Source organism: Mycobacterium sp. SM3041 (genome assembly GCF_039668335.1).
In the GTDB taxonomy this organism is placed as follows: Bacteria; Actinomycetota; Actinomycetes; order Mycobacteriales; family Mycobacteriaceae; genus Mycobacterium.
The window spans coordinates 57,672-115,342 of sequence record NZ_JAYXBQ010000047.1 but is presented as its reverse complement, the minus strand read 5'-3'; the positions used below and the strand labels follow the sequence as shown (position 1 = coordinate 115,342).

General features: G+C 68.7%; 36 protein-coding genes, 1 tRNA gene and 1 other RNA gene (2 of these 38 cut by a window edge). 24 read left to right on the top strand and 14 right to left on the bottom strand.

Features of this window, described 5'->3' with window-relative positions; all coding sequences use genetic code 11:
• Positions 1-718: the 3' portion of an APC family permease gene (locus tag VXD91_RS15960; RefSeq protein WP_346415877.1), read on the top strand. 629 nt of this gene lie to the left of the window's left edge; 718 of the gene's 1,347 nt are visible here — the last part of the coding sequence; its start codon lies beyond the left edge, outside the window; it ends in the stop codon at positions 716-718.
• On the opposite strand, the gene VXD91_RS15955 is transcribed toward VXD91_RS15960, so the two are convergent.
• Positions 704-2,191, bottom strand: a complete 1,488-nt coding sequence (locus VXD91_RS15955; RefSeq protein ID WP_212807415.1) for an FAD-dependent oxidoreductase — start codon at positions 2,189-2,191, stop codon at positions 704-706. The genes VXD91_RS15960 and VXD91_RS15955 overlap by 15 nt on opposite strands.
• Before the next feature lie 82 nt (positions 2,192-2,273).
• Positions 2,274-3,296, bottom strand: coding sequence for a helix-turn-helix transcriptional regulator (locus VXD91_RS15950; RefSeq protein WP_346415876.1), 1,023 nt, complete (start codon positions 3,294-3,296; stop codon positions 2,274-2,276).
• A gap of 435 nt (positions 3,297-3,731) precedes the next feature.
• Here VXD91_RS15950 and VXD91_RS15945 point away from each other — a divergent pair, with 435 nt between their 5' ends.
• The 3 genes from VXD91_RS15945 (at position 3,732) to VXD91_RS15935 (ending at position 9,639) form a co-directional block, all read left to right on the top strand.
• Positions 3,732-6,479 carry an AAA family ATPase gene (locus tag VXD91_RS15945; protein WP_346415875.1) on the top strand — a complete coding sequence of 916 codons (2,748 nt, stop codon included), beginning with the start codon at positions 3,732-3,734 and terminating at the stop codon, positions 6,477-6,479.
• Positions 6,480-6,546: 67 nt separating this feature from the next.
• Positions 6,547-6,828: a hypothetical protein gene (locus VXD91_RS15940; protein WP_212807413.1), complete on the top strand. Its 282-nt coding sequence runs from the start codon at positions 6,547-6,549 to the stop codon at positions 6,826-6,828.
• A gap of 54 nt (positions 6,829-6,882) precedes the next feature.
• Positions 6,883-9,639: a LuxR C-terminal-related transcriptional regulator gene (locus VXD91_RS15935; protein WP_346415874.1), complete on the top strand. Its 2,757-nt coding sequence runs from the start codon at positions 6,883-6,885 to the stop codon at positions 9,637-9,639.
• A 7-nt stretch (positions 9,640-9,646) separates the two neighbouring features.
• Here the strand turns inward: VXD91_RS15935 and VXD91_RS15930 are convergent, their stop codons facing one another.
• Complete coding sequence (locus tag VXD91_RS15930) at positions 9,647-11,194, bottom strand: PE-PPE domain-containing protein (RefSeq protein ID WP_346415873.1); 1,548 nt, start codon at positions 11,192-11,194, stop codon at positions 9,647-9,649.
• A 142-nt stretch (positions 11,195-11,336) separates the two neighbouring features.
• A complete protein-coding gene (locus tag VXD91_RS15925) occupies positions 11,337-11,828 on the bottom strand; it encodes a lipoprotein LpqH (RefSeq protein WP_212807411.1) in 492 nt (163 codons plus the stop codon).
• 180 nt (positions 11,829-12,008) lie between these two features.
• Between VXD91_RS15925 and tgt the strand changes: the two genes are divergently transcribed.
• From tgt to VXD91_RS15910, 3 genes are read left to right on the top strand one after another with little or no spacing between them, the layout of a single operon-like run.
• Positions 12,009-13,235 carry a tRNA guanosine(34) transglycosylase Tgt gene (gene tgt / locus VXD91_RS15920; protein ID WP_346415871.1) on the top strand — a complete coding sequence of 409 codons (1,227 nt, stop codon included), beginning with the start codon at positions 12,009-12,011 and terminating at the stop codon, positions 13,233-13,235.
• A 42-nt stretch (positions 13,236-13,277) separates the two neighbouring features.
• The gene (locus VXD91_RS15915) at positions 13,278-14,507 is read left to right on the top strand and encodes a cytochrome P450 (RefSeq protein WP_346415870.1); all 1,230 of its coding nucleotides are present in this window, start codon (positions 13,278-13,280) and stop codon (positions 14,505-14,507) included.
• A 23-nt stretch (positions 14,508-14,530) separates the two neighbouring features.
• The gene (locus tag VXD91_RS15910; RefSeq protein WP_346415869.1) at positions 14,531-15,370 is read left to right on the top strand and encodes an SDR family NAD(P)-dependent oxidoreductase; all 840 of its coding nucleotides are present in this window, start codon (positions 14,531-14,533) and stop codon (positions 15,368-15,370) included.
• 56 nt (positions 15,371-15,426) lie between these two features.
• Here VXD91_RS15910 and gluQRS read toward each other — a convergent pair whose 3' ends face one another.
• Positions 15,427-16,314 carry a tRNA glutamyl-Q(34) synthetase GluQRS gene (gluQRS, locus tag VXD91_RS15905; RefSeq protein ID WP_346415868.1) on the bottom strand — a complete coding sequence of 296 codons (888 nt, stop codon included), beginning with the start codon at positions 16,312-16,314 and terminating at the stop codon, positions 15,427-15,429.
• A gap of 58 nt (positions 16,315-16,372) precedes the next feature.
• Here gluQRS and VXD91_RS15900 point away from each other — a divergent pair, with 58 nt between their 5' ends.
• Both VXD91_RS15900 and ligD read left to right on the top strand, forming a co-directional pair.
• On the top strand, positions 16,373-17,425 hold the full coding sequence (locus VXD91_RS15900) for an ATP-dependent DNA ligase (protein WP_212814531.1): 1,053 nt from the start codon (positions 16,373-16,375) through the stop codon (positions 17,423-17,425).
• Positions 17,425-18,450: a non-homologous end-joining DNA ligase gene (ligD, locus tag VXD91_RS15895; protein ID WP_346415867.1), complete on the top strand. Its 1,026-nt coding sequence runs from the start codon at positions 17,425-17,427 to the stop codon at positions 18,448-18,450. The genes VXD91_RS15900 and ligD overlap by 1 nt, the downstream gene beginning before the upstream one ends.
• 10 nt (positions 18,451-18,460) lie before the next feature.
• Here the strand turns inward: ligD and VXD91_RS15890 are convergent, their stop codons facing one another.
• The gene (locus tag VXD91_RS15890; protein ID WP_212807405.1) at positions 18,461-18,607 is read right to left on the bottom strand and encodes a hypothetical protein; all 147 of its coding nucleotides are present in this window, start codon (positions 18,605-18,607) and stop codon (positions 18,461-18,463) included.
• 216 nt (positions 18,608-18,823) lie between these two features.
• Between VXD91_RS15890 and VXD91_RS15885 the strand changes: the two genes are divergently transcribed.
• Positions 18,824-19,513 (top strand): GAP family protein, encoded by a 690-nt coding sequence (locus VXD91_RS15885; RefSeq protein WP_346415866.1) that lies wholly within the window; start codon positions 18,824-18,826, stop codon positions 19,511-19,513.
• A 159-nt stretch (positions 19,514-19,672) separates the two neighbouring features.
• Here the strand turns inward: VXD91_RS15885 and VXD91_RS15880 are convergent, their stop codons facing one another.
• On the bottom strand, positions 19,673-19,876 hold the full coding sequence (locus VXD91_RS15880; RefSeq protein WP_020101067.1) for a cold-shock protein: 204 nt from the start codon (positions 19,874-19,876) through the stop codon (positions 19,673-19,675).
• A 197-nt stretch (positions 19,877-20,073) separates the two neighbouring features.
• On the opposite strand from VXD91_RS15880, the gene VXD91_RS15875 reads away from it, so the two are divergent.
• From VXD91_RS15875 to VXD91_RS15855, 5 genes are read left to right on the top strand one after another with little or no spacing between them, the layout of a single operon-like run.
• A complete protein-coding gene (locus VXD91_RS15875) occupies positions 20,074-21,591 on the top strand; it encodes an ABC transporter substrate-binding protein (RefSeq protein ID WP_346415864.1) in 1,518 nt (505 codons plus the stop codon).
• On the top strand, positions 21,588-22,538 hold the full coding sequence (locus tag VXD91_RS15870) for an ABC transporter permease (RefSeq protein ID WP_212807402.1): 951 nt from the start codon (positions 21,588-21,590) through the stop codon (positions 22,536-22,538). The genes VXD91_RS15875 and VXD91_RS15870 overlap by 4 nt, the downstream gene beginning before the upstream one ends.
• On the top strand, positions 22,535-23,374 hold the full coding sequence (locus tag VXD91_RS15865) for an ABC transporter permease (RefSeq protein ID WP_346415863.1): 840 nt from the start codon (positions 22,535-22,537) through the stop codon (positions 23,372-23,374). Before VXD91_RS15870 ends, VXD91_RS15865 begins: the two co-directional genes overlap by 4 nt.
• The gene (locus VXD91_RS15860) at positions 23,371-24,951 is read left to right on the top strand and encodes an ABC transporter ATP-binding protein (protein WP_346415862.1); all 1,581 of its coding nucleotides are present in this window, start codon (positions 23,371-23,373) and stop codon (positions 24,949-24,951) included. The genes VXD91_RS15865 and VXD91_RS15860 overlap by 4 nt, the downstream gene beginning before the upstream one ends.
• A 4-nt stretch (positions 24,952-24,955) precedes the next feature.
• Entirely contained in the window at positions 24,956-25,999 is a 1,044-nt protein-coding gene (locus tag VXD91_RS15855) for an alcohol dehydrogenase catalytic domain-containing protein (RefSeq protein WP_346415861.1), read from the top strand.
• A gap of 3 nt (positions 26,000-26,002) precedes the next feature.
• On the opposite strand, the gene VXD91_RS15850 is transcribed toward VXD91_RS15855, so the two are convergent.
• Positions 26,003-26,392: a DUF3887 domain-containing protein gene (locus tag VXD91_RS15850; protein ID WP_212813575.1), complete on the bottom strand. Its 390-nt coding sequence runs from the start codon at positions 26,390-26,392 to the stop codon at positions 26,003-26,005.
• Positions 26,393-26,538: 146 nt separating this feature from the next.
• Between VXD91_RS15850 and VXD91_RS15845 the strand changes: the two genes are divergently transcribed.
• Positions 26,539-27,759 (top strand): oxygenase MpaB family protein, encoded by a 1,221-nt coding sequence (locus tag VXD91_RS15845; RefSeq protein ID WP_346415860.1) that lies wholly within the window; start codon positions 26,539-26,541, stop codon positions 27,757-27,759.
• A gap of 17 nt (positions 27,760-27,776) precedes the next feature.
• On the opposite strand, the gene VXD91_RS15840 is transcribed toward VXD91_RS15845, so the two are convergent.
• The 4 genes from VXD91_RS15840 to VXD91_RS15825 form a co-directional block, all read right to left on the bottom strand.
• Positions 27,777-28,040 carry a hypothetical protein gene (locus VXD91_RS15840; RefSeq protein WP_346415859.1) on the bottom strand — a complete coding sequence of 88 codons (264 nt, stop codon included), beginning with the start codon at positions 28,038-28,040 and terminating at the stop codon, positions 27,777-27,779.
• Between the two features lie 245 nt (positions 28,041-28,285).
• Complete coding sequence (locus VXD91_RS15835) at positions 28,286-29,299, bottom strand: trypsin-like peptidase domain-containing protein (protein WP_346415858.1); 1,014 nt, start codon at positions 29,297-29,299, stop codon at positions 28,286-28,288.
• A gap of 45 nt (positions 29,300-29,344) precedes the next feature.
• Positions 29,345-30,148, bottom strand: coding sequence for a hypothetical protein (locus VXD91_RS15830; RefSeq protein WP_346415857.1), 804 nt, complete (start codon positions 30,146-30,148; stop codon positions 29,345-29,347).
• 81 nt (positions 30,149-30,229) lie between these two features.
• A tRNA-Ser gene (locus VXD91_RS15825) sits at positions 30,230-30,315 on the bottom strand.
• 68 nt (positions 30,316-30,383) lie between these two features.
• Here VXD91_RS15825 and ffs point away from each other — a divergent pair.
• The 3 genes from ffs (at position 30,384) to VXD91_RS15810 (ending at position 34,094) form a co-directional block, all read left to right on the top strand.
• Positions 30,384-30,480: signal recognition particle sRNA small type (gene ffs, locus VXD91_RS15820), an RNA gene on the top strand.
• Positions 30,481-30,508: 28 nt separating this feature from the next.
• The gene (locus VXD91_RS15815) at positions 30,509-31,792 is read left to right on the top strand and encodes an aminotransferase class I/II-fold pyridoxal phosphate-dependent enzyme (protein WP_346415856.1); all 1,284 of its coding nucleotides are present in this window, start codon (positions 30,509-30,511) and stop codon (positions 31,790-31,792) included.
• A gap of 298 nt (positions 31,793-32,090) precedes the next feature.
• Positions 32,091-34,094 (top strand): DNA polymerase III subunits gamma/tau, encoded by a 2,004-nt coding sequence (locus VXD91_RS15810; RefSeq protein ID WP_346415855.1) that lies wholly within the window; start codon positions 32,091-32,093, stop codon positions 34,092-34,094.
• On the opposite strand, the gene VXD91_RS15805 is transcribed toward VXD91_RS15810, so the two are convergent.
• Entirely contained in the window at positions 34,095-35,399 is a 1,305-nt protein-coding gene (locus VXD91_RS15805) for a class I SAM-dependent methyltransferase (RefSeq protein WP_346415854.1), read from the bottom strand.
• Positions 35,396-36,787, bottom strand: coding sequence for an FAD-binding oxidoreductase (locus VXD91_RS15800; RefSeq protein ID WP_346415853.1), 1,392 nt, complete (start codon positions 36,785-36,787; stop codon positions 35,396-35,398). Before VXD91_RS15800 ends, VXD91_RS15805 begins: the two co-directional genes overlap by 4 nt.
• A gap of 71 nt (positions 36,788-36,858) precedes the next feature.
• On the opposite strand from VXD91_RS15800, the gene VXD91_RS15795 reads away from it, so the two are divergent.
• The 5 genes from VXD91_RS15795 to VXD91_RS15775 all read left to right on the top strand — a co-directional run.
• Positions 36,859-37,296: an SRPBCC family protein gene (locus VXD91_RS15795; RefSeq protein ID WP_346415852.1), complete on the top strand. Its 438-nt coding sequence runs from the start codon at positions 36,859-36,861 to the stop codon at positions 37,294-37,296.
• Between the two features lie 107 nt (positions 37,297-37,403).
• Complete coding sequence (locus VXD91_RS15790) at positions 37,404-37,736, top strand: YbaB/EbfC family nucleoid-associated protein (RefSeq protein WP_029105129.1); 333 nt, start codon at positions 37,404-37,406, stop codon at positions 37,734-37,736.
• Between the two features lies 1 nt (position 37,737).
• A complete protein-coding gene (gene recR, locus VXD91_RS15785; protein WP_029105128.1) occupies positions 37,738-38,349 on the top strand; it encodes a recombination mediator RecR in 612 nt (203 codons plus the stop codon).
• A 430-nt stretch (positions 38,350-38,779) separates the two neighbouring features.
• Positions 38,780-39,004, top strand: coding sequence for an MbtH family protein (locus VXD91_RS15780; protein WP_318983915.1), 225 nt, complete (start codon positions 38,780-38,782; stop codon positions 39,002-39,004).
• A 43-nt stretch (positions 39,005-39,047) separates the two neighbouring features.
• Positions 39,048-57,671: the 5' portion of a non-ribosomal peptide synthase/polyketide synthase gene (locus VXD91_RS15775; RefSeq protein WP_346415851.1), read on the top strand. Its footprint extends 12,312 nt past the window's final position; 18,624 of the gene's 30,936 nt are visible here — the first part of the coding sequence; its start codon is at positions 39,048-39,050; the stop codon falls past the right edge of the window.

Below are 57,671 nucleotides of genomic sequence, written 5' to 3'. Positions count from 1 at the left end.
GTACTCGTTCCTCGGGTTCGACGCCGTTAGCACGCTCACCGAGGACACCAAGAATCCGCAGCGCAACATCCCGCGCGCCATCATGCTCGTCGCGCTCATCGGCGGCGTGGTCTTCGTCGCGGTCGCCTACGTCCTGACGCTCGTCCAGCCTGGCGGCACGTTCACGAATGCCGATTCGCTCGCCGCCGACACCGCCCGGACCATCGGCGGGGCGCTGTTCGCCGCGTTCTTCGTGACCGGTCTGATCATCGGCCAGTTCACCTCGGGCCTGGCCGCGCAGGCCAGCGTGTCCCGGCTGCTGTACGCGATGGGCCGAGACTCGGTGTTGCCCAAGAAGTTCTTCGGCAAGCTGTCGCCCCGGTTCTTCACGCCCGTCTTCAACATCGTGCTGTGCGGGCTGATCGGCCTGGGGGCGGTGTTCCTCAGCGTCGCGACGTCGACGTCGTTCATCAACTTCGGCGCCTTCACCGCCTTCACGCTCGTGAACCTGTCGGTGATCGGCTACTTTGTCCGGCATCGCCACGAGAAGCGACTGAATCCCTTGACGTACGTGGCGATTCCGTTGATCGGCGCGATCGTCGACGTCTACCTGCTCACCCAACTCGGCAGTGCGGCACTGACTCTCGGGGTGATCTGGATGGCGATCGGCGTGGTGTACCTACTGGTCCTCACCCGCGGTCTGCGGGTCCCGCCGCCGGAGCTGTCACTGGCTGAGTAGGCGTGCGCTGTTCCTCTCGAGCGGGGCGCAGTGGACGTCGAACCGCCGCGCGACGGTATCCAGGGTGCGCTGCAGGTGCGGACGCCGACGGCGGTGGGTTGCCAGGAACTGGGCCGTCCCGACGAGCTGACGTGGCATCGGATACCACTTCGCGAAGTCCAGCCCGCAGTCCTGAAAAACCTTGGCGGGCAAAGCATCCGTCAAGAGGCTGAGATTGTGCAGCGCCAGCGTCATCAAGGTGTGGGGGAACACCGCGTTGCACTTGCGCCGCAGGTCGATCATGTCGAGCTCGTAGAGCGGCACCTCGGTGAGTTGGCCGGTGAACATCAGATGGGGCAGGAAGTAGCCCATGAACGTCGTCAGATGCAGTGTCGCCGCCCTGCTGTTCAATGACAGCACCCGGCCGCTGGGCGACGCGTAGGGCTCGTACGGCCCCGAACGCTTCAGCAGGTACCCGGTGCAGTTGACGATCCAGCTGTCCGGATCGATCTCCCGGACGGCGCCGCTGCGCAACTGCAGTTCGGTCCGCCCGTCGCGATCGACGGCATCCACGAAATGGTCCATGACAATGTCGGCCAGACCGGCGGCGATGGCGTCGCGCTCCGCCGTCGACAACAACCCGAGCAGGAAATTGCCGGTCTCGGGCGTCACCCACACCCCGCAGCGTTCCCGCCAGCGGCGGGCCACTTCTTCTTCGTTGGTGCCGTCGAACAGCCGCGTCAGGTCGTCGACCAAGGCATTGAACGTCAGTCCACCCCACCATCGCTTGCCGCCGGTCGGGAACAGGCGGTCGCGGTGCGCGAAGTAGGTTCCCGAACCGGCCAGCAGATTCACCTCGCGTCCGGGGTGACGGGTGATCAGTGCGTACGCGGTGTCCATCGCGGTCTTGCCGCTGCCGATCACCCACACCGGCGCGCCGCTGGCGTCGATGTCACCGCCGCGCATGTCGCAGTAGTTCGGTGACACCGAGTGGACGCTGGTGCTGGACACCGGCAGCGGGTCGTTCGGTTCGACGTCGGCTGCGGTGGCCTTGATCAGATGCTTGGCTTCGATGACCATGCTCCGGCCGTCGTCGGAAGCACATTGGATGCGGACCACGCCGTCGGCCTCGGCATCGGATTGCATTGTCCAGCCGTAATATTCGTCCACCGCGATGCGCCGGCGCAGCACGTCGAGGCAATGGTCGAAGTGCGCCAGCACTTCGTGTTTGGTGGCCAGGTGCGACGGTTCGGCGCCCAGTGTCCACCCGATGTTCCCGACGGTGAAGAACGGGTGTGGCTGGTGCAGGCGCACGTAGTCGTAGGTGTCGACCCACATGCCGCCCGGTCGGTGCCGACGGTCCAGCAGGATCACCCGCTGACCCGGCGACAGGTACTGGGAGGTGGTGAAAAGGGCGTTCAGACCGGCGATTCCGGCCCCGACGATGCAGACGTCGCAGCGCTGGATTCCAGGTCCGGTGGTGTCGTTGCCCATGAGGCCTCCTTGTTCCTTGGAAAAAGGCTCCGGCATCGGGCCCGCCGGTGCAATCAGTCGATTGGCGTATTTCCTTGGCGCACTACAGGGATATGGCGAGCAGCGTGCGCACGAGCTCGGCCTGGCGGTGGGTGCCCGTCTTGTCGAAGATGTGTTGCACGTGGGTTCGGACAGTGCCGGCAGACAGGCACATGCTCTCGGCGATGGGCTTGATGCCGTCGCCCTGTATCAGCCTGATGGCCACTGCCGCTTCGGCCGTCGTCAACCCGTACAGGCGGCGCAGCATCTCGGTGTCCGGTTCCGGGTGTCGCTCGGGATCGAGGATGAGCACCAGCGCCCGCGATTCGGCGAGCGGAGCCGTCACGTGCTGGAACGGCAGCACGTGAATCACGTACGGGCGCAGGCCCGATGGGCGCGGGCACAACAGCGAGGTGCCGCCCCGCACCACCGATCCGGTCTGCCCGAGTGCGGCGTTGATGCCGTGGCGCAGCGCTGCGTCGGCGGGCGGGTGCGCGAACTCGAACGAGCCTTCCCGGATGGTCAATCCGTCGTGCCGGCGGACGATGTTCTCGGCCGCGGTGTTCAGGTATCGCACCGACAACGTGCAGTCCACGACGGCCATCCCGATGCGCGTGACGTTGTCCATCGCCGACGAGATGTTCCGGATTTGATGGGTGGCCGCGCTGAGGTCGTGCTGGATGCGCAATGCGCGCTGGAAGTGGGGGACCAGTGCCTCTGTGAGGTGGACGCGGTCCGGGGTGTCGAACGGGTCGGAACGTTTCTCGGTGGCGACGAGCCAGGTGGCAGGCTGCGGTCCATCGGTCAGGCGGACGAACAGCCCGTCGTCGAGTCGGTGCGGCCGCATCCAGTCCATGAGGAACTCTGCCTTCGGCTGCAGCTCGGCGAGTTCCTGGCAGCTGTGCACATACCCGACTGGCCCGTTCTCGACCGCCTCGAGGAGGTAGTCGATGTGGCGGTAGTACTCGGCGTACTCGGCCAGGGCGTCGGTTGGGATGGTGACGCTCTGGGGTGCGCGGCTCACGCCATCGGCCAAGACGAGGGCAGCCCCACCGGTTGCCTCGAACATGGTGTGGAGTTGGGCCATTGTCGCGGTCCATCGCTCTGGCTGGACCGCGGAATCGTAGATCGAGGAGACTACGCGTGAGAAGTCCTCGACCGTGACCACGGCCGACGCTCCCTGAGATGTGTTGCGGTCACGTCTGGCGCCTTTCGCGACGTGATCCCCCCATAAATGGACAGGTGCTGCGGAAATCGTAATTCAAGACCAATGGTATGTAAAGTGTTGGCTGGGTGAGCGCTGAGAGTGGCTCGGCGGCGCCGAGCGTGCGGACAGATCGCGATTAGCGGGGGATCGCGATCTGTGCGCACTGCGCTTCAGGGCTATTCCCAAGCGACTTCACAGCGCATAATCTCCGGTGTGCCAGAAAACCCACGGCTGGGCGTTACTGTGATGGATGAAGTGCATGGTCATGGCGTTTGTTGGATTTGCCCACTGACTGTCGGCAGATAGGCCGAAAGAATGCCGTCCGAGTTGCTGGGCCGTCCGGCCGAAGCCGAGCTCGTCGGCAGTTTTCTCGGTGGCGCGGAGCCCGGGGCGTTGCTGGTCGACGGTGAAGCCGGGATCGGCAAGACAACGGTGCTGCTGTCGGCGGTCGACCGGGCCCGCGAACTGGGATTCACCGTGTTGTTCGCCCGCGCCGCGGACACCGAATCAGCCCTTGCGTACGCGGCGCTCGCAGATCTGCTCGCCGATATCGAACCGGCGACACTGGACTTCTTGCCGGTTCCGCAGCGCCGCGCTCTCGATCGCATTCTGCTTCGCGCCGCCGACGACGGTGCCGGCACCGATCCGCGGGCCGTGGCGGCCGCCTTGCTCGCGGTCATCATGCGGCTGGCCGAACGCGCGCCGGTTCTGCTCGCGCTCGATGACGCCCAGTGGCTCGACACCTCGAGCATCCATGCGATCGCGTTCGTCGCGCGCCGGCTCAGTGGGCCCGTCAAGGTGATCGGCACCGTCCGGACGGCCGTCGGCGCGGACCCGGCACTGTGGCTACAACTGCGCCGGCCCGAGGCGCTGCAACGGATTCGGTTGGGGCCGTTGAGCATCGGTGCCTTGCACGCGGTGCTGTCACATCGGCTGCGGCGCTCGTTCTCCCGGCCGACGATGCTGCGGATCCACGAAGTGTCCGGCGGAAATCCGTTCTATGCCATCGAATTCGCCCGTGGCCCCGCCGAAAACCTGCAGTCCGGCGCGCTGCCGCCGTCCTTGACCGAGTTGGTGCGGCAGCGGGTCGACGGGCTCGAGCCCGACGTGCGTGAGGCGCTCCTGGCGGTCTCGTGCCTGGGCACCCCGACCGCGGAACTGGTCGGGCGGGCGATCGGAGTCGACGCCGACGACGTCTTCGCCAGGCTTGCCGATGCCGAGGCCCGCGGCATCATTGCAGTGGACGGCGCCCGTGTCCGGTTCAGTCATCCGCTGCTGGCGCACGGGGTCTACCGTGCCGCGTCCCCCGCCGCGAGACGTGAAATGCACTGTCGTCTGGCGACTCTCGTCGACCACGCCGAGCTGAAGGCCAGGCATCTGGCGCTGTCCGGCGCACCCGGCGACGCCGAGATGCTGAGCGCGCTGGACGTGGCCGCGGTCGCTGCGCATCGCCGAGGTGCCCCGGCCGCGGCCGCGGAATTCGTCGAGCTGGCGGTCGATCTCGGTGGCGACACCCTGCAGCGGCGAATGATGTTGGGAGCCTTGCACTTCAGTGCCGGTGATGCCGACCGGGCGCGCAGCGTTCTCGGTGACGTCATTGCGTCGGGGCCGCCCGGAGATGTCCGTGCCAGGGCCCTGTTCCTGCTGGGGTTGTTCACGCTGCAGGACGGCAGCACGCGGCACGCCGTGGACCTGTTCCGCGAGGCACTCCACGCCATCGCGAACGATCAGGTGTTGCGCGTCGAAACCTTGGTGCCACTGGCCTTCGCCGAACTCAATCTCGGCCGCGTCGAGCGTGCCGCCGAGTGGGCCACGGAAGCGGTGGCCGCCGCTGATCGGCTGGATGTGTCGCCACTGCGCAGCATCGCGCTGGCCATGAAGGTCCTGGTGGGCTTCCTGTCCGGGCACGGTGTCGATGATGCGGCGATGAGTCGGGTGCTGGAACTGTCGGACCCGGAGTCGGCGCGCGCTTCGCTGATGAATCCCGAGGTGCTGCGGGCCCAGCTGCTGGCCGGGTCCGGCCGGCTCGGTGCTGCCGGCGACCAGCTCTCGGCCATCCGGCGCGAGTACCTCGACCGTGGCGAGGAAGGCCGACTGACATTCGTCGACTTCCACCGTGGTCTCAACGCGATCTGGCAGGGCCGTTTCGCCCAGGCGGCACAGATTGCCGACGAGGCGACGCAACGTGCCCACGAACTCGACCGCGACATACCTCACGCTGTGGGGCTCATGTTGCGGGCAGCAGTGGCCGCGCACACGGGCAAAGAGCATCGGGCTCGAAATGACGCCCTGGCGGCGCTGGACCTCGCCCTGGGTTGTGATTCCGCGTTGGTCGCTGTGTGGCCGCGGACCACACTGGGCTTCTTGGAGGTCTCGCTGGGCAATTACGACAACGCGGTGGCCACGCTCCAACCTCTGCTGCCATCGGTGCCGGCCATGCCACAGGCCACGGAAATCTATGTCACGCCGTTCCTGCCGGACGCCGTCGAGGCATTGATCCAAGTGGGGCGGCGCCGCGAAGCCGGGCCGTTGATCGACGCGCTGGAGAGCAACGGGCGAAGGCTGGACCGGCCGTGGATGCTGGCCTGCGGTGGACGTTGTCGGGCGTTGTTCCTGGCCGACGAGGGTGATCTGGCAGGCGCGAGCGAGACGGTTCGGCGTGCGCTCGTCGAGCATGACCGGTTGCCGATGCCGTTCGAGCGGGCGCGGACCTTGCTGGTCCTGGGACAGCTGCAGCGTCGTCAGCGGCATCGGGCCGCGGCGCTGGAGACCCTCCAGCAGGCTGCCGCGGACTTCGAGAAGCTCGGTGCCACATTATGGGTCGAACAGGCCCGTCGAGCCGCCGGTCGCATCGATCCGCGGGCGCACCCCGATGAAGTGCTGACGGCGTCCGAACACGAAGTTGCCGAGTTGGTGGCGTCGGGGATGAGCAACCGTGAGGTCGGCGCGGCATTGTTCGTGAGCGCGAAGACGGTGGAGGTCCACCTGTCGCGGATCTACCGGAAACTGGGTATCCGGTCGCGGGCAGAGCTGGGCTGGCGCATTGCTCGGCCGCAGGAATAGACCCGCTGACGAAGAGTTAGGGAGAACCCTTATATCGCTCGCGCGGTCCATGTCATACGTTGCGTTCATGCTTCCGGTGGAGCCGTGCTACCTCGTCGAGTGGTACCACCCGAGTTTCATCGGGCCGATGCTTGCTGAAGCGGCCGCGACGCTTGCTGCGGCAGCCCTGTCGCTGTCCACCACCGAGGCATCGGTACGCGTCGCAACCGTGATTTCGGTGCCCAACGACGAGGTGGCTTTCGGGATTTTCGTGGCCGACTCCGCCGACATCGTCACCCGGACATGTGACCGGGCCGGGTTTCCCGCGCAGCGTCTCAGTGTGGCGAAAGACATCGAGTTTCCGGGCTGACGCATAGTTTCCGTAGGGGTATCCCCAAGGAATTTCACAGCGCATAATCGCGGTGTGCTGGGAAATCGCCTGGACGAGCCGCGAGTGATCGGCGAGTTCCTGGCCTCGTCACGGTGGCCCGCCGCCTTGCTTCTGGAGGGTGAGGCCGGCATCGGGAAGACGACGCTGTGGTTGTCGGTGATCGATCAGGCACGCACCTCGGGCGTCCGGGTGTTGTCAGCGCGTACGGCTGCGGCCGAGTCGGTGTTGGCCTACGCCGCGCTTGCCGATCTGTTGGGCGCCGTCGAGACCGCAGTGTTGACGGATTTGCCTGCCCCGCAGCGGATCGCGATGGACCGGGTGTTGTTGCGCGGGGCGGGTGACGATGATGAGGCGACGGATCCGCGGGCGGTGGCGGCCGGCTTCCTGTCGGTGATCGAGCGGCTGGCTGATGAGTCGCCGGTGATCATCGCGATCGACGATCTGCAATGGCTGGACACCTCGAGCCGGCAGGTGGTGGCTTTCGCCGCGCGGCGACTGGTGGGCCGGGTCGCCGTGGTCGGTACGGTCCGCACCGAACCTCTACGCGGTGCCCCGGTGTCGTGGCTGCAGCTGCCGAGAGCGGACGCGATCACCCGGATCCAGTTGTCGCCCTTGAGCCTTGGGAAATTGCACGGTCTGCTCGCCGAGCGGCTGGGGCTGAGTCTGCCCCGGCCCACCATGGTCCGGATTCACGAGATTTCCGGTGGCAACCCGTTCTATGCGCTCGAACTGGCCCGCACGATCGGTACTCCGACGTCGACAGGCGAGATGTCATGGCCGGGCTCGCTCGCCGAGTTGGTCCAGGACAGGATCGGCAGCGTCGGCGCTGACGCGCGCGAGGCGTTGTTGGTGGTGGCGTGTGCTGCCACCCCGTCGGTGGAACTTGTTGCCCGCGTGACGGATTTGCCGGCGGACGGCGTCGTGGCGCTGTTGGAGGACGCCGAGGCCAATGGGATCGTCGGGATCGAGGGGCAGCGAATTCGCTTCACGCACCCACTGTTGGCGGCCGGGGTCTATGCTGCCGCGACCCCGGCGCAACGGCGTGCGACGCATCGCCGGCTGGCTGCGGCCATCGACGATCCGGAGCTGCACGCCCGTCATCTCGCGCTCTCGGTCACGCGGGGCGATCCGCACACGCTGGAGGCCCTGGACATCGCCGCGGAGAGAGCGCTCATCCGGGGTGCCCCGGCCGCCGCGGCCGAATTGCTCGATCTGGCAGCCGGACTCGGCGGCGACACCCCCGAGCGCCGGATCCGCCAGGCGAGCCACCACTACAACGCCGGCGACGCCGACCGCGCCCGAGCGCTGCTCAATCGGACGGTGGGAGAAGCTGTCCCGGGACCGGTTCGGGCGCAAGCATTCAGCTTGCTCGGCGCCATCGAGATCGTTGATCGAAGTCACAGCGGGGCAGCTCGACTGCTCGAGTGTGCTCTCGATGAGGCCGCAGCCGATCTGGCGGCGCGGGTGCAGATCTTGGTGCCGATGTCGTTTGCGCTCTACAACATCGACCAGCACGCGCTCGCGGCACGCCGAATCGACGAAGCCACCGATTGTGCAACCCGGCTCGGGCAGCCCGGGTTGCTGAGTCAGGCGCTGAGCATGCGGACCTTGGTGCGATTCTGGCTGGGCGAGGGCGTCGACGAGGAAAGTCTGCAGCGGGCAATCGATTTGGACGACGGAGACGCGGCCACGTCGGCATTCTTCCTGCCCCGCATGCACAGGGCCACCTTGTGGTCGTGCACCGGGAAACTCGATGCGGCACGCGCCGAGTTCCGCGCCATCAGGCAGCAGTGCATCGACGGCGGAGTGGAGACCGACCAGAACTTTGTCGCGATCAACGCCGTCCACAACGAGATCTGGCGCGGGGACCTTGCCGCCGCCACGCTGCTGGCAGACGACGCCATGGAACGCGCCGTGCATCTCGGCGGCTTCCACCACACCGCGGCCCTGGTCATGCGCGCGCGGTGCGCCGCGTATGCGGGGAGGGAGGACACCGCGCGTGACGCGGTCCGCGACGTCCTTGCCACCGTGCCCCTGTCCGAGTGCTTCATCTTGACCGGATGGGCGATCATGGCCCTCGGCTTCCTGGACCTCTCGCTGGGCAACTACGACGCCGCGCTGGCCGCGCTCGAGCCGTTGTTGTCGACCTTCGCGCAGCGGCCCGAGGCGACGGAGATTTACGTCGCCGAGTGGGTGCCTGATGCGGTGGAGGCGTTGGTGGGGTTGGGTCGATTGGCTGAGGCCGAGTCGTTGGTGGTGGCTTTGGAGGCCAATGGCCGGCGGTTGGGCCGTGGGTGGATGTTGGCGGTCGGTGGGCGGTGCCGGGCTCTGGTGTTGGGTGCGCTGGGCCGTGTGGATGAGGCGGTTGCGGTCGCTGAGTGTGCGTTGGTCGAGCATGACGGGTTGTCGATGCCGTTTGAGCGGGCGCGCACGGTGTTGGTGTTGGGGCAGTTGCAGCGTCGTCAGCGTCGGCGGGCGGTGGCGGTGGTGACGTTGCAGGAGGCGTTGGCGGCGTTCGAGGGGTTGGGTACGCCGTTGTGGGCGGAGCAGGCGCGGCGTGCGTTGGGTCGGATCGATGAGCGGTCTGATCGGGGTGCGGTGCTGACGGCTTCGGAGCGTCGGATTGCCGAGTTGGTGGCGTCGGGGATGAGTAATCGTGAGGTGGCGGCGAAGTTGTTCGTCAGTGCCAAGACGGTGGAGGTGCACTTGTCCCGGATTTACCGGAAGTTGGGGATCCGGTCGCGGGCCGAACTCGGTTGGCGCATCACGCGGCCCGAACCGACGTCCTGACGGCGGCTCAGGCCGCGGCTGGGCTGGGCTCGGTCTTGGGGGTGTCCTTCGCTGCGGCCGTGGCACCCGTCTTCGGCCCGGTCTTCGGGGCATCTTTCGGGGTGTCGGCGTCCGCGGTGGGCGCGTTCTTCTTTTTCTTCGGCTTGGTGACCTTCACCGGCGGTGCGTCGGGATCGGTCTTCGGCTTCGTCGACTTGGCCGGTGGCGTGTCCGGATCTGCTTGGGGCTTGGTCGATTTCGTCTCTGGCTCGGTGGCGTCGGCCGACTTCTGATCGGTGTCGGTGGCCGGCGTCGCGGCGGGCGATTGCGCCGGCTGGCTCTTGGCGTCGGCCTTCGGGTCCGCCTTGACGTCGGTCTTCGGGTCCGTCTTGACGTCGGTCTTGGTGTCGGTGTCGTCGACCTTCGTGTTCGCCGCCGGCTTGTCCTCGACGGTCGCCGCCACCGGCGCCGCGGTCTTCTTGGCAGAGACGTCCAGAGAAGCGACGGGCGGAGTGGCCGTCGGTGTCGCCGCCAGGGGCGGCAGGTGCAGTTCGGCCCGGATGTCGTCGACGAAGTTGTTGGCGCCTTCCTGCAGGGCGCCGGGTATCGCGTTCAGCGTCTCGACGATCTTCGACAGCGGAGTGAACAACGAGAACGGTGTCTTCTTGGCCGGATTCAGGTTTTCGCGGTCGGTGTAGCCCATGTCGACCAGCACCCGCAGCAGCGGCTCGACAGCGTCCAGCAGCGGTTTGACGAGCGGTGTCAATCCGATGGCACCGGCGCCGATGCGCAGCGGCACCAGCAGCGGCAGATCGGGAGTCCTGATGAACACGTAGGTGTCCGTTCCGCCGGCGCCGTTGTCGGGCACGACGGTGATGATGGCGGGCGTGGTGCCGGGGATGTACGAGTCGTAGTACGCGTCGGGGTGCGCGTACATCACGCCGAGCAGGCTGTTCGCCAACGACAGCGGATTGAAATACGCCGGGAAGTCGGCGTAGGGGTCGTACTCACGCGTATAGAACGTGGTGTCGTAAGGCGACGGCGCGGACGGGCCCTGGTTGTTGACGATGAAGGGCACATTCATGCCGGGGAACCGCTCGAAGATGCCGCCGTTGCCGGCGAAAGGCGAGCCGATCATCACGAACGACAGTTGCGAGGGTGCGGGGCCGGTGCCATTGGCCAGGAGCCGGCGTTTGGCCCACTCGGCGCCCAGACTGCCCTCCGAGTAGCCGGCGACGATCAGCTGCTCGCCGGGTCGGGACGTGATGGCGTTGTAGACCTTCGGCCCGGAGACGGTCGTGCTCGCCGACAGCTGGATCGACGCGGGGTAGTTGATGGGCAGGTAAGCGTAGCCCGGCGGCACCACGGTGTGGTTGAGCTTGGCCGGAATGTTGGCCGACGTCGGGTCGCCGCGCCCGCCGATGCCGATCACCGTGTTCATCAGGCCGACGACGAAGCTCGACGTGATGTTGGTGGCGGGACTCACCAGCAGCGCACAGCACAGCGCCACCAACAGGAAGATGCGCGGCACACCGCGAACGGCGGGACTTCTGGTTGGCCACATCTGCACTGACATCGGCGTTCCCCCGGCTAGGCGTGAACCGGACGGTACTCCCGCGACCAGGCCTTTAGGCGGGAATTTGCAACTTCTCCTGCAACGCAGAACGGGTGGTGTTCCGGCAATCCGGAACACCACCCGTGTCTGTCGTGAGTACCTGCTAGGGGCAGGTCACCTCGATCTCGAAGGGCTTCTTGGTGGGCTCCATCGGGTTGGCCATGTCGACGCCGGTGGCGGTGCCGCTGACCTTGTAGGTCTTGCCGTCCTTGGTGGCCTTGGCCTCGCCGCCGGGGACACCGTCGGTGTAGCCCAGCGTCACGCCGTTGACCGCGCCCAGGCCGACGGTCTTGACGACGGGCGGGTCGGCGTCGGTCAGGGTGACGCCCAGGCCGCCCGAGGCGTTGCCGATGGCGATGACCACGTTGCCGGCCGCCGTGGTGCAGCCGATCTGGCCCTGAACGTCCTGGGCCTTGCCGTCGATGCTGACCTTTGCGGTGCCGGAGCCTGCGGTGGAGTTACCCGCAGCCGACGACGCCGAGGCCGACGCGGTGGCCGACGAGCCGGACGACTTCTTGTCGTCCTTGGAACAGCCGGTCAGGCCGGCGGCCAGAACCGCGGCACCAGCGACCGCGACAACCAAACCACGCTTCATAACTTGTGCTCCTAATTAGTGCGAACCGTCCGGACGGCGGGTCATCCAGTGCATTATGGGGTTCGCCAACGGGCCTTTCACCAAATTCACAGAAAATCCCTGTAACCGTCCTGACCTGTTTGTTTCCGCGTAGTTAGCCGGCATTCGGGTGTCGGGTCGGGGAATTGATTGAATACACCGGTGAGTCAGCAGTTCTTCGAAGTCACCGCGCAGCTGCCGGACCGGCGTGGCCGGGCCGGGGTGATCCACACGCCGCACGGTGACATCCAGACCCCGGCGTTCATCGCCGTCGGTACCGCGGCGACGGTCAAGGGCGTTCTGCCGGAGACCATGAAATCACTTGGGGCGCAGGCGCTTCTGTCCAATGCCTACCACCTGTACCTGCAGCCGGGGCCTGATGTGGTGGACGAGGCGGGCGGGCTCGGTGCTTTCATGAACTGGCCCGGGCCGACGTTCACCGACAGCGGCGGCTTTCAGGTGATGTCGCTCGGGGTGGGCTTCAAGAAGGTACTGGCCATGGACACGGCCCGGTTGCAGGCCGACGACATCATCGCCGAGGGAAAAGAGCGGCTGGCCCACGTCGACGAGGACGGGGTGACGTTCCGCTCGCACCTCAACGGTGACAAGCATCGGTTCACGCCCGAGGTGTCGATCGGCATTCAGCATCAGCTGGGCGCCGACATCATCTTCGCCTTCGACGAGTTGACGACCCTGGTGAACACCCGTGCCTATCAAGAACGTTCGATGGAACGGACCCACCGGTGGGCGGTGCGGTGCCTGGCCGAACACCGCCGCCTCAGCATCGAACGCACGGGCAAGCCGGCGCAGGCGCTGTTCGGGGTGGTGCAGGGCGCGCAGTACGAGGACCTGCGCCGGCAGGCCACCAAGGGGCTCGTCGGCATCGTCGACGAGGACGGGCACGGCTTCGACGGCTACGGCATCGGTGGCGCCCTCGAGAAACAGAACCTGGCGACCATCGTCGGCTGGGTCACCGACGAACTGCCCGCCGACAAACCACGGCATCTGCTCGGCATCAGTGAGCCCGATGATCTGTTCGCCGCCATCGAAGCCGGCGCCGACACCTTCGACTGTGTGTCGCCGTCGCGGGTCGCCCGCAACGCCGCGATGTACTCGGCGACCGGTCGCTTCAACATCACCAACGCCCGGTTCAAGCGCGACTTCAATCCCATTGACGCCGAATGCGATTGCTACACGTGCGCCAACTACACCCGGGCGTATCTGCATCATCTGTTCAAGGCCAAGGAGATTCTGGCGTCCACGCTGGGCACCATCCACAACGAGCGCTTCATCATCCGGCTCGTCGACCAGATCCGCGCTGCGATCATCGCCGGTGAGTTCGACGAGCTGCGGGACCACGTGCTGGGGCGCTATTACGGGTCCCGATAGCTGGCCACCTGCGACGATCCCGGGCTGTGCACAATTGGCGGTATGACTGGTGCACCTGGAGTGATCGACCCGCAAACGCTGCTTCTCGGGTTGATGGATCCGGGCAACCGGGCTGACCCGTACCCGCTGTACGAACGATTCCTCGAGGCCGGGCCGCTGGCGCTGCCCGACGCGAACCTGGTCGTGTTTCCCGGTTTCGCCGAGTGTGACGAGGTGCTGCGGCACCCGGCATCGGCCAACGACCGGTTGAAGTCGACGGTGACGCAGAAGCAGATCGCCGCAGGGCAGCGGCCGGCCCGCCCGTTCGGTGAGCCGGGCTTCCTGTTCCTCGATCCGCCGGATCACACCCGGCTGCGCGGGTTGGCGCAGAAGGCGTTCGCGCCCAAGGTGATCAAGGCCCTCGAGGCCGACATCGTGACCATGGTCGACGGGCTGCTCGACGGCGTGACGGGCACGATGGATGTGGTGGCCGACCTGGCCTATCCGCTGCCGGTGGCGGTGATCTGCCGGCTGCTCGGTGTGCCGATGGCGGACGAGCCGCTGTTCAGCCGGGCGTCGGCGCTGCTGGCAGGTGGGCTGGACCCCTTCGTGGCAGCGGGTGACGAGCCGGCGGAGGACAACACGGACCTCATGGAGGCCGGTCTGTGGCTGCGCGGGTATCTGCGGGAGCTCATCGAGGAGCGGCGCAGCTCGCCGGGGGAGGACCTGATCTCCGCGCTGATCGCCGCTGAGGAGGACGGCGACCAACTGACCTCCGAAGAGATCGTGGCGACCTGCAATCTGCTGCTGATCGCGGGGCACGAGACGACGGTGAACCTCATCGCCAACGCCGCGCTGGCGATGCTGCGCAACCCGCGGCACTGGGCGGCCCTGGCAGCCGATCCGTCGCGGGCGTCCACGATCGTCGAGGAGACGTTGCGGTTCGATCCGCCGGTGCAACTGACCAGCCGCGTCGCCGTCGAGGACATCGAGATCGGTGGCGTGGCGGTGCCCAAGGGCGACATCATGATGCTGCTTCTGGCTGCCGCACAACGGGATCCGCGCATGTACGACCGGCCCGGCGAATTCGACCCGGACCGCGGCGTGATCAAGCACCTGGCCTTCGGCAAGGGCCCGCACTTCTGTCTCGGCGCGCCGCTGGCCCGGTTGGAGGCGTCTGTGGCGCTGTCGGCGCTGGCGGCACGATTCCCCAACGCGCAGTTGGCGGGTGAACCGGTTTACAAGCCCAACCTGACGCTGCGGGGCCTGGCCACCCTGCCGGTCACCGTCTGATCCCGGCCATTACCCTCGCGAACATGCCTTCAGTTCTCGTCACCGGTGCCGGCCGCGGTATCGGGCTGGCCATCACCCAGCACCTCGCCGCCACCGGGTGGGATGTCATCGCCGGAGTCCGCACCAAGGCCGACGCTGCCGCGGTCGTGGCGCTGGCACCGCAACGGATTTCGGCGGTGATCCTCGATGTCACCTCCGACGATGATGTCGCGGCCCTGTCGGCGGCGTTGCCGGACCGGCTGGACGCCGTGGTGAACAACGCCGGCATCGTGGTCGCCGGTCCCGTCGAGACGCTCACCCCCGCGGACTGGCGGAAGCAGTTGGACGTCAACGTGGTCGGTCAGTTCGCCGTGACGGCGGCGGTGTTGCCCAAGTTGCGGGAGTCCCGAGGCCGCGTGGTGTTCATCTCCAGCGTCAACGGCCAGCTGTCGACACCGATGGTGGGTGCCTACGCGGCGTCCAAGTTCGCACTGGAAGCCGGTGCCGAAGCACTGCGCATCGAGATGCGGCCGTGGGGTGTTCCGGTCGTGGTCGTGGAGCCAGCACAGACCGATACGGACATGTGGCGCAAGGCCGACGACATGGTCGCCGAACTGGAGTCGGGAGTCTCGCCCGCGCATCACGCGCTGTACAGCCGGCATATCGCCGGCTTCAAGAAGACGGTGCCGCTGTCGCAGAAGATGGCCGTCGACCCGGCGAAAGTCGTTGCGGTGGTGGAGGAAGCGCTCACCGCCCGGCGGCCCAGGCCGCGGTACATCGTCGGGCTGGGGCCCAAGCTGCAGGCCGCGCTCATGACGAACATCCCGGCATCGGTACGCGGTTTCTTGCTGGCCAAGGTCTTCGGAGTGCCGCGGCGTGTGTAGGCCCGGGCCGAAACTGAGCTCATGTGTCACATCCGCTTCGATACTGGCACACAAGCTCATTCTCGGCGGGTAGCCGTGAAGATCCACGGCTCGCGTGGCAGCCTGGCCGGGTCGAACTGCGCCAGCATGCCGTCGAGCGTCGTTGCGGTGTAGCCCAGCGACGTCGCGATCTGTGCCAACGCCGCCTCCGTGCCGATCTCCGAAACCGTCACCGCGCCATCGCGTTTGGCCAGCCGCTTGCCCTCGGCGTTGAGAACCAACGGAACGTGCGCGTAGACGGGCTGCGAATAGCCCAGCAGCGCAGCCAGATACGCCTGTCGCGGCGACGACGGCAGCAGGTCGTCGCCGCGGACCACCTGGTCGATGCCCTGGGCGGCGTCGTCCACCACGACGGCCAGGTTGTAGGCCGGGACGTTGTCGCCGCGGCGCAGCACGAAGTCGTCGACGACGCCGGTGTAGGTGCCGTGCAGCAGGTCGGTGACGGTGTATTCGTGTGTGTCCGAACGTAATCGGATGGCCGGCGGTCGTCCGGCCGCGCGGCGCTGGGCACGCTCGTCGTCGCTGAGGTTGCGGCAGGTGCCCGGGTACGCGCCTTCGGGCGCATGCGGAGCGCGCGGCGCCTGCAGGATGTCCTTTCTGCTGCAGAAACATTCGAACGTCAGGCCGCGCGCGGTGAGGTCATCGACGACGGCGAGATACCGGCCCTCATGGGTGGCCTGGTATTCGGGCGGCTCGTCCCACGTCAGTCCGACGGCCGCCAGGTCGTCCAATTGCCGCTGCGCCACATCGGGGAAGGTGCGGTCGTCCAGATCCTCGACTCGGACGAGGAACCGCCGGCCCGTCGACCGCGCGAACAACCACGCCAGCACCGCGGTCCGCACGTTGCCGATGTGCAGATCGGCAGACGGGCTCGGCGCGAACCGGCCGGCGGGGGATTGGGACACGACCGCAATCTAACGCGCCGCGCGATGAGATTGCCCACCCGCGCCGGTCTACGTGAGTATGGAGAGTGTGGACTTACCCGTGCAGCCACCGATAGACCCGATGCTGGCCAAGGCCGCCGTGAAGGTGCCGGACGAGGCCGGGCTGTGGTCCTACGAGCCGAAATGGGACGGGTTCCGCGCCCTGGTGTTCCGCGACGGCGACGAAGTGGTGCTCCAGTCGCGCAACGGAAAAGAGCTGGGAAGGTACTTCCCGGAGTTGCTTGCGGCGCTGCGGGACGAGATCGCGCCGCGCTGTGTGCTCGACGGCGAGGTGGTGGTGCCGCGGGAGATCAACGGCCGCATCCGGCTCGACTGGGAATCACTCAGCCAGCGCATCCATCCCGCGGCCAGCCGGGTGCAGATGCTCGCGGAACAGACGCCGGCGCACTTCATCGGCTTCGACGCGCTGGCCGACGGCGACCGCATCCTGCTGGCCGAACCGTTCCGCGTGCGCCGCGCCGCCTTGCAGGACCTGGTGAGCGAGAAGCAGTGGTGCCACGTCACGCGGACCACCGAGGACCCCGAACTCGGCGCACACTGGCTGACCACATTCGAGGGCGCGGGACTCGACGGCGTGGTCGCCAAACGCCTCGACGGCGCCTACCTGCCGGGCAAGCGGGAGATGGTGAAGGTCAAGCACGCCCGGGACGCGGATTGTGTGGCGATCGGTTACCGCATCCACAAGAGTGGTGAGGGCATCGGGTCCATCCTCCTGGGGCTCTACACCGACGAAGGCAATCTCCACATGGTCGGTGGCGCAGCGTCTTTCACCGTCAAGGACCGCATCGCGTTGCTGGCGGAACTGGAACCGCTGCGCACCGGCGACGCGCAGGACGGTGAACCCAGCCGCTGGAATTCCGCCGCGGACAAGACCTGGATTCCGATCCGTCCTGAGCGGGTATGCGAAGTGGCGTACGACCAGATGGAGGGCAACAGCGTGCAGGGTCGACGCTTCCGGCACACCGTGAAGTTCCGGCGCTGGCGTCCGGACCGGGACCCGCAGAGCTGTACCTTCGATCAGCTCGACGTGCCGCTGAACTACGACCTGTACGACGTCCTGGAGAACTCGTGATGGCAAGTGCCGCAGAAGAACTCGACGTCGACGGGGTCGCCGTCCGGCTCACCAACCCCGACAAGGTGTACTTCCCGCAGCTCGGGAGCAAGGGCACCAAGCGCACGATGGTCGACTACTACCTGGCCGTCGCCGAGCGGATGGTGACGCTGCTGCGGGACCGGCCCACGCACCTGCAACGGTTCCCCGACGGCATCGAGGGTGAGGAGATCTACCAAAAGCGCGTTCCGGTAAAGCATCCGGATTATCTGAAGACCTGCACCGTGACCTTCCCGTCGGGCCGCACCGCCGACGCGCTCAAGGTGACCCACCCGTCGGCCATCATCTGGGCCGCGCAGATGGGCACCATCACGCTGCACCCGTGGCAGGTTCGCTGTCCGGACGTCGAGCACCCCGACGAACTGCGCATCGACCTCGATCCGCAGCCCGGCACCGGATTCACCGAGGCCCGGGAGATCGCCACCGGTGTGCTCAAACCGATCCTCGATGAACTCGGCCTGACCGGGTATCCGAAGACGTCGGGCGGCCGCGGCGTCCATGTCTTCGTCCGGATCAAGCCGGAGTGGGACTTCATCGCCGTCCGCCGGGCCGGCATCGCCTTGGCCCGCGAGGTGGAGCGGCGCGCGCCCGACGCGGTGACGACGTCGTGGTGGAAGGAAGAGCGCGGCGAGCGGCTGTTCATCGACTACAACCAGAACGCGCGGGACCGGACCTTCGCCTCGGCGTACTCGGTGCGTAAGACGCCCATCGCCACGGTGTCGACGCCGCTGTCGTGGGCCGAGCTCGCCGACGCCGATCCCGACGACTACACCATGGCCACCGTGCCGAAACTGCTTGCGGAGCGCGACGATCCGTGGGCCGGCATCGATGACGTGGCGCATTCCCTGGAACCGTTGCTCGAGATGGTGCAGGCCGACGAGGACCGCGGGCTGGGGGATCTGCCGTATCCGCCGAACTATCCCAAGATGCCGGGTGAGCCGAAGCGGGTGCAGCCGAGCAAGGACCGGGACCTCAAGGGGTCCTAGGGCGCGGTGGTCACGGGGAACACGTGTGGGCCGCCCCTTGCGGGCTCGGCAGCGCCTGGAGATCGTCGGTGCCGCAGCCGAGCGCCGTCCCCGAGATCAGCAGCGCCAGCAGGGCGAGGTACCGCACCGGCTTTCCGCGCCACAAACCGGTATTCACCTGGTGTCCCGATGAGTCGCTGACACCAACTGAAATATTTTGCTGTCGTCGCACGATGCCACCTCCTCAGTGTGAATATCGCCTAGTAACTGGCAACCTACCGGTGCGCGCCGTTTAGTTGCCAGAAATCGCCGAACAAGTTCGCTGAAATCGTACGTCGACGCATATTGACGATCGTGGCGGCCCCGGACGATTCCACTGGGTAGATTGCTGCCCATGACTGGAAGCTGGGGCACCGTGTTGACCGGGCTGGTTCCGCTCGGACTGGTGGTGGCACTGTCGCCCATCACCGTCATCCCGGCGGTGTTGGTCCTGCAGGCGCCGCGTCCCCGGCCGACAGGGCTGGCGTTCCTCGCCGGCTGGGCCGTCGGCCTGGCGGTGGTGACGGCCGTGTGCGTGCAGGCCTCGCATCTGCTCAGCGGCGCGCACCATGGCCACAAGTCGCCGCCCGAGTGGGCTTCGTGGCTGCGGGTGGTGCTGGGTGCCGCGCTCATCATCTTCGGCATCTATCGCTGGTTCACCCGGCACAACAGCACGGATTCACCGGGCTGGATGAAGAAGATCGCGACCGTCACGCCGGCCCGCGCGGCGGCGATGGGTGTGGCGCTGGTCGTGGTGCGCCCCGACGTCGTATTGATCTGTGTGCCAGCCGGATTGGCGATCGGCACCGCCGGGCTCGGCATCGAGGGTGACTGGCTGGCCGCGGCCTTCTTCGTGATCGTCGCCGCGTCGACGGTGGCGATCCCGACACTGGCCTACGCCATCGCCGGTGCCCGACTCGATGACACGATGCGGCGGCTCAAAGACTGGATGGAGAAGAACAACGCCGCGCTGATGGCGGCGATCATGGTCGTCATCGGGGCCATGGTGCTCCACAACGGCGCGCGTGCGCTCGGGTGGCTCTAGGAAGCGCGCGGGTCGACCGGCAATGGGCCGAAGAAACCCGTGCGTGCTGTCGAGCGGATGCTCAGGTCAGGACGCGGAGCATCCGTCGACAGTGTCAAGAAAGAGTTGTGGGCTGGTGCGAAATGCTCCACACCAGCCCACTGAGCTTTACGGGCTTAGTTAGACCGCGGTGACTCCGGTTGCGGCCGGGCCCTTACTGCCCTGACCGACCTCGAACTCGACCCGCTGGCCCTCGTCGAGGGTACGGAAACCGTTGCTACGGATCTCCGAGTAGTGGACGAACAGATCCTTGGAGCCGTCGTCGGGAGTGATGAAGCCGAAGCCCTTCTCACTGTTGAACCATTTCACAGTTCCCTGTGGCATATACCAACTTCTCTCATGTAGAGCAGGACGTTAGGAAGAAAACGTCCGCGGGCATCGTAGCTCAGTTCGATATCCCTCCGCACCCTGAACTGCACATATCGCTGTTCCAGGTGTGAACCGGTGCGCCGCCGGGTATAGGGGCCGCAGGAGTGCGCCGGCCTCCGCTTCATGCCGGCCCCGGTACGGAAGTGACGGACATGCGACTGGTTGCAGCCGTGCTCGTCGTCGTTTCCGTCGTCATGGCGGGGGCCTGCGCGCCCGCACAACGCGTTGACCTGGGCCAGGACGCGGGATACCTGATCGCGGCGATCTCCGGCGAGCCCGACCAACTCGACCCGCAGAAGACCAGCGCGTACTTCTCGTTCGAGGTCCTCGAGAACGTCTTCGACACCCTCGTGGAGCCGGACGCCAACCTGACCATGCGGCCCGCCCTCGCGCAGTCGTGGGACGTCTCGCCTGATCAACGCGCCTGGACGTTCCACCTGCGGCCCGGGGTGACGTTCCACGACGGCAGCCCGCTCACCGCCGCCGACGTCGTCTACTCCTACCGCCGGATCATCGACGGCAAGCTCGCCAACGCCGACAAGCTCAGTGCCGTCACCGACGTCACCGCGGCCGACGACCACACGGTCCGGATCACGGTGTCCCACCCGACCCCCAATCTGCTGACCAACCTCGGCGGGTTCAAGGGTGTGGCGATCGTGCAGCGCCGCAACGTCGAGGACGGGCAGATCGCCGGCCACCCGATCGGCACCGGGCCGTTCGCCTTCGTCAGCCAGCGCGGCGGTGATGCAATCACGCTGCGCGCAAATCCGCATTACTGGGCCGGCGCCCCGCGCATTCCGGGCGTGACGTTCCGCTTCATCAGCGAGCCGTCGACGGCGCTGTCGGCGCTGCAGGCCGGTGAGATCGACTGGACCGACGCGGTGCCACCGCAGCGGGTCGCCCAGTTGCGCGGCGATGATTCGATCCACCTCGCGGTGACGCCGAGCAACGATTACTGGTACCTGGCCCTCAACGAAGCCCGGCCGGCGTGGCAGGACGTCCGGGTGCGGCAGGCCATCGCCTACGCGATCGACCGGGCGTCGATCGTGCAGGCCACCAGTTACGGTGCGGCGCAGGCCAATCAGCTCGCGATCCCGCAGGGCAATCCGTGGTACACGCCCTACGACAAGTACCGCTACGACATCGACCACGCCAAATCGCTGCTGCGGCAGGCCGGCTCGGCGCCGACCGCCATGGACCTGTTGGTCACCAGCGAGTACCCGCAGACGGTGACCGCCGCCCAGGTGATCGCCGACAACCTCGCGCCGCTGGGCATCCGGGTCACCATCCGCACCGTCGACTTCGGGACGTGGCTCGACGAACAGCACAGCGGTCACTTCGACATGCTGATGATGGGCTGGCTCGGCAATATCGACCCCGACGACTTCTACTACGCGCAGCATCACACCGGCGGTGCGAGCAATGCCCAGAAATTCTCGGACCCGCGCGTCGACGCGCTGCTGGACGCCGGTCGTACCGAGACCAATCCGCAAGCGCGGCACCAGGATTACGCGCAGGCGGCGACGCTCATCGCGGACCAGGTGAGCTACCTCTACCTGTACAACCCCGCGGTGGTCCAGGCCTGGTCACCGCGGCTCACCGGCTATGAGGCCAGGCGCGACAAGGCAATTCGGTTCCGGGACGCGGTACTCGGCGGTGACCGGCCATGACCATCCTGCGGTTCCTGGCCCGTCGGCTCGCCTACTCACTGGTGGTGCTGGTGGGCGTCCTCATCGTGGTGTTCGCCCTGGCTCATCTGGTTCCCGGTGACCCGGTGCGCATCGCCCTGGGGACGCGGTACACACCCGAGGCGTACGACGCCCTCCGTCACGCGAGCGGTCTGGATCGGCCACTGCCCGCCCAGTTCCTCAGCTACCTCGGCCATGCCGCGACGGGCAATCTCGGCGTCAGCTTCCGCAGCGGCGACCCGGTGGCCCAGGTGCTGGCCGAGCGGTTGCCCGCCACCGTCTCGCTGGCCGTGGTCGGCATCGTCCTGGCTCTGGCCATCGCGCTGCCCGCCGGCATCTACGCGGCGTCGCACGAGGGCCGGCTCAGCGACGTGATCGTCCGGGTCACAAGCCAATTCGGGGTGTCCGTGCCGGACTTCTGGCTGGGCATCCTGCTCATCTCGCTGTTCTCCACGACACTGGGCTGGCTGCCGACATCGGGCTACCGGCCGCTGTTCGACGATCCGACGGGCTGGTTGCGCCACGTGATCCTGCCGGGCCTGACCGTGGGTCTGGTGGCCGCGGCGATCATGACGCGTTACGTCCGCTCCGCGGTGCTGGAGGTGTCCGCCATGGGCTACGTCCGCACCGCGCGCTCGAAAGGCCTGCCGCCGCGGGTGGTCACGTTGCGGCACGTCGTGCGCAATGCCCTGGTTCCCATCCTCACCATCACCGGTATCCAGCTGGCGACGATCCTCGGCGGTGTCATCGTGGTCGAGGTGGTGTTCGCGTGGCCGGGCCTGGGCCGGCTGGTCTACCTGTCGGTGGCCGCGCGCGACTATCCCGTGATCCAGGGCGCGGTGCTGCTCATCGCGGTCCTGTTCCTGGCCGTCAACCTGGTGGTGGATGTGCTGTACGCAGTTGTCGATCCGCGGATTCGGCTGTCATGAGGCTGCCCAGGAATCCCGTCACGGTGGTCAGCGCCGCCGTCGTGGCCGCGGCCGTGGTCGTCGCCGTGGGTGCCGGCCGGCTGGCGCCGTACGGCATCAACGATGTCGACGTGCCGCAGGCGCTGCGGCCGCCGAGCGGCGCGCACTGGTTCGGCACCGACGAATTGGGCCGCGATGTGTTGTCCCGCGTGTTGACCGGCGTGCAGGCGTCGATGACGGTGGCGGTGGTCAGCGTGGCGTGCGCGGCGGTGGTCGGCACAGCGCTGGGCGTCATGGCCGGGTACCGCGGCGGCTGGCTGGACACCGTGGTGATGCGGGTCGTCGACGTGATGTTCGCGTTCCCGGTGCTGCTGTTGGCCATGGCGATCGTCGCGGTGCTGGGGCCGGGCTTGGGCACGACGATCGCCGCGATCGGCATCGTCTACGTGCCGATCTTCGCGCGGGTGGCACGGGCCAGCACCCTGGCGGTGCGGGAGGAGCCGTACGTGGCGGTGTCGCGCACCATGGGGACCGGGACGGCCTACATCCTGCGCCGGCACGTCCTGCCCAACATCACCGGTCCGCTCATCGTCCAGACCTCGCTGTCGCTGGCGTTCGCCATCCTGTCCGAGGCCGCGCTGTCCTTCCTCGGGCTCGGCATCCAGCCGCCGCAGCCGTCACTGGGCCGGATGATCTTCGATTCGCAGGGCTTCGTCACCCTGGCCTGGTGGATGGCGGTGTTCCCCGGCGCGGCGATCGTCGTCATCGTGCTGGCGTGCAACCTGCTCGGTGACGGGCTGCGTGACGTCCTGGATCCCAAGCAGCGCACCATGATCGAGGCGCGGCGGCGTTCATGAGCGTGCTGGCGGTCGACAATCTGGCCGTCCGGATCGGGCGCCGCGACATCGTGCGCGGCGTCTCACTGGCGGTCGAGCCCGAGCAGACGCTCGGCATCGTCGGCGAGTCCGGTTCGGGCAAGTCGACGACGGTGCTGGCCGCGACCGGGCTGCTCGACGCGCCCGGCGCGATCGTGACCGGCTCGAGTGCCCTTGCCGGACAACAGGAACTCGTCGGCGCCCCGGCGCGGACGTTGCGGCGCGTGCACGGCGGCCGGATCGGGTTCGTCTTCCAGGATCCCGGAACCTCGCTGAACCCGCTGCTGACCATCGAACGGCAGATCACCGAATCTCTTGAAACACACAAGCAGGTGACCCGCCGGCACGCCGCGGTGCGCGCCCTGGAACTGCTGGAGGCCGTGGGCCTGCCCGACCCGCAACGGCGGCTGCGCAGCTATCCGCATCAGCTCTCGGGCGGCCAGCGTCAGCGGGTGATGATCGCGATCGCCCTGGCCTGCGACCCCGAACTGCTGATCGCCGACGAGCCGACGACGGCCCTCGACGTCACGACACAGGCCCAGATCATCGAGCTGGTGCGGGAACTGCAGCGCGGGTTCGGTACCGCCGTGGTGTGGATCAGTCACGACCTCGGGGTGATCGGCGAGGTCGCCGACACCGTCACCGTGCTGCGCGGCGGTGCGGCCGTCGAACAGGCACCGGTCGACGCGATATTCGATGCGCCGCAGCAGGCCTACACCCGCGAATTGCTCGATGCCAGGCCGGTTTTGGGACACCCCGCCCGCGACGTCCCGGACACCCCGACACTGCTGGACGTCTCCGATCTGGACGTCAGGTTTCCCGTGAGCACGCCGACGGGCCGGATGGTGGTCCACGCGGTCAAGGACGTGTCGTTCCGCATCCGCCGGGGGACGACCCTCGGGCTGGTGGGCGAGTCGGGTTCGGGAAAGTCGACCGTGGCGGCCGCGCTGACCGGTCTCGTCGCGCCCGACGGCGGTCGCGCACTCCTCGACGGCACCGACGTGCTGACGGTCAAGCGCCGTGACCGCAAGGCGGTACGCCGCCGGATCGCTCTGGTCTTCCAGGATTCGTTCTCGTCGCTCAATCCGCGTATCCCGGTGGGTCTTTCGATCGCCGAGCCCTTGGCGGGTGCGGCCAGGGACCGGCGGGCGCAGGTGCGTGAGCTGTTGGACTCCGTCGAGCTCCCGGCGGACTACGCGGCACGGTATCCGCACGAACTGTCGGGCGGCGAGCGGCAGCGCGTCAACATCGCCCGGGCGCTGGCCGTGGCGCCCGAGCTGTTGATCCTCGACGAAGCCACCGCGTCACTCGATGTCTCGGTGCAGGCCAAGGTGCTGGACCTGCTGACCCGGCTGCAGCAGGACCGTGGCCTGACCTACCTGTTCATCGGCCACGACCTGGCCGTGATCGAGCGGATGAGCCACGACGTCCTGGTGCTGCGCGGCGGCGAATCGGTGGAATACCGCTCTGCCGCCGAGCTGTTCGCGCATCCGGAACACGAGTACACGCGCGCGTTGCTCGCAGCGGTGCCTCCGGCGCGTCCGGGCGTGCAACGATGACCTGATGCGCGCGGTGATCTTCGAGCAGTTCGGTGGCCCGGTGGACGTCCGGTCGCTGGCCGACCCGACGCCGTCGCCCGGCGGCGTTGTGGTGCAGGTGCACGCAACCGGGTTGTGCCGCAGCGACTGGCACGCCTGGGCCGGGCACGACGACGGCGTCGCCCTCCCGCATGTGCCCGGACATGAACTGGTCGGAGAAGTGGTCGCGGTCGGCGCCGACGTCCGGCGCTGGCGGGTCGGTGACCGCGTCACCACACCGTTCGTGTGCGGGTGCGGCACCTGCGAATGGTGTGCCGGCGGTCAGGCGCAGGTGTGCCCGGACCAGACCCAGCCGGGTTTCACCCACTGGGGCTCGTTCGGTGAGTACGTGGCGCTGCACGCGGCGGACACGAATCTCGTTGCGGTGTCAGAAGATATCGACGACGCCGCGGCGGCCGCGCTGGGTTGCCGCTTCGCCACCGCCTACCGCGCGCTGCGGGCCCGTGCCGACGTCAAGCCCGGCGAGTGGGTCACGGTGATCGGTGTCGGGGGTGTGGGCCTCAGCGCCGTCCAGGTGGCGGCCGCGGCCGGTGCCAACGTCATCGCCGTCGACCGCACCCCGGCGGCACTGGAACTCGCGCGCAGCCTCGGTGCCGCCGAGACCGTCCTCGCCAACGGCGCCGAGGTGGCGCCCGCGGTGCACGAGATCACCGGCGGCGGTAGCCATGTCGCGGTCGACGCGGTGGGCACCGCGGGGACGTGCGCCGATGCGATCCACAGCCTGCGCCGGCAGGGACGCCATGTACAGGTGGGCCTGCTGCCCAACGTCGACGGGCATCCGCAGGTACCCATGGATCGTGTAATCGCTTGGGAATTGGATGTTTTGGGGTCGCATGGCATGGCCAGCGCGGACTACCCCGAGATGCTCGACCAGGTCGCGGCGGGCAAGCTGCGCCCGCAGGCGTTGGTCGAGCGGGTGGTGGGGCTCGCCGAAGGCGCGCGCCTGCTGCCGGAGTTCGGCGCCGCCAGCCCGGTGGGAGTCACGCTGATCGACCCCCGGCGGGCGTGACGGTTAGGGGACCGGCACACCTTCGCGCAGGAAGTACACGCCCGCGATGGTGCCATCGGGGTGGATCTTCACCCGGAACTGGCCGGGCATGCGGTCCATCTGCAGCGGGACGTTCACCACGGTGAGGTCGCCGCGCGCGGTGTCCTCGGGGCCGCCGTGCGACTGGTACGCCCCGAACGTGCGCTGGTAGCCGTCCCACACCTGCTGCAATGCCTTGGGGGACAACCGTTTCTGCAGCTCCGGATCGAACCGCGCGGTGACGGCGGCGTAGTTGCCCGCGGCGATGTCGTCGATGGCCGTCATCGCCACCTGGTCGGGTGCGTCGGCCGCTGCCGCGACCGGTGCCCCGCCGAGGGTGACGCCGATCCCGAGCGCCGCGATCGCGGCTGCCACTGTGTTCCGACGCTGATGCTTGGACTGTTCTCCCCGCCACATGAGGGCCAGCCTATGCGCTCGTGCCCCATTTGCCATTGACGAGACCCCGGGTACCGCCTAGTTTTGACTACATACGTTGTCAACGGTGACAAGGAGTACGCGCGATGTCCCTGCCGATCCCGGCACGTCATCCCGACCGGCCGCAACCGGTACCTGCGGCGATCGGTTCGTTCGCCACCATGCTGGCCATCGGGAAGCCCGACGCCACGCAGTGGCAGCGGCTGGGCGAACGCCTCAATGTGGGCGACGAACCCATGGACGCCCTGGTCGCCTGGATGTCGGAGCAGGGCACGAAGCAGTTGCGGCCGCTGTTCGACCGTGCGCTCGCCGACGGCATCGCCACCGTTCCGGAGGCGCCGGAGCCGCTACGCCGGTTCTTCGAGGCGGTCGAGGCGACCCCGGACTGGGTCGACCCTGAAGCGCTGCGGATCGGACAGCGCACGTTGCGCCGGGGTGGCGCCGACGGCATGTACATCGCCCGGGACGTCGCGCTGCTGGGCGGCTACCAGTTCTCCGGTTTCAACCAGACCCTGCTGCGCACCGGCGCCCTGGAAAAGGGCTCCAACCAGCGGTTCGCCGAAACCATGCAGTGGGCGCTCGACGTGATCGACGCCGGCGGGCTGGAGAAGTTCGGTTCCGGATACCGGTCCACCATCCGCGTCCGCTTCGTACACGCCATGGTGCGACGGCATGTGCAGGCGATGCCGGACTGGCGCGCCGAGCAGTGGGGCCTGCCGGTCAATCAGACCGATATGGCGGCCACGTTGGTGGGCGCCCTGATCGCGCCGGTTCTCGGTGGCCTGGCCATGGGCATCGTGGCCACACCCGCCGAGTTGAGCGCCATCGCGCACCTCACGCGCTACGTCGGCTGGTTGATGGGCGTGCAGGACGAGTGGCTGCCACGGTCCTTCCGGGACAGCGTCCGCATCCTCTATCACACGTCCACCGCCTTGGCGGTCTCCGACGAGACCACCAAACAGCTGTCGGTCCCGATGGCGCGTGACCCGCTGAGCTGGCATTACCGCGGTGCGACGGGCCTCCGCCGGCGGCTGGCGTGGGCGCAGCACCTGTCGGTCACGACGGCCTTCCTGGGCCCGCGGGTGATGCGCACGCTGGGGCTGCCGTCCTATATGCCGCCGTGGTATCCGGTGCTGCGCATCCCCGTCAACGGCGTGCGCAGCATCGCGGCGCTGGTCCTGCCGGGCGGTTCGGACCGCGCGGCAGACCGCGGGTTACGCGAGCAGAAAGCCCTGCTGCGCACCATGATCGGTGGGGACGAGGCGACCATCGGGGCGTCGGCGTCCCACCTGCGCGGGGTGGCGTGAGTACAGCGGCCTGAGTACTACGGCAGTGGCGCGACGGGAGCGACGCAGGCCGGCTCCACTGGCGCCGGATCGCGCCACGCGTGGCTGCCGGACATCAATGCGACGGTGAACGCCTCCACGAGTCCGACCACGACGACGGGCCACATGGCTCCGGCCAGCACGCTCGTGAGGAGCTGGTGGTCGGGTCGCTCGTCGTTGCTGAATCGGCGGCCGAGGAGATACGTCGCCAGGGTCACCACAGCCCATATCGCTGTGTACGCCTCCACGTAGAGGTGGACCACTGGGCTACTCCCTTTGACCGGGTAACCGCCGCGTGAACAGCTGTGACCGAAGGCTCATTTGCAGGTGAATGTGTCGCCAATCTAACTCGCGACGGTGTCCCCGCCAAGGGCTTCGTCAGCCGGCAAAACCGCATTTCGGCACGTCAAGGGGCCGTGGCAAATAGCCATCACGTGTGGTACCCGCTTAGTGCCGGTATCCAGCTACTTTGACGGACTAGTAGATTTTTTTGCCAGAAAGTTACGTGTCAGGACGTCAGCACGGCCTTGGCGGTGTGCTGCTGGCCCGCGCGGTCGATCCAGAACAGCTCGACGACGTCGCCGGGGTAGTGCCGGTCCAGCACGCTGGTGAGCGCACTCGCCGAGCTCACCGTGACGGCGTCGATGCTCACCAGCACGTCGCCCGGGACCATCCCGGCGATTTGCGCGGGGCCGCCGCTGATCACGTCGCGGATGAGCACACCGGGCAGCTGCGAGTGCTCGTCGGTGCCGCCGACGCCGACGCCGAGCAGCGTGGGCTGCCCGATGTGGATGTTGTTCGACGCCGCGCCGGCCCGGATCTGCGCGGCCGTCGTCAGCGCCTCGTTGATCGGGATCGCGAAGCCCTCGCCGCCCGGGCCCATGTGGAAGTTCAGCGTCGCCGCGACCGTCATCCCGACCACCCGGCCGTCGGCCGAGACCAGCGGGCCACCTGAATCGCCGGCGCGGACCGGGGCCGCGAACTGGATCAGGCCCGTCACCTGCTCGGAACTGCCCGTCAACTCGTCCTTGGCGGTGATGGTGCGGTTCAGCCCGATGACGTGACCGGCCTCGTGGGTCAGTGAGTTGCCGCTGCCGTCGGCGTTGCCCAGTGCGACGACCTCGTCGCCGACGGCCACCGCCGACGAGTCGCCCAGCGGGGCGACCGGCAGATCGGCCGCGCCGCGCAGCTGCAGCACCGCGATGTCGCGATGCCGGTCGTAGCCGACCAGGTCGGCGCGGTATGGCCGCCCACCGATGGTTGCGGTCACCTTGTCGGCGCCCTGTACGACGTGGAAGTTGGTCAGCAGGGCGCCGCCCGAGTCCAGGACGAAGCCGGTACCGGCACCGATGGCGTGCTGGTAGTTGATGACGGTGTCGACGCGCGCGGTCGCGGGTTCGACGGCGGCTGCGGCCGGGGACGGGTCGGCGTGGGTGACGGGTGCGAGGCTGATGGTGGCCACGGCAACGGCTGCCGCGGCGGCCGCGGTGCCGAGCCGACGGCAGAAGCGGAACCCGCCCATGTGCTGTCCTCCGGACTGCGAGGTGATGGCCCTGTGACTGGGCCCTTAGGCTCCGCGCCCGAACAACCCGGAACCTTTGCCGGAGCGGCGGTTGCGCAGCTTACCGGCGGGGGCGTCATCAGTGGCCGTTTCTTCAGCCTCGTCCTCGTTGGTGTCGGCGGTCTCTTCGCCTGACGTCTTGGCCGCTTCATCGGTTTCGGCGGCCTCGGTGTTACCGGCCTCGCCGGTTTCGGTGGTCTCGGCCGCGTCGTCGTCGGCCTTGTCCGTGGCCTCTTCTTCGGCCTCGGCTTCGGTGTCAGTCTCGCTCTCATCGCCGGCTTCCGCGACTTCAGCGGCGACGGCCGGGGCCTCATCGGCGCCCTTGTCGGCCTTGCGGCGGCCGCGGCGCTTGCCGTCGTTGACCTTCAGCGGCGCCGGCGGCGGAGGCGGCAACTCGGCGACGAAGGCCAGGTAGAACGCCAGGGCGGCGAGCAGAGCCAGGCCGGCCGCGCCGCCGTAGATGCCGAACAACCAGGTGCCGGCCTGATCCAGGGTCAACCAGATCTCGCTGATCGCGGCGCCGATGATCAAGACGCCCGCGACGATGTGCAGGACGATCGACCAGGTCCGCAAGGTCAGCGCCAGCTGCGGGGTGCCGTACTCCGGCAGGGCGGTGCGCTGGCGGGTGAACAGGACCGGCAGCGCCGACAACGCGACGATCAGACCGCAGACGATGCGCATCGCGGTGCCGAGGGTGTGCGACCAGTCGCCGGTCAGCTCGTTCCACCGGGGCAGCGCGAAGAAGAAGTACAGCAGCCCGGCGAGGATGAGGAACGACGCGTGCCAAATGATCGCTACCGGCCGCCGCATACTGCTCCTCGAGGGTTTTTCGCTCTGATAGTGGGCCGGGGTGCGACCGGCTGATCAGCTGGTCGCACCCCGGACCGAGTGCGGAGGATAGGGGATTTGAACCCCTGAGGGCTGTTAACCCAACCCGCGTTCCAGGCGAGCGCCATAGGCCACTAGGCGAATCCTCCGTCGACAAGGGTACCCGACCCGGATCCGACGCCCTACTCGTGTGCCACTGGGTGGGTACTACACTCGTGGCCGGACCCCGCGCGGCGTCCATCCTGTGAACTCCCCCAGGGCCGGAAGGCAGCAAGGGTCAACGGGCTCTGGCGGGTGCGCGGGGTCCCCTATGTTTTCGCGATCTGATGCGAGAGGCGCGCCGTGTCGTTTCTGTCCCTCGGCCGTGACGAATTGCAGGCCCAGCACGATCTGCAACAGCGCAATTACGCCGAACTGCAGGCCCGCAACCTGGCCCTCGACCTGACTCGCGGCAAGCCGTCGGCAGAACAGCTCGACCTGTCGAACGCCATGCTGAGCCTGCCGGGAGACACCCCCGGTTCCTACCTGGACGGCAACGGCACCGATACCCGCAACTACGGCGGTCTGCACGGCCTGCCCGAGCTGCGGGCCATCTTCGGTGAACTGCTCGGCCTGCCCGTGCAGAACCTGATCGCCGGCAACAACGCCAGCCTCGAGTTGATGCACGACGTCATCGTGTTCTCGCTGCTGCACGGCGGCGTCGATTCGCCGCGCCCCTGGGTGCAAGAACCCGCCCTGAAGTTCCTGTGTCCGTCGCCCGGCTACGACCGGCACTTCGCGATCACCGAGAGCTTCGGCATCGAGATGATCCCGGTCCCGATGCTCGAGGACGGCCCCGACGTGGACCTCATCGAGGAGCTGGTCGCCGCCGACCCGGCGATCAAGGGCATGTGGTGCGTGCCGGTCTTCGGGAACCCGACCGGCGTCACCTACTCGTGGGAGGCCACTCGCCGGCTGGTGCAGATGCAGACGGCGGCACCGGACTTCCGGCTGTTCTGGGACAACGCCTACGCCGTGCACACGCTGACGCACGAGTCGGTCCAGAACGTCGACGTCGTCGGCCTGGCCGCCACCGCGGGCAACCCGAACCGGCCGTACGTCTTCGCCTCGACGTCCAAGATCACCTTCGCCGGCGCCGGCGTCAGCTTCTTCGGCGGCTCGCTGGGCAACATCGCCTGGTACCTGCAGCACGCCGAGAAGAAGACCATCGGCCCGGACAAGGTCAACCAGCTGCGGCACGTCCGGTTCTTCGGTGACGCCGACGGCGTGCGGCTGCACATGCAGCGGCACCAGGCGCTGATGGCGCCCAAGTTCGCGGCGGTCGCGGAGATTCTCGACGACCGGCTCAGTGCGTCGAAGATCGCGTCGTGGACCGACCCCAAGGGCGGCTACTTCGTCAGCCTCGACGTGTGGCCGGGCACCGCGAAGCGGACCGTGGCGCTGGCCAAGGACGCCGGCATCGCGGTGACGGCGGCAGGCGCGTCGTTCCCGTACAAGAAGGACCCGGACGACAAGAACATCCGGATCGCGCCTTCGTTCCCGCCGCTGCCGGACCTGCGCCTCGCCATCGACGGCCTGGCGACGTGCGCGCTGCTGGCCGCGACCGAGGCGCTGCTGAAGGGCTGAGGTCCTGCCGCGCGCTGTATGCGTTGACCCTGTACCCAGGGCGCATTCGTGCGAGAGCGGTGCGCCGTGGCGTCAGGATCAACGGGTGTCACTGCCGTCCCCACGCTGACTCTGTACTGAGGGCGCAGTTGTGCGAGTAGCGGGGTGCGTAGATGCAGGGTCAATCGAGTCGTGGTGGTCGCGTTCGCCGAGCCTGACTGCACGGCGATTTGCGGCCTGATTTTCCGCCACCACGTCAGCTTCGTGGAATGGCGAATCCACCAGAGCACGAGTCGGACCCGCTCGGTAGCCTTCTCCCGTGGCTCTTTACCGCAAGTACCGACCGGCAAGTTTCGCTGAGGTAGTCGGGCAGGAGCATGTCACCGAGCCGCTGTGCAACGCGCTGGAATCGGGCCGCATCAACCACGCCTACCTGTTCTCCGGGCCACGCGGCTGCGGCAAGACGTCGTCGGCACGCATCCTGGCCCGCTCGCTGAACTGCGAGCAGGGGCCGACGGCCAATCCGTGCGGCGAATGCCATTCGTGCGTGGCGCTGGCGCCCAACGGGCCGGGCAACATCGACGTCGTCGAACTCGACGCCGCCAGCCACGGTGGTGTCGACGACACCCGCGAACTCCGTGACCGGGCGTTCTACGCGCCGGCGCAGTCGCGGTACCGCATCTTCATCATCGACGAAGCCCACATGGTGACCAATGCCGGTTTCAACGCGCTGCTCAAGATCGTCGAGGAGCCGCCGGAGCACCTGATCTTCGTGTTCGCCACCACGGAGCCGGAGAAGGTGCTGCCGACCATCCGGTCGCGTACCCATCACTACCCGTTCCGGCTGCTGCCGCCGAAGACCATGCGCGGCCTGCTCGAGAAGATTTGCGCGCAAGAAGACGTGCAGGTCGACGATGCGGTGTATCCGTTGGTCATCCGGGCCGGTGGCGGCTCGCCGCGTGACACGTTGTCGGTGCTCGACCAGCTGCTGGCCGGGGCCGAGCAGAACCGCGTCGTGTACCAGCGGGCGCTGTCGCTGCTGGGCGCCACCGACCTCGCGCTGATCGACCGCGCCGTCGACGCGCTGGCCGCCGGCGACGGCGCGGCGCTCTTCGGGGCCGTGGAGTCGGTGATCGACGCCGGGCACGACCCACGCCGGTTCGGCACCGACCTGCTGGAGCGCTTCCGGGATCTGATTGTCCTGCAGGTGGTTCCGGACGCCGCGGCCCGCGGTGTGGTCGACGCGCCGGACGACGTCATGGAGCGCATGCGGGACCAGGCCGCGCAGATCGGCACCGCGACGCTGACGCGGTACGCCGAGGTGATGCACGCCGGGCTCGGGGAGATGCGCGGCGCGACGGCACCGCGGCTGCTGCTCGAAGTGGTGTGCGCCCGGCTGCTGCTGCCGTCGGCCAGTGACACCGAAGCCGCGCTGCTGCAACGCATCGAGCGCATCGAGACCCGGATGAACGTGTCGATCCCGGCTTCTGAGGGCGGGGCCGTTGCTGCCCCGCGTCCCGCCCCGGCTCCGGCCCCGGCCCCGGCACCGGCCGCCGAGTCGTTCGCGGAGGCCCCGAGCGCCCCGAGCGCTCCGCCGGCTCCGTCGGGTTCGGCAGGAAATCGGCAGTTCACGCGGAGAAGTCAAGCCCCGCAATCGGTTTCGGCACCCGAACCGGAGCCGACGCCGCCACCCGCACCTCCGGCGCCGCGGCCCGAGCCGCGTCCGGCGCCCGAACCGGCGCCGGTTCAACGTGAAACATCACCTGAACCCGTCGCCCCGCCGGCTGCCGCACCCGCAGTGGCGGCGCCCGTGCAGCCGGCCGCCGCGACACCCGGCGAGCCCGATGCCGCCGCCGTGCGCGCCATGTGGACGACGGTGCGCGAGAAGGTCCGCATGCGCAGCCGCTCGCTGGAAGCCATGCTCATGGAGGCGACGGTCCGCGGTATCGAGGCGGACACCCTGGTGTTGGCGCACCCGGCCCCGCCGCTGGCGAGGCGCCTCAGCGAGCAGCACAACGCCGACGTCATCCGCGAGGCGCTCAAGGATGCGCTCGGGGTGAACTGGCGGGTGCGGTGCGACGCCGGTGCGGCACCTGCGGGTGCGGCCGGGGGCCCGTCGGCCGGTTCCGCGCCCGCGGCGGCAGCCCCGAGACCGGCGGCCCCGACCCCTGAGCAGCAGGCCGCCGTGGAGCGGGCCGAAGAAGAGGACATGCTGGCCGACGCCGCCAACGACCGCGGCACGGACGTGCCCCGCCGCGACCCCGAAGAGGTGGCGCTGGAACTGCTCAAGAGCGAGTTGGGCGCCCGCCCCATCGGGGAGTGATCAGGGCGTCCACCAGGGCCGCAGCGGCAGCCCGCCGTTGGCCCCGTGCTCGTCGAGTTTGACGGCCAGAACCTGGTGCAGCTGAACGACATTGGTCTCGAATCCCACGCGGGAACCGGCCATGTACATGCCCCAGACCTTGGCCGTGGCCAGGCCGACCTCGGCGACCGCTTCGTCCCAGTTCCGCACCAGGTTGGCGCACCAGTCGCGCAGCGTCAGGGCGTAGTGCGGGCGCAGGTTCTCCTCGTGCAGCACCTCCAGCCCGACATCCTGGGCGGTGGCGATGATCCGCCCCGAGCCGGTCAGCTCTCCGTCGGGGAAGACGTAGCGGTCGATGAACCCGCCGATGTTCCCGGCGCGGTTGTGCGGCCGGGTGATGCAGTGGTTGAGCAGCAGTCCGCCGGGGCGCAGCCGGTCGCGTAGGAACCGGAAGTAGGCCGGGTAGTTGGCGACACCGATGTGCTCGGTCAGACCGATCGAGGACACCGCGTCGAAATTTCCTTCCCGCACATCGCGGTAGTCGCCGTGCACGACGCGGGCGAGGTCGGCCAGGCCTTCGTCGGCGATGGCGCGCTGCGCCCAGCCGGCCTGCTCCGCCGACAGCGTGACACCGGTGGCCTGCACACCGTGCCGGGCGGCGTACCGGACCATGCCGCCCCACCCGCAGCCGACGTCGAGCAGCCGGTCGCCGGGCTGCAGGCGCAGCTTGTCGAACACCAGCCGGTACTTGTTCTCCTGGGCTTCCTCGAGCGTGGCGTCGGGCCGCGGGTAGCAGGCGCAGGTGTACGTCATCGACGGCCCGAGCACCCGTTCGTAGAACGCGTTGGAGACGTCGTAGTGGTGATGGATGGCCTCGGCATCCCGGATTCGGCTGTGCCGCAGTCCTTCTGCCATCCGGCGCCATCTCGGCAGCGCCTCCTGCGGGGGCGGGGCGATCGGCAGCAGGTGTTCGAATCCGATGGACCGCACGATGTTCGCCAGCACCCGGATCGGCGGACGCTTGAATTCCACCTTGTCGGCCAGCGCCTTGAGCAGTTCGTAGGGGTCGCCCGGATGGACGCCGAGCGCAGCGAGATCGCCTGCGACGTAGGCCCGGGCCAGGCCCAGATCGCCGGGTGCGGTCGCCAGATAGGTGGTGCCGCGCGGGGTGAGCAGGCTCAGCCCCAGCTCGGCGTCCTCGGGGCCGGCCGAACTGCCGTCGTACGCCTCGAATTTGAGGGGCAGCCGACCACTCGAGAAGCTCTCCAGGACCTCGGCCAGCGTGAGCTTGCCGTCGGTCGTCCCTCGATCGTCAGTTGTCGTCATTGCCGTTGTACCGCCTTCGCATAGAGACCTAGTAGCCGCGATTCGGGGTCGTAAACGTCTTTGACCTTCTGGTACTCCGCGCCGCCGTAGCGCCGGTCGAATTCCTCACGCGAATAGAACGACTCGGAGTACAGGGACTTGTGGCCGCCGCATTCGTCGACCTTGTCCTCGATCAGGCGGTTCGTCTCACCGGCCACCTGTCCGGCCGGGACCGATGACCAGAACCCGACGTTGACGTAGTTGCGGTGGGGCTGGATGGGATACAGCGGCCAGCGGGTGTCATCGCGTAACCGCAAGGGACACAACCAGATCGGGGTGATGGGCACACGTGCCAGGAACCACTCGAGAAAGTCGACGACGCGCTCGACCGGCACCTCGACGTCCTGCACCACCCGCTCGCGCAACGGCTTTTCCGGGGCCAGGAGGCTGCGGCGCTCGATCCGGTCGGCGATCCGGAAGCGCTGATCGAGGCCGACGAGCTTCCAGTAGACGCTGCTTCGTCGGTACCGGCGGGGCCACAACCGCCGGATGAGTGGGCGTTGCGCGCCGAAGGCCGCCGAACACCAGAACCAGTCGGTGTCCCAGCGCCAGAGATAGTCCTGCGTGGTGAGCCGGTCGTGCCGCTCGCCGGAGTCGTGCTGGATGGAGCGGTAGAAGATGCGCTGACCGGTGTAGTCGCTCACCGGGCCGTCGGTCCCGGTCTTCATGCCGAGGCACAGGTAGCTTTCGTCGGGCCCGAACACGACGCCGTCGAGGTAGTCCACCGGCACACCGTCGTGGCCGCCGGTGTCGAGGATGCGCTGCAGCTCGTCCACCAGATCGGCCACCCGGTGGAAACGCAGGTGCCGCAGCTTCACGAACGGGCGCACGGGCTCGAGCTCGATGCGCAACCGTACCGAATAGCCCAGCGTCCCATAGGAATTCGGGAAGGCGTAGAACAGGTCGGAGTGGGTGTGCGGTGATGCCCGGATCAGTTCCCCGGCCCCGGTGAGAATGTCGAGTTCCTGCACGGACTCGTGCGGCAGGCCGTTGCGGAACGACGTCGACTCGATGCCCAGCCCGGTGACCGCGCCCCCGAGGGTGATGGTCTTGAGCTGCGGCACGACAAGCGGCGCCAGGCCGAACGGCAGCGTCGCGGCGACCAGCGTCTCGTAGGTGCACATGCCCTGCACGTCCGCGGTGCGATTCTCGGTGTCGACGGCCAGCACGCCGTTCAGCCCCGAGACGTCGAGCCCCTTGGTCTTGGTGCGCGCACGCGCCCGGAACAGGTTCGACGTCGGTTTCGCCAGCCGCACCGTCGCCCCCCGCGGGATGGCGCGATAGCTGTCCAGCAGTCGCTGAACGGCCGCCTCGTGGGCGGCCGTCGCATCGCTCGTGACAGCAGTCACACATATACGCTAGACCGAGATCGCGGTCCTCGCGACCGCAAGGGAAGCCGTATGAACAGGAGTTTTACCTGATGGGACAGGTCAGTGCGTCCAGCACCGTGTTGATTCTCGCCGAACCGGAGAAGGTGCTGGCAGCAGTCGCCGACTACCAGACGGTGCGCCCGAAGATCCTCTCGTCGAACTACAGCGGCTACCAGGTGCTCGAAGGCGGACAGGGCGCCGGCACCCTCGCCACCTGGAAGCTGCAGGCCACCAAGAAGCGCTCGCGTGAGGTCAAGGCCACCGTCGACGTCGCAGGCAAGAGCGTCATCGAGAAGGACGCCAACTCGTCGATGGTGACCACGTGGACCGTCGCCCCGGCGGGCACCGGCTCGACCGTCACCGTCAAGACGGCGTGGCAGGGTGCCGGCGGTATCGGCGGCTTCTTCGAGAAGACCTTCGCCCCGCTGGGCCTGCGCAAGATCCAGGACGAGGTGCTGGGCAACCTGAAGAAGGTTGTCGAAGGCTAGCTCTTCGGCGCACGGAGATTCTTTTCGCGGCCAGTCGGTCGCCCGGTGATCCGTCGGGCGACTAGGCTGGCGCGCACACCCGATCATCGAAACTCGAGGGGACCGTCATGCAACCCGGTGGCCAGCCCGATATGTCCGCGCTGCTCGCTCAGGCGCAGCAGATGCAGCAGCAGCTCATGGCGGCGCAGGAGTCCCTGGCCACCTCGTCGGTGACCGGTCAGGCCGGTGGCGGTCTGGTCAAGGTCACCATGATGGGCAGTGGTGAGATCACCGCGCTCACCATTGACCCGAAGGTCGTCGATCCCGACGACATCGAGACGCTGCAGGACCTCATCGTGGGTGCCCTGGGCGACGCCTCCGAGCAGGTGACGCTGATGGCGCAGCAGCGCCTCGGCCCGCTGGCCGGCGGCATGCAGGGCATGGGCCTGCCCGGGTTCTGATGTGTTTGAAGGACCCGTACAGGATTTGATCGACGAACTCGGCAAGCTGCCGGGGATCGGGCCGAAGAGTGCCCAGCGCATCGCGTTCCACCTGCTGTCGGTGGAGCCGCCGGACATCGACCGGCTGACCGCGGTGCTGAACCGGGTGCGTGACGGCGTCAAGTTCTGTGCGGTGTGCGGCAATGTGTCCGACGACGATCGGTGCCGCATCTGCAGCGATCCGCGCCGCGACGGCTCCCTGGTGTGTGTCGTCGAGGAGCCCAAGGACGTCCAGGCGGTGGAGCGCACCCGCGAATTCCGCGGGCGCTACCACGTGCTGGGCGGCGCGCTGGATCCGCTGTCCGGCGTCGGGCCGGAACAGCTGCGAATTCGCGAGCTGCTCAACAGGATTGGGCAGCGGGTCGACGGCGTGGACATCGTCGAGGTGATCATCGCGACCGACCCCAACACCGAGGGCGAGGCCACGGCGACGTACCTGGTCCGCATGCTGCGCGACATTCCGGGGCTGACGGTGACGCGCATCGCGTCGGGTCTGCCGATGGGTGGCGACCTCGAGTTCGCCGACGAGCTGACGCTGGGCCGGGCCCTGGCCGGCCGCCGCGCGATGGTCTGACGCGCGGCTCGGCCGCGGTGGTCTGACGCCCGGCTCGGCCGCGGTGGTCTGACGCCCGGCTCGCGGTGGTCTGACGCGCGGCCCGGCAAGCTCACCCGCCCCGGTTCAACTCACTCCCCGCCGAAACCGCATTCGGTCTGGCCCCGTCACCCATTTTCCCTGCCAAATTACCGTTTCCGCAGATTTGGCTAACGAGCTGACGCGGCGCGTGCGGGGCGTGTACTGGGAAGTCCGTACCGGTATCGGCATCCGGCAAAGAATTGCGCCAAAGTTGTTGTTTCCTTGGGGATTTCGCGTCGATCGCGCCGCGGCGGCCCGTTGGCAAACACGTGTGTGGGAACACAGTGTGGGCATGTAGCATTCGCGCACGGGCCAACCGGAGGATCGGAAGCCCCAATTATCTTGAGCGTCAATTCTTTTGGGGAGCACCATGAGCACCAACCCGTTCGATGACGACAATGGCACCTTTTTTGTGTTGGTCAACGACGAGGAGCAGCACAGCCTGTGGCCCACGTTCGCGGACGTTCCCGAGGGTTGGCGAGTGGTGCACGGCGAAGCCGACCGGGCCTCGTGCCTGGAGTACATCGAGCGGGAATGGACCGACATCCGGCCCAAGAGCTTGCGTGACCGACTGTCGGTTGGGCAGCCGCGCTGAGCCTTCGTTAGTTCAGGGGTAGTTCGTCATTTCAGTGTTCGGGATGGATCTCGGCGATTCGTCGTTGCCTGTCACGCGTGGGCAGTTGGACATCTGGCTCGCGCAGGAAACGGGTCAATCGGCCGCGGAGTGGCAACTCGGCATCTTCGTGAAGATTGACGGGCCGGTTGACTTCGATGTCTTCGAGCGGTCGATCCGCCACGTCGTCGGCGAGGCCGAGCCGGTGCGGGCGACGTTCGCCGAGTCCGACGGCCAGGTGCGGCAGCGGTTGCTCGACGTCGCCGATATCGAGGTCGTCCTTCACGACCTGACGAATGCCGACCAGCGGATGGCCGCGGCGCGCGCGACCGCCTCGGCGCTGCAGCGCACCCCCATGCCGCTCGACGGCCCACTGCTGCGCTTCGCCTACTTCCGGGCCGGCGCCGACGAGTCCTACTTCTTCGCGTGCTGCCACCACATCGTCGCCGACGGCATCGGCCTGGCCCTGGTCCTGCAGCGCATCGCCGCAGTCTACTCGGAATCCGTTGCGGGCAAAGCGATTCAGCCGTCCTACTTCAGTTCGCTGCGGGATCTGCTGGAGTCCGAAGAGGCGTACGAAGCCTCCGCGGACTACGCCGAGGACGAGGCGTACTGGCTGGCGAACCTGCCGGCAGAGCCGACGCGCGAGCTGTCGCCCGATGACGCCGCGGCCGCCGAGGACGGCTCGTCGGACCCGATCCAGCTCGCCCCCGCGCTGCTGGCGCAGGTCGAACGACTGTGTGAGGCCTGGGATGTGCGCCGGTCCACGGTGCTCATCGCCGCGTGTGCCCTGGTGCTGCGGGGCCGGGCCGCCGAAGGGCACGAGGTGGTGCTCGACCTGCCGGTGACCCGGCGCGTACTGCAGGTCTCGAAGACGTTGCCCGGCATGGTCGCCGGGGTGGTGCCACTGGTGCTGCAGGTTTCCCCTGACGCCACGGTCGCCGAATTCTGCGCGCATGTGCACAGCCGCACCCGAGAAGCGGTGCGCCATCAGCGATTCCCGGTCCAGGCGCTGGAACGCAAGAGGTACGGGTCGGGCGCCGACCGGATCGTGGTGGACTTTCTGCCGTCGGGGTTCACCGTGCCGCTGGGCGAGGCCACCGCGGCCGCGCAACTGATCTCCGGTCTCGGTCGGGGCTCCGGGCTGGCGTTCTCGGGTACCGGTGACGAGCTGTCCGTCACGACGTTCGGTACCCGGCAGCTCGACGTCGCGGAACTGGCGGACCAGCTGGACCGTGTGCTGACCGCGATGACGGCCGATCCGGCACAACGCCTGTCGGCGTTGCCGGTGCTCGGTGCGCCGGCTGAGGACCGGCTGGCGGAACTCGGCAACTGGGCGACGCTGGCCGCCGAAGCGGCCCCGCCGCTGTCCATCCCGGCGCTGTTCGCCGAACAGGTGGCCCGCGTGCCGGAGGCGGTGGCGCTCAGTGGCGACGGTCGGCCGCTCACCTACCGCGAGCTGGACCGCGCGTCGAACCGGGTGGCGCAACTGCTCGCCGACCGCGGTACGGGCCCGGGGCGCCGCGTCGCGGTGATGCTGCCGCGGTCGTCCGAGGCCATCGTGACGATCCTGGGCGTGCTCAAGTCCGGCGCGGCCTACCTGCCGATCGACCCGGCACTGCCGGACTCGCGAATCGCCTTCATGCTGGTCGACTCCGCACCGTTCGCGGCTGTCACCACGGCGGCCCTGGCCGACCGCTTCGACGGTTTCGACGGCGTCGTCATCGATGTGCGGGAGCCGTTCGACGGGCCCGACGACTGGCCCGCCGCGGCCGGGCCGGAGCCCGACGACATCGCCTACGTCATCTACACCTCGGGCACGACCGGGACACCGAAAGGTGTTGCGATTGCCCATCAGAACCTGACGCAGCTGATCGCCGCGCAGGATGCCGGCCTGCCGTCCGAGCAGGCGTGGTCGCACTGGCATTCGTACGCCTTCGATTTCTCGGTGTGGGAGATCTTCTCCGCGCTGCTGCGCGGTGGCCGCCTGGTGGTGGTACCCGAGTCGGTGTCCGCCGATCCCGCCGAGTTCCATGACTTCCTGATCGCCGAAGAAGTCACCGTTCTCACGCAAACCCCTTCTGCCATCGGCATGTTGGACATGGCGGGCCTGGAGTCGTGCGCGCTGGTGATGGGCGGCGAGGCGTGCCCGGCCGAGGTGGTCGAGCAATGGGCACCGGGCCGCACGATGGTCAACGGCTACGGCCCGACCGAGACGACGATCTATGCGGCGATCAGTGCACCGCTGGCGGCAGGTGGCGGCGCGGCACCCATCGGTGCGCCGCCGAGTGGCACGGCACTGTTCGTGCTGGACGGCTGGATGCGGCCGGTGCAGCCCGGCGTCGTCGGCGAACTGTATGTCGCCGGTGCCGGTGTGGGCGTCGGCTATCTGCACCGGACCGCATTGACCGGATCACGTTTCGTGCCATGCCCGTTCGGCAAGCCGGGCGAGCGGATGTACCGCACCGGAGACCTGGTGTACTGGGGCGACGACGGCCAGCTGCGGTACGTGGGACGCGCCGACGCTCAGGTCAAGGTCCGCGGCTACCGCATCGAATTGGGCGAAGTCCAAACAGCTTTGGCCGCACTCGACGGCGTCGTGCAGGCAGCGGTGATCGTCCGGGAGGACCGCCCCGGCGACAAGCGCCTCGTCGGCTACGTCACCGGCGCCGTCGACCCGGTCGAGGTGCGGGCCGCCCTCGCCGAGCGCCTGTCGGCGTACCTCGTTCCCGCCGCGGTGGTGGCGCTGGCCGAACTGCCGCTCACCACGAGCGGCAAGCTCGATACCCGCGCCCTGCCAGCCCCGGAGTACACGGGCGACGACTACCGCGCGCCGGACAGCCCTGTCGAAGAGATCCTGGCCGCCATCTATGCGGAGACCCTCGGGCTGGAGCCGGCGGCCGTCAGCGTCGACGACTCGTTCTTCGAGCTGGGCGGCGACAGCATCCTCGCGATGCAGGTGGCGGCGCGCGCCCGCGCCGCCGGCCTGGCGTGCCGCCCGCGTGACGTGTTCGTCGAGCAGACGGTGGCGCGCCTGGCGCAGACGGTGACCGTGACCGACGATGTGGACGACGTCGTCGACGAGGGCATCGGACCGGTGCCGGCCACGCCCATCATCCGGTGGTTCTCGAGTCTGGACGCGCCGGCCGGTGCCGGCGAGTTCAACCAGACCCTCGTGTTGCAGGCGCCGCCCGGCGCCACCGGCGCCGACGCGGTGATGTTGTTGCAGGCCTTGATGAACCGGCACGCCATGCTGCGGCTGCGGGTCGGCGCCGACGGGGCCCTGTCGGTACCCGAAGCCGCATCCGTCGACGCCCGCGACTGCATCGTGGAGGTCGACGAGCTGTCAGAGGCCGCCGTGGCGGCGGCGCGGCGGCGGCTGGACCCGAGCGCCGCGGTGGTGGTCAGCGCCGTGTGGGTCGCCCCCAGCCGGCAGCTGGTCCTGATCATCCATCACCTCGCGGTTGACGGCGTGTCATGGCGAATTCTGTTGGAAGACCTGAACATTGCGTGGGCGCAGCATCGCGGCGGCCAGCCGGTGGAGCTGACGACGACGGGCACCTCGTTCCAGCGGTGGGCCACGCTGCTCACCGAGTACGCGCACGATCCACAGGTGCGGGCGCAGGCGGCGGCCTGGCAACAGGTGGCGGCGGTACCGGCGGCGCTGCCGGCCGCGGACCCCGCCGTGGACACCTACGTCACCGCGGGCCGGCTGTCCGCGACGCTCGACGCCGAGCACACCCGGGCACTCCTCGGCGAGGTACCGGCGGCATTTCACGCCGGCGTGCAGGACATCCTGCTCATCGGGTTCGCCCTTGCGGTCACGGAATTCCTGGGCACCGGCGGCACTCCCGTCGGTATCGACGTCGAGAGCCACGGGCGCGACGAAGACATCGCCGACGGCGTGGATCTCTCGCGCACCGTCGGCTGGTTCACCGCCAAATACCCGGTGTCACTGGCGCTGGGGGAGCTGTCCTGGTCGCAGATCGCCTCGGGCGATGAGGCGCTCGGCGCCGCCGTCAAGGCGGCCAAGGAACAGTTGCGCGCGCAGCCCGCGGGCCTGACCTACGGCCTGCTGCGGTACCTGAACGACGATGTCGATCTCGACGGCGCGGAGCCGAGCCTCGGGTTCAACTATCTCGGCCGCCTGGGCTTTCCGCAGATCGCCGGCGTCGAGGAGCTGTGGCGGCTGGGCCGCGAAGAGCTGTCCCCGGCCGGCGCCGCAGCCCCGCTACCGCTGTTCCACACCGTGGAACTCAACGCCGGCACCGTCGACACCGACGCCGGACCGCAACTGCAGGCCGACTGGACCTGGGCGACCTCGGTTCTCGACGACGCCCAGCTGAACCGGTTGAGCCGGTTGTGGTTCGAGGCGCTGGCCGGCATCTGCGCACACGTCCGGGCGGGTGGCGGCGGATTGACGCCGTCGGACATCGCGCCGGCGCACCTGGGGCAGCAGCAGATCGACCAGCTGCAGCAGCAATACCGGGTCGCCGACATCCTGCCGCTGACGCCGTTGCAGCAGGGTCTGCTGTTCCACAGCAGCACCGCGCACGAGCGGGCCGACGTCGCGGCCGAGATGTACTCGGTGCAGCTGGACTTCACACTGACCGGCGCGCTGGACCCGCAGCGGCTCCGCGACGCCGTGCAACGCACCGTCAACCGGCATCCCCACCTGGCGGCCACCTTCTGCCAGCAGTTCGACGATCCGGTGCAGGTGATCCTGGCCGAGCCCGAAATCGCCTGGCGATTCGTCGATTTCGGCGCGACGGGCGTGCTCGACGAAGACGAGATTCAGCGGCTGTGCGCCGCCGAACGTATCGCGGTCGGCGACCTCGCCGGTGAGCCGCCGTTCCGGGCGCTGCTGATCCGCATCGCTCCGGACCGGCACCGGTTCGTGCTGACCAATCACCACATCGTGCTCGACGGCTGGTCGCTGCCGATCCTGTTGCGGGAAATCTTCGCCGGTTACGCCGGGCACCGGTTGCCGCCCGCGGCGTCGTACCGGAAGTTCATCACCTGGCTCGCCGACCGCGATCTCGATGCGGCGCGCGCGGCGTGGGGTGCGGTGCTCGCGGGCTTCGAGACACCGACGCTGGTGGGCCCGCAGGACCGGCTTCAGGACCGCCTGGGTCGCGGCCAGCGCGGCTTTGCGTCGTTCCAGGTTCCGGCGGAGACCACGCGCGCCCTCGGCGAGCTGGCGCGCTCCTGCCAGACCACCGTCAGCACCGTGCTGCAAGGTGCGTGGGCCGTGCTGCTGACGTCCTTGACCGGCAAGCACGACGTGGCGTTCGGAACCGCGCGGTCGCGGCTCGGCCAGCTCGATGTGGGCGACACCGAATCGATGGTGGGCCTGCTGATCAACACTGTGCCGGTGCGCGCCAACCTAACCGCGGGCACCACCGTCACCGGCCTGCTCGACCAGCTGCAGACCGCGCACAACGACACCCTCGACCACCAGCACCTGGCGCTGGGCGAGATTCACCGCGTCGCCGGCCACGACCAGCTGTTCGACACGCTGTTCGTGTACGAGAACTACCCGGTCGAGGCCGGCATGTCTGTCGGGGTCGACGACCTCGCCATCGCCGAGTTCGCGAACCGCGAGTTCAACCACTACCCGCTGACCGTCGAGGCGTTCCCGGGCGATGAACTCGGGCTGCACATCGAATACGACACCGAGGTGTTCAGCGCCGCCGGTATCGATGCGCTGATCGGCAGGCTCAGCCGGCTGCTGGTGGCGATGACCGCGGACCCGGCGCGAAAGCTGTTGTCCATCAACCTCCTCGACGCGGCCGAGCAGGACGAGTTGCGGCGCTGGTCGGGTGCCGGCGTACGGGCACCGATCGGCCTCGGGCCCGAGCTCCTGGCCGCGGCCGTCGCGGCCGATCCGGATGCAGTCGCCGTCATCGACGGAGCCCACAGTCTGACGTATCGCGAGCTCGACGAAGCCTCGAATCGATTGGCGCGCCTGCTGATCGCGGGCGGCGTCGGTCCCGAACGCGCCGTGGGTGTCGCGATGGACCGGTGCGCCGAACTGGTGGTGGCATGGTGGGCGGTGCTCAAGGCCGGCGGCGTGTACGTGCCGGTGGACCGCACCCATCCCGTCGAACGCATTGCCACGGTGCTGGATTCGGTTGCCGCCACGTGCGTACTCACCCGGGACACCGACCAGATCGGTGGCGCGGGATCACGTCCGGTACTCCGGGCGGATACCGACTTGTCGGACCACAGCGCCGAACCGGTCACCGACGCCGAGCGCTCGGCGCCGCTGACGGTCGACAACACCGCCTACGTCATCTTCACGTCGGGCTCGACGGGCGAGCCCAAGGGCGTCGCGGTCAGCCATGCCGGTCTGCTGGGTGCCGCTGCGGCACAACACGACTCGTACCGCCTGACGGCCGACGCGCGCGTGCTGATGGTCGCCGCCCCGACCTTCGACGCGTCGCTGTTCGAGATGCTGATGGCGACCGGCGCGGCCGCCGCGTTGGTGGTGGCGCCGCGGGACGTGTACGCCGGTGAGGCGCTCGTCGACCTGATGCAACAACACCGGGTCAGCGCGACGCTGCTGACCCCGACGGTGGTGGCATCGCTGGATCGGGCGCGGCTCGACGGACTGACCACACTGATCACCGGCGGTGAGGCCTGCCCCGAAGAACTGGTGCAGGCGTGGGCACCCGGGCGCCGCATGTTCAACGCGTACGGACCCAGCGAATCCACCATCTGGGCCACCGGCACGCCGCTGACGCCGGGGCGGCCGGTGAACATCGGGACGCCCATCGCGGGTACCCGGACCCTGGTGCTCGACGCGCAGCTCAACCCCGTACCGCCGGGCGTGACGGGTGAGCTGTACCTGGCCGGCCCCGCCGTCGCGCTCGGCTATGTGGGCCGTCCGACGCTGACCGCCGAGCGGTTCGTCGCCAATCCGCATGGCCGTCAAGATGATTCCGGCAGCCGGATGTACCGGACCGGCGACCTGGCGCGCTGGAACGCCGACGGCACGCTGGACTACCTGGGCCGGGCCGACACCCAGATCAAGCTGCGCGGCCAGCGCATCGAACTCGGTGAGATCGAGAGCGCGCTGCTGGCCTGCCCGCAGGTCAGCCAGGCGGCCGCCACCGTGCACCACGGCACCGGCGGCGCCCAACTCGTCGGCTACATCACGTTCGAACATGCCACCGACGGCACCCGCGACACCGAACACGACGCGGAGATCGTCGGGGAGTGGCAGGACATCTACGACGAGCTTTACGCCGCCGACGACGCGGAAGGTGAAGCGCCCGAGTTCGGTTCGGACTTCCGGGGCTGGAACAGCAGCTACACCGGCGAGCCGATTCCGCTGGCCGAGATGGAGCAGTGGCGGGCCGCCACGATCGACCGGATCATGGAGCTGCGGCCGCGGCGCGTCCTCGAGATCGGTGCCGGTTCCGGCCTGATCCTGTCCCAGATCGCACCGCACTGCGAGCAGTACGTCGCGACCGACGTGTCATCGGCGGCGGTGGACAAGCTGGCGCGGTCGTTGCGCGAGTTGGACATTCCGTGGCGTGACCGCGTCGAGTTCATGGCACGACCGGCGCACGTCACCGATGGGCTGCCCCGCGGCCATTTCGACACCATCATCGTGAACTCGGTGGTCCAGTACTTCCCCAATGCGGCATACCTGACCGAGGTCATCGACAAGGCCGTCGAGCTGCTGGCGCCCGGCGGCACCCTGTTCCTCGGCGACATCCGTAATCACAGTCTGCAGCACACTTTCCAGACCGCCATCGTGCTGGCCCGCAGCGAGAACGCCGGCACCGATGCCGCCGTGCTCCGGCAGCGTGTCGAGCATGCCGTGCTCGGTGAGGCCGAGCTGCTCCTGGCGCCCGAGTACTTCACGACCTGGGCCGCGCGGCGGGAATCCGCTGTCGGACTGGCCATTCGGATCAAGCGCGGTACCGCGGACAACGAACTCAACCGCTACCGGTACGACGTCACCATCCACAAGGCGCCCGCGTCCGGCCGGTCGGTGGCCGACATCCCGACCTGGACGTGGGACGACTGCGCCGACCTGGCCGGCCTGCAGCACCGGCTGGCCGACCTGCGGCCCGAGGCCATCCGCATCACCGACATCCCCCGCGCGGGCGTGCGCATCGACGTCCGGCTGGAACAGGAGCTCGCTGGGATCCCCGCGGACACCGAAATCCCCGAGGCCACAACGGAAGAACTGCACCGCGTCGGCGAACAGGCGGGATATCAGGTCGCCGTCACCTGGGGTGCCGCACCGGGCAGCGTCGACGCCGTCTTCGTCAGTCCGGGTGACAGCCCGCTGACCGACCTGTACCGGCCGCTCGCGCACACCGGCGTGCACGCCAACGAACCGCACAGCAGCACGAAGATCGGCGCCGTCCGGAACCGCCTGAGCGCGTGGCTGCCCGATTACATGGTGCCGCAGCACATCGTGGTGCTCGACGAGATGCCGTTGACCACATCGGGCAAGCTCGACCGCAAGGCGCTGCCGGCGCCCGAGTACACCGACACCGACGGCTACCGGGCCCCGGCCGGTGTGGTGGAAGAGATCCTCGCGGACATCTACGCCCAGGTGCTGGGTGTGCAGCGCGTCGGGGTGGACGATTCGTTCTTCGACCTGGGCGGCGACTCGCTGTCCGCGATGCGGCTGATCGGCGCGGTCAATTCGAGCCTGGCCGTGGACCTTTCGGTGCGCGCCCTGTTCGAGGCACCCACCGTGGCGCAGCTGGCCCCGCGCATCGGTGGCGACGCCACGCGCCTGGCTCCGCTGGAAGCCGGCGACCGGCCCGAGGTACTTCCGCTGTCGTTCGCGCAGAACCGCTTGTGGTTCTTCGACCAGTTGCAGGGACCGTCGGCCATCTACAACCTGGCCGTGGCGCTGCGGCTGCGCGGCCGCCTCGACACCGACGCACTCGGCCGCGCGTTGGCCGACGTGGTGGCCCGCCATGAAAGCCTGCGGACGTTGTTCGTGGCGCCGGAGGGCGCACCCCAGCAGGTGATCATCCCCGCGGACCAGGCCGACATCGGGTGGGAGACCATCGACGCCGGCGGCTGGCCGGCACATCGGGTCGACGACGCGGTGGGCGCGGCAGCCCGGCACACCTTCGACCTGTCGGCGCAGATCCCGTTCCACGCCAAGCTCTTCCGCATCACCGACGACAATCACATCCTGGTCGTCGTGGTGCACCACATCGCGGCCGACGGCTCGTCGGTCACGCCGCTGGTGCGCGATCTCGGACTGGCCTATGCCAGCCGGTGCGCGGGACGGTCTCCCGACTGGTCGCCGCTGCCGGTGCAGTACGTCGACTACACGCTGTGGCAGCGTGCACAATTCGGCGAACTCGACGATGCCGACGGTCCCATCGCCGCCCAGCTCGACTTCTGGCAGGACACCCTGGCCGGCCTGCCGGAGCGTCTCGACCTGCCCACCGACCGCCCCTATCCGCCGACGGCCGACCACCACGGCGCCCGGGTCACCGTGCAGTGGCCGGTAGCGCTGCAGCAGCAGATCCGCCGCGTCGCCCGGGAGCACAACGCGACCAGCTTCATGGTGATCCAGGCGGCCTTCGCGGCACTGCTGGCACGCATCAGCTCGACTTCCGATGTGGCGGTGGGCTTTCCGATCGCGGGCCGGCGTGACGCCGCACTCGATGATCTGGTCGGCTTCTTCGTCAACACCCTGGTGCTGCGCGTCGACCTGGGCGAGTTCCCGGGCGGCGACCCCACGTTCGTCGACCTCCTCGCGCAGGTCCGCCGACGGAGCCTGGCGGCGTACGAGCACCAGGACGTGCCGTTCGAGATGCTCGTCGAGCGGCTGAATCCCACCCGCAGCCTCACCCATCACCCGGTGGTCCAGGTGCTGCTGGGCTGGCAGAACTTCTCCTGGCAGGCCGGCGATGCGGCCGGGCTGGCCCTCGGCGACCTGCAGGTGACGCCGCTGACGGTCGATACCCAGACCGCCCGGATGGATCTGGCGTTCTCCCTGGGCGAGCGCTGGGACGGTGACGGCGAACCCGACGGGCTCGACGTGATGGTGGAGTTCCGCACGGACATCTTCGACGCGGAGAGCATCCAGGCGCTGGTCGGCCGATTCGAGCGAATGGTGTCGGCGTTCAGCGCCGATCCGGAGCAGCGGCTGTCGTCGGTGAACCTCCTCGACGACGTCGAGCAGGCCCGGCTGGACCGCTGGGGCAACCGCGCCGTGCTGGGTCAGCCGGCAGTGGTGACGACGGTGCCCGAGGTGTTCGCCGCCCAGGCCGCCCGCACCCCCGATGCGGTCGCGGTGGTGTGTGGCGACCGGTCCCTGACCTACCGGGAACTCGACGCGGCGTCGAACCGGCTGGCGAACCTGCTGACCGCGCAGGGCGCCGGGCCGGGACAGATTGTCGCCCTGCTGTTCCCGCGCTCGGCCGAAGCGATCGTGGCGATCCTCGCGGTGCAGAAGTCCGGCGCGGCATACCTGCCGTTCGACCCGGCGCTGCCGGCATCGCGCATCGAGTTCATGCTCGGTGATGCCGCACCGATCGCGGTTGTCACCACCGCCGAGCTCGCCGACCGATTCGACGGATTCGGCGTCACGGTGATCGACGTGGCCGATCCGCGGGTGGCGACGCAGCGCAGCACCCCGCCGCAGGGCCCCGCGCCCGACGACGTGGCTCACCTGATCTACACCTCGGGCACCACCGGGACGCCCAAAGGCGTTGCGGTCACGCAATACAACGTCGTCCAGTTGTTCCAGGGCCTGGAGATCGGCATCGAGTTGTCGCCGGCAGCCGGGGCGAGCGAAGCGACGGGAAATGCACAGGTGTGGACGCAGTTCCACTCCTACGCGTTCGACTTCTCGGTGTGGGAGATCTGGGGCGCGCTGCTGCACGGCGGGCGGCTCGTGGTGGTCCCCGACGCGGTGGCCCGCTCCGCCGATGACTTCCACGACCTGCTGGTGCGCGAGCGCGTCACCGTCCTCACCCAAACCCCTTCCGCGGCAGCGGTGTTGTCCACCGATGGGCTGGACGCGGCCGACCTGGTCATCGGCGCCGAGGCCTGCCCGCCCGAGATGGTCGACCGCTGGGCACCCGGCCGGACCATGGTCAACGTCTACGGTCCGACCGAGACGACCATGTGGCTGTGCAAGAGCCTGCCGCTGACCGCGGGCTCCGGGGCGCCGCCGATCGGCTCGCCCACGGCGGGCGCGGCATTCTTCGTCCTCGACGAGTCGTTGCGCCCCGTGCCGCCGGGCGTCGTCGGTGAGCTGTACCTCGCGGGCCGCGGCGTCGGCATCGGCTACTGGCGCCGGTCCGGCCTGACGGCAACGCGTTTCATGGCCTGCCCGTTCGGCGAACCGGGCACGCGCATGTACCGCACCGGCGACCTGGTGTCGTGGCGCCCCGACGGGCAGCTCGACTACTTCGGGCGCGCCGACGAGCAGGTCAAGGTGCGCGGCTACCGCATCGAATTGGGTGATGTCCGTTCGGCGTTGGCCGAGCTGCCGGGTGTCGAACACGCGGCCGTGATCGCGCGCGAGGACCGTCCCGGCGACAAGCGCCTGGTCGGCTACATCGTCGGCCCGGCGGACCCGGCCGAGGCGCGCACCGCACTGGCGCACCGGTTGCCGGGCTACATGGTCCCGGCCGCCGTCATCGCGGTGCCGGCACTTCCGGTCACCGTCAACGGCAAGCTGGACACGCGGGCACTGCCGGCGCCGGACTACCAGGACGCCGCGCGGTACCGGGCGCCCTCGGGGCCGGTCGAGGAAACCCTGACAGCCATCTACGCCGAACTTCTCGGTGTCGAGCGGGTCGGCGTCGACGATTCGTTCTTCGACCTCGGCGGAGATTCGTTGTCCACCATGCGATTGATCGCCGGCATCAACGCGGCGCTCGATGTCGAGCTGCCGGTGCGCACGGTCTTCGAGGCACCCACCGTGGCTCAGCTCGCCGCGCGGATCGGCGACGGGGCGACGCGGCGCGCGCCGCTGGTGGCTGTCGAGCGACCCGACACCATCCCGCTGTCCTTCGCCCAGAACCGGTTGTGGTTCGTCGACCAATTGCAGGGTGCGTCAGCGCTTTACAACATGCCGGTGATGCTGCGGTTGCAGGGCCGGCTCGATGCCGACGCGTTGCGGGCAGCGCTGGCCGACGTGGTCGGCCGGCACGAGAGCCTGCGCACGGTGTTCACGGCGACCGGTGGCACGCCCCGGCAGGTGGTCGTGCCCGCCGACCAGATGGAACTCGGCTGGGACGTCGTCGATGCCGGCGCCTGGACCGATGAGCAGCGCACAGATGCGGTGCGTGCGGCCGCACAGTACGTGTTCGACCTGTCCACCGAAATCCCGGTGCGCGCCAGCCTGTTCCGCCTCGCCGACGATGAGCACCTGCTGGTGGCAGTCGTGCATCACATCGCCGCGGACGGCTGGTCGCTGCAGCCGCTCGTCACCGATCTCGGCACGGCGTACGTCAGCCGCTGTGCCGGGCAAGCGCCGGGCTGGGCGCCGTTGGCCGTGCAGTACGTCGACTACACCTTGTGGCAGCGTGCGCAACTCGGCGAACTCGACGCACCCGACAGCGAGGTCGCGGCCCAGCTGACCTACTGGACCGAGGCCTTGGCCGGCATCCCCGACCGGATCAACCTGCCGACCGACCGGCCGTACCCCGCGGTCGCCGATCTCCAGGGCGCGACCATCGACGTGGACTGGCCCGCCGAGTTGCAGCAGCAGATCGCGCGCGTGGCACGTGAGCACAACGCGACCAGCTTCATGGTGGTGCAAGCAGCGCTCGCCGTCATGCTGGCCAAGCTCAGCGCGAGTTCCGATGTCGCCATCGGCTTTCCGATCGCGGGGCGGCGCGATCCCGCCCTCGACGACCTCGTGGGCTTCTTCGTCAACACCCTGGTGCTGCGCGTCGACCTCACCGGAAACCCGACCGTCGAAGAGCTCTTGGCGCAGGTGCGCGCACGCAGCCTCGCGGCCTACGAACATCAGGACGTGCCCTTCGAGGTACTGGTCGAGCGCCTGAACCCGGCACGTTCCCTGTCGCACCACCCGCTGGTGCAGGTGCTGCTCGGCTGGCAGAACCTGCCCTGGCAGCACATCGATACCGCGGGTGGCCTGGCGCTGGGTGACCTCACGGTCACGCCGCTGCCGGTGGAAACCCAGGCCGCGCGCATGGACCTGGCGTTCTCGTTGTCCGAACGCTGGACTGCCACAGGAGAACCCGCGGGCATCGGCGGCATCGTCGAGTTCCGCACCGACGTTTTCGACGCGGCGAGCGTCGAAGCGCTGGTGCATCGGATGCAGGGTGTGTTGGCGGCCATGACAGCCGATCCCGCCCGAACGCTGTCCACGGTGGATCTGCTGACGCCCCAGGAGCGCGACCGGATCGCGGCCATCGGCCACCGGGACGTGTTGACGCGGCCATCGAGTCCGCCGTCGATCCCCGAGCTGTTCGCCACCCACGTCCGTGCCGTGCCCGATGCGGTCGCGATCACCGACGCGGGTGCCGAGCTGACCTACGCGGAGCTCGATGCGGCGTCGAACCGCGTTGCCCACCTGTTGGCCGACCGCGGCGTCGGTCCGGGTTCGGTTGTCGCGCTGCTGCTTTCCCGCTCGGCCGACGCCATTGTCGCGATGCTCGGTGTGCTCAAGGCCGGCGCGGCCTATCTGCCGATCGATGTCACGTGGCCGTCGGCGCGCATCGCGTTCGTCCTCGATGACGCGGCACCGGTGGCGGCGATCAGTACCGAGCCGGACCTGTTGTCGGGCTTCAGTGGAGCGGTGGTCTCGGTCGCCGACGCTGCCGGACAAGCTGATTCAGCGCTGCCGGTGCCGAATGCCGATGCGCCGGCCTACCTGATCTACACCTCCGGTACCACCGGAGTACCCAAGGGTGTCGGGCTCACGCACGCCAATGTGACGCAGCTGCTCGGGCCGGTCGACGCGGGCCTCCCGGCTGCCGGGGTCTGGAGCCACGCGCATTCGCTGGCGTTCGACGTCTCGGTGTGGGAGATCTTCGGGCCGCTGCTCCGTGGCGGCCGCGTCGTGGTGATCGGTGACGACGTGGCCCGGTCTTCGGCGGAGTTGCATCAGACTCTGGTGCGCGAAAGCGTCACGGTCTTGACCCAGACCCCGACGGCGGCAGCGGTGTTGTCGCCGGCCGGACTGGAAGATGCGGCCCTTGTCGCGGTGGGTGAGGCCTGCCCGCCCGAGGTGGTGCAGCGCTGGGCGACCGGCGGTCGCCTGATGGTCAACGCCTACGGGCCGACCGAGACCACGATGTGCGTCGCGATCAGCGCGCCGCTGACGGCTGAATCGGTATCGGAATCCGCTGTGGTGCCCATCGGTTCACCGGTGGGCGGCGCGGCGCTGTTCGTACTCGACGACTCGTTGCAGCCGGTGCCGCCCGGGGTCGTCGGCGAGCTGTATGTCGCCGGTGCCGGTGTGGGTGTCGGCTATCTGGGACGCGCCGGGCTGAGCGCATCGCGTTTCGTGGCATGCCCGTTCGGGGCGCCCGGAGAGCGGATGTACCGCACCGGCGACCTGGTGCGCTGGGGTGCCGACGGACAGTTGACGTACCTGGGCCGTGCCGACGAGCAGGTCAAGATTCGCGGCTACCGCATCGAACTCGGTGACGTGCAAAGCGCTTTGGCCGCCGTCGACGGAGTGCAGCAGGCCGTCGTGATCGCCCGTGAGGACCGGCCGGGTGACAGGCGCCTGGTCGGCTACGTGACCGGCGCGGTCGACCCGGCCGCGGCGCGGGCCGAACTGGCGCACCGGCTTCCGGGCTACATGGTGCCGGCCGCGATCATGACGCTGGACCGCTTGCCGCTGACCGCCAACGGCAAGCTGGATACCCGGGCCCTGCCCGCGCCCGACTACGTGGCAGGCGACTACCGGGCACCGGCCACCGCGGTCGAGGAAATCCTGGCCGGCATCTTCGCGAATCTGTTGGGACACAGCCGTGTCGGTGTGGACGATTCGTTCTTCGATCTCGGTGGCGACAGCATCGCCGCCATGCGCCTGACCGCCGCGATCAACGCCGCACTGGACACGGACCTGGCGGTGCGCACCGTGTTCGAGGCGCCGACGATCGCCGAGTTGGCGCCGCGGATCGGGACGGCCGCGCCGCGGCGCGAGCCGCTGGTACCCGGGGAACGGCCGGACGTCATCCCGCTGTCCTTTGCCCAGAATCGCCTGTGGTTCCTGGAACAACTGCAGGGCCCGTCCGCGACCTACAACCTCGCCACGGTGCTGCGTCTCACCGGAGAGCTCGACGCCGGCGCGCTGCACGCCGCGCTCGTCGATGTCGTGGCCCGGCACGAGGCGCTGCGGACCGTGTTCGTCGCCCCGGACGGCGTGCCGCAGCAGGTGGTGCTGCCCGCCTCCCGGGCCGACATCGGTTGGGAGAGCACCGATGCGACCGGCTGGTCCAGGGACCGGCTGGACGCTGCCGTAGCCGACGCGGCCCGGTACGCCTTCGACATCGCCACCGAGATTCCGTTGCGGGCCAGCCTGTTCCGGGTTGCCGACGACGACCACATCCTGGTCGCCGCCGTGCATCACATCGCGGCCGACGGCTGGTCGATCACGCCGCTGGCGCGCGATCTGGGCGTCGCCTACGCGAGTCGGTGCGCCGGACTGACACCGCAGTGGTCCGAGCTGCCGGTGCAGTACGTCGACTACACGCTGTGGCAGCGTGCGCAATTCGGGGATCTGCACGACAGTGACAGCCCGATCGCGGCGCAGCTCGACTACTGGCAGGACGCGTTGGCGGGGCTGCCCGAGCGCCTGCAACTGCCGACCGACCGGCCGTACCCGCTCGTGGCGGATCAGCACGGCGCGACCGTCGCCATCGACTGGCCGGCCGCGCTGCAGCAGCAGATCGCGCAGGTGGCGCGTGACCACAACGCCACCGGATTCATGGTGGTGCAGGCGGCTCTGGCCCTGCTGCTGTCGGCCGTCAGCGCGAGTCCCGATGTCGCCGTGGGTTTCCCGATCGCCGGCCGCACCGACCCGGCGCTCGACGACCTCGTCGGCTTCTTCGTCAACACCCTGGTGCTGCGTGTCGACCTGTCCGGCGACCCGACGTTCGCCGACCTGCTGGCGCAGGTGCAGCAGCGCAGCCTCGCGGCCTACGAGAACCAGGACGTGCCGTTCGAGGTACTCGTCGAGCGGCTGAACCCGACGCGGAACCTGACGCATCATCCGCTGGTGCAGGTGCTCCTGGCGTGGCAGAACCTCCCAGGCCAGCAGGCGCACGGCGCCGGGTTGACGCTCGGTGACCTCGAGGTGACGCCGGTCCCGGTCGACACCCAGACCGCGCGCATGGACCTGACGTTCTCGCTCGGCGAGCGCTGGGCCGACGACGGCGCTCCCGCCGGCATCGCGGGAACCGTCGAATATCGCACCGACGTGTTCGACGCGCCGAGCATCGAGACACTGATCGAGCGGCTGCAGCGCGTATTGGCCTCCGTCAGTGCCGATCCCACGGCGCCGGTGTCCAAGGTCACGTTGCTCGACGACGCCGAGCACACGCGCCTCGACGAGCTCGCCAACCGTGCGGCGCTCCAGCGGCCCGCCCCTGACGTATCGATCCCGGAACTGTTCGCCGGCGTCGCCGCGCGCACGCCGGACGCGCACGCAGTCAGTTGCGCGGGCGACACCCTGACCTACCGCGAACTCGATCGGCGGGCCAACCAGTTCGCGCACCTGCTCGCGACGCACGGCGCCGGTCCGGGACAGACTGTGGCGCTGCTGCTGCCCCGGTCCGCGGAAGCCATCGTGGCGATCCTGGCGGTACTCAAGACCGGGGCGGCCTACCTGCCATTGGATCCGGCGCTGCCGGCGTCCCGCGTCGAATTCGTGCTCGCGGACGCGGCGCCGGTCGCGGTGATCACCACCGGCGACCTGGCAGACCGCGTCTCCGGCATCGACATCGCGGTGCTCGATGTGGACGAGCCGTCCGTGGCCGGCCGGCCCGACACCGCCCTGGCCGGACCCGCAGCAGACGACATCGCCTACCTGATCTACACCTCCGGCACCACCGGTGTCCCGAAAGGCGTTGCCGTCGCGCACCGTAACGTGACCCAGCTGATCGGCGCCCCGGACTCCGGGCTGCCGACCGCCGGTGTGTGGAGCCAGTGGCACTCGCTGGCGTTCGACGTCTCGGTGTGGGAAATCTTCGGTGCGCTGCTGAACGGCGGCCGCCTGGTCGTCGTGCCCGAGTCGGTGGCGCGGGCACCGGAGGACCTCCACGCGCTCGTGGTGGCCGAGCGGGTCACCGTACTGAGCCTGACTCCCTCTGCGGCAGGCGCACTTTCGACCGACGGCCTGGACGGCGTCACCCTGGTGGTCGCGGGCGAGGCGTGCCCCACCGATCTGGTCGACCGCTGGGCCGGCCGCGTCATGATCAACGCCTACGGACCCACCGAGGCGACCATCTATGCCGCGATCAGCGCACCGCTCACAGCCGGTGAGCCGACGGTGCCGATCGGCTCGCCGGTGCCGAACGGCGCAACGTTCGTGCTGGACAGTCACTTACGGCCGGTTCCGGTCGGTGTCGTCGGTGAGCTGTACCTCGCCGGCGGGGGAGTGGCGGCAGGGTATCTGCGCCGCGGCGGACTGACCGCCGCACGCTTCGTGGCGTGTCCGTTCGGCGCGCCCGGCGCCCGCATGTACCGCACCGGTGACCTGGTGCGGTGGCGGGCCGACGGCCAATTGGACTACCTGGGCCGGGCCGACGATCAGGTCAAGATCCGTGGCTACCGCATCGAACTGGGCGATATCCAGGCCGCGCTGGCGGACCTGGACGGTGTGGACCAGGCCGCGGTGATCGCCCGCGAAGATCGGCCGGGGGACAAGCGACTCGTCGGCTATCTCACCGGCTCGGCCGACCCGGAGACGGTTCGCGCCGCGCTGGCAGACCGGTTGCCGGCGTACATGATTCCGGCCGCGGTGGTTGTGGTGCCGGAACTGCCGCTGACCGCCAACGGCAAACTCGATGTCCGGGCGCTTCCGGCGCCCGAATATGCCGCGGGTGATTACCGAGCGCCCGCCAACGCCATCGAGGAAGTCCTCGCCGGCATCTACGCCGCGGTACTCGGTGTCGAGCGCGTCGGCGTCGACGACTCGTTCTTCGACCTCGGTGGCGACAGCATTTCGTCGATGCAGGTCGTGACCCGCGCGCGGGCGGCAGGCCTGATCTGCCGGACCAAGGACCTGTTCGTCGAGCAGACCGTCGCCCGGCTGGCCCGGGTGGTCGAGGTGAGCGAAAACCCCGACGGGGACGCCGATTCGGGTGTCGGCCCGCTGCCGGCCACCCCGATCATCGAATGGCTGCGCACCGTCGACGGCCCCACCGACCAGTTCAACCAGACCGTCGTGCTGCAGGCCCCGGCGCACGCCACCGACGCGGACGCGGCGATCCTGCTGCAGGCCTTGCTCGATCGCCACGCCACGCTGCGCCTGCGCGTCGAGGACGGTGAGTTGAGCACCGCTGAGCCCGGCGCCGTGGACGTCCGCGATTGCCTGCACACCGCCGACACCTGGACCGACGACGCGCTCGCCGCGGCGCGCGCGCAGCTGAACCCCGCTGCCGGGGCCATGCTGAGCGCGCTGTGGGTGGCCGACAGCCGGCAACTCGCGATCATCATC

Coding starts and splice junctions, on each gene's coding strand:
- VXD91_RS15945 (WP_346415875.1), top strand. CDS start 3,732: ATGCCGTCCGAGTTGCTGGGCCGTCCGGCCGAAGCCGAGCTCGTCGGC.
- VXD91_RS15830 (WP_346415857.1), bottom strand. CDS start 30,148: ATGCGGCGGCCGGTAGCGATCATTTGGCACGCGTCGTTCCTCATCCTC.
- VXD91_RS15855 (WP_346415861.1), top strand. CDS start 24,956: ATGCGCGCGGTGATCTTCGAGCAGTTCGGTGGCCCGGTGGACGTCCGG.
- VXD91_RS15955 (WP_212807415.1), bottom strand. CDS start 2,191: ATGGGCAACGACACCACCGGACCTGGAATCCAGCGCTGCGACGTCTGC.
- VXD91_RS15795 (WP_346415852.1), top strand. CDS start 36,859: ATGGGACAGGTCAGTGCGTCCAGCACCGTGTTGATTCTCGCCGAACCG.
- VXD91_RS15870 (WP_212807402.1), top strand. CDS start 21,588: ATGACCATCCTGCGGTTCCTGGCCCGTCGGCTCGCCTACTCACTGGTG.
- VXD91_RS15805 (WP_346415854.1), bottom strand. CDS start 35,399: ATGACGACAACTGACGATCGAGGGACGACCGACGGCAAGCTCACGCTG.
- VXD91_RS15790 (WP_029105129.1), top strand. CDS start 37,404: ATGCAACCCGGTGGCCAGCCCGATATGTCCGCGCTGCTCGCTCAGGCG.
- VXD91_RS15915 (WP_346415870.1), top strand. CDS start 13,278: ATGACTGGTGCACCTGGAGTGATCGACCCGCAAACGCTGCTTCTCGGG.
- VXD91_RS15950 (WP_346415876.1), bottom strand. CDS start 3,296: ATGGCCCAACTCCACACCATGTTCGAGGCAACCGGTGGGGCTGCCCTC.
- ligD (WP_346415867.1), top strand. CDS start 17,425: ATGGCAAGTGCCGCAGAAGAACTCGACGTCGACGGGGTCGCCGTCCGG.
- VXD91_RS15880 (WP_020101067.1), bottom strand. CDS start 19,876: ATGCCACAGGGAACTGTGAAATGGTTCAACAGTGAGAAGGGCTTCGGC.
- VXD91_RS15875 (WP_346415864.1), top strand. CDS start 20,074: ATGCGACTGGTTGCAGCCGTGCTCGTCGTCGTTTCCGTCGTCATGGCG.
- VXD91_RS15930 (WP_346415873.1), bottom strand. CDS start 11,194: ATGTCAGTGCAGATGTGGCCAACCAGAAGTCCCGCCGTTCGCGGTGTG.
- VXD91_RS15925 (WP_212807411.1), bottom strand. CDS start 11,828: ATGAAGCGTGGTTTGGTTGTCGCGGTCGCTGGTGCCGCGGTTCTGGCC.
- VXD91_RS15865 (WP_346415863.1), top strand. CDS start 22,535: ATGAGGCTGCCCAGGAATCCCGTCACGGTGGTCAGCGCCGCCGTCGTG.
- VXD91_RS15780 (WP_318983915.1), top strand. CDS start 38,780: ATGAGCACCAACCCGTTCGATGACGACAATGGCACCTTTTTTGTGTTG.
- VXD91_RS15860 (WP_346415862.1), top strand. CDS start 23,371: ATGAGCGTGCTGGCGGTCGACAATCTGGCCGTCCGGATCGGGCGCCGC.
- VXD91_RS15900 (WP_212814531.1), top strand. CDS start 16,373: ATGGAGAGTGTGGACTTACCCGTGCAGCCACCGATAGACCCGATGCTG.
- VXD91_RS15885 (WP_346415866.1), top strand. CDS start 18,824: ATGACTGGAAGCTGGGGCACCGTGTTGACCGGGCTGGTTCCGCTCGGA.
- VXD91_RS15940 (WP_212807413.1), top strand. CDS start 6,547: ATGCTTCCGGTGGAGCCGTGCTACCTCGTCGAGTGGTACCACCCGAGT.
- VXD91_RS15845 (WP_346415860.1), top strand. CDS start 26,539: ATGTCCCTGCCGATCCCGGCACGTCATCCCGACCGGCCGCAACCGGTA.
- VXD91_RS15835 (WP_346415858.1), bottom strand. CDS start 29,299: ATGGGCGGGTTCCGCTTCTGCCGTCGGCTCGGCACCGCGGCCGCCGCG.
- VXD91_RS15910 (WP_346415869.1), top strand. CDS start 14,531: ATGCCTTCAGTTCTCGTCACCGGTGCCGGCCGCGGTATCGGGCTGGCC.